Origin of the sequence: Knoellia remsis (assembly GCF_003002895.1) — a bacterium.
Classification (GTDB): domain Bacteria; phylum Actinomycetota; class Actinomycetes; order Actinomycetales; family Dermatophilaceae; genus Knoellia; species Knoellia remsis.
Genome location: NZ_PVTI01000017.1, coordinates 1 through 56,544, shown reverse-complemented (window position 1 = coordinate 56,544; position 56,544 = coordinate 1). Strand labels below are relative to the sequence as shown.

At 70.2% G+C, this 56,544-nt stretch carries 51 protein-coding genes (1 of these 51 only partly in view); 29 read left to right on the top strand and 22 right to left on the bottom strand.

Annotation, left to right across the window (positions count from 1 at the left end; genetic code table 11):
• The 3 genes from BCF74_RS10965 to kynA form a co-directional block, all read right to left on the bottom strand.
• Window positions 1-794, bottom strand: partial view of a glycoside hydrolase family 3 protein gene (locus BCF74_RS10965; protein WP_106297998.1) — the beginning only. Its footprint begins 1,705 nt before the window's first position; only the first 794 of its 2,499 coding nucleotides appear in the window; its start codon is at window positions 792-794; its stop codon lies off the left edge, out of view.
• 7 nt (window positions 795-801) lie between these two features.
• On the bottom strand, window positions 802-2,103 hold the full coding sequence (locus BCF74_RS10960) for an MFS transporter (protein ID WP_106297997.1): 1,302 nt from the start codon (window positions 2,101-2,103) through the stop codon (window positions 802-804).
• Window positions 2,104-2,332: 229 nt separating this feature from the next.
• Entirely contained in the window at window positions 2,333-3,208 is an 876-nt protein-coding gene (gene kynA, locus BCF74_RS10955) for a tryptophan 2,3-dioxygenase (protein ID WP_106297996.1), read from the bottom strand.
• Between the two features lie 48 nt (window positions 3,209-3,256).
• Between kynA and BCF74_RS10950 the strand changes: the two genes are divergently transcribed.
• Together BCF74_RS10950 and BCF74_RS10945 are read left to right on the top strand one after the other, a co-directional pair.
• On the top strand, window positions 3,257-3,679 hold the full coding sequence (locus tag BCF74_RS10950) for a PPOX class F420-dependent oxidoreductase (RefSeq protein ID WP_106297995.1): 423 nt from the start codon (window positions 3,257-3,259) through the stop codon (window positions 3,677-3,679).
• Window positions 3,676-4,371, top strand: a complete 696-nt coding sequence (locus BCF74_RS10945; RefSeq protein WP_106297994.1) for a sirohydrochlorin chelatase — start codon at window positions 3,676-3,678, stop codon at window positions 4,369-4,371. The genes BCF74_RS10950 and BCF74_RS10945 overlap by 4 nt, the downstream gene beginning before the upstream one ends.
• Here the strand turns inward: BCF74_RS10945 and BCF74_RS10940 are convergent.
• Entirely contained in the window at window positions 4,323-5,357 is a 1,035-nt protein-coding gene (locus BCF74_RS10940) for a GNAT family N-acetyltransferase (protein WP_342747570.1), read from the bottom strand. The two genes, BCF74_RS10945 and BCF74_RS10940, sit on opposite strands and share 49 nt — an antisense overlap.
• A gap of 20 nt (window positions 5,358-5,377) precedes the next feature.
• Window positions 5,378-6,178 carry an HAD-IIA family hydrolase gene (locus tag BCF74_RS10935; RefSeq protein ID WP_106297992.1) on the bottom strand — a complete coding sequence of 267 codons (801 nt, stop codon included), beginning with the start codon at window positions 6,176-6,178 and terminating at the stop codon, window positions 5,378-5,380.
• A gap of 188 nt (window positions 6,179-6,366) precedes the next feature.
• Between BCF74_RS10935 and BCF74_RS17090 the strand changes: the two genes are divergently transcribed.
• From BCF74_RS17090 to BCF74_RS10925, 3 genes are read left to right on the top strand one after another with little or no spacing between them, the layout of a single operon-like run.
• A complete protein-coding gene (locus BCF74_RS17090) occupies window positions 6,367-6,714 on the top strand; it encodes a hypothetical protein (protein WP_146132939.1) in 348 nt (115 codons plus the stop codon).
• A 42-nt stretch (window positions 6,715-6,756) separates the two neighbouring features.
• Entirely contained in the window at window positions 6,757-8,160 is a 1,404-nt protein-coding gene (fumC, locus tag BCF74_RS10930; RefSeq protein WP_106297991.1) for a class II fumarate hydratase, read from the top strand.
• Window positions 8,161-8,187: 27 nt separating this feature from the next.
• On the top strand, window positions 8,188-10,116 hold the full coding sequence (locus tag BCF74_RS10925) for a GMC family oxidoreductase (protein WP_106297990.1): 1,929 nt from the start codon (window positions 8,188-8,190) through the stop codon (window positions 10,114-10,116).
• A 3-nt stretch (window positions 10,117-10,119) separates the two neighbouring features.
• On the opposite strand, the gene BCF74_RS10920 is transcribed toward BCF74_RS10925, so the two are convergent.
• From BCF74_RS10920 to BCF74_RS10915, 3 genes are all read right to left on the bottom strand, one after another.
• On the bottom strand, window positions 10,120-10,578 hold the full coding sequence (locus tag BCF74_RS10920) for a helix-turn-helix transcriptional regulator (protein WP_106297989.1): 459 nt from the start codon (window positions 10,576-10,578) through the stop codon (window positions 10,120-10,122).
• A gap of 102 nt (window positions 10,579-10,680) precedes the next feature.
• Window positions 10,681-10,824, bottom strand: a complete 144-nt coding sequence (locus tag BCF74_RS17355; RefSeq protein WP_170070221.1) for a hypothetical protein — start codon at window positions 10,822-10,824, stop codon at window positions 10,681-10,683.
• A 12-nt stretch (window positions 10,825-10,836) separates the two neighbouring features.
• Window positions 10,837-11,541: a helix-turn-helix transcriptional regulator gene (locus tag BCF74_RS10915; protein ID WP_106297988.1), complete on the bottom strand. Its 705-nt coding sequence runs from the start codon at window positions 11,539-11,541 to the stop codon at window positions 10,837-10,839.
• Window positions 11,542-11,827: 286 nt separating this feature from the next.
• Between BCF74_RS10915 and BCF74_RS10910 the strand changes: the two genes are divergently transcribed.
• Window positions 11,828-13,642 carry an alpha-amylase family glycosyl hydrolase gene (locus tag BCF74_RS10910; RefSeq protein ID WP_106297987.1) on the top strand — a complete coding sequence of 605 codons (1,815 nt, stop codon included), beginning with the start codon at window positions 11,828-11,830 and terminating at the stop codon, window positions 13,640-13,642.
• Window positions 13,643-13,827: 185 nt separating this feature from the next.
• On the opposite strand, the gene BCF74_RS10905 is transcribed toward BCF74_RS10910, so the two are convergent.
• A complete protein-coding gene (locus tag BCF74_RS10905) occupies window positions 13,828-15,231 on the bottom strand; it encodes an aspartate aminotransferase family protein (protein WP_106297986.1) in 1,404 nt (467 codons plus the stop codon).
• Window positions 15,232-15,503: 272 nt separating this feature from the next.
• Between BCF74_RS10905 and trxA the strand changes: the two genes are divergently transcribed.
• A complete protein-coding gene (gene trxA / locus BCF74_RS10900) occupies window positions 15,504-15,887 on the top strand; it encodes a thioredoxin (protein WP_106297985.1) in 384 nt (127 codons plus the stop codon).
• A gap of 93 nt (window positions 15,888-15,980) precedes the next feature.
• Here trxA and BCF74_RS10895 read toward each other — a convergent pair whose 3' ends face one another.
• A complete protein-coding gene (locus tag BCF74_RS10895) occupies window positions 15,981-16,724 on the bottom strand; it encodes a DUF1345 domain-containing protein (protein WP_170070220.1) in 744 nt (247 codons plus the stop codon).
• A 127-nt stretch (window positions 16,725-16,851) separates the two neighbouring features.
• Here BCF74_RS10895 and BCF74_RS10890 point away from each other — a divergent pair, with 127 nt between their 5' ends.
• Window positions 16,852-17,781 (top strand): SGNH/GDSL hydrolase family protein, encoded by a 930-nt coding sequence (locus BCF74_RS10890; protein WP_170070219.1) that lies wholly within the window; start codon window positions 16,852-16,854, stop codon window positions 17,779-17,781.
• A gap of 91 nt (window positions 17,782-17,872) precedes the next feature.
• Here the strand turns inward: BCF74_RS10890 and BCF74_RS17350 are convergent, their stop codons facing one another.
• Window positions 17,873-18,043 carry a hypothetical protein gene (locus BCF74_RS17350; protein ID WP_170070218.1) on the bottom strand — a complete coding sequence of 57 codons (171 nt, stop codon included), beginning with the start codon at window positions 18,041-18,043 and terminating at the stop codon, window positions 17,873-17,875.
• Between the two features lie 82 nt (window positions 18,044-18,125).
• Between BCF74_RS17350 and BCF74_RS10885 the strand changes: the two genes are divergently transcribed.
• A complete protein-coding gene (locus BCF74_RS10885) occupies window positions 18,126-19,031 on the top strand; it encodes a LysR family transcriptional regulator (RefSeq protein ID WP_106297982.1) in 906 nt (301 codons plus the stop codon).
• 117 nt (window positions 19,032-19,148) lie between these two features.
• Here the strand turns inward: BCF74_RS10885 and BCF74_RS10880 are convergent, their stop codons facing one another.
• Together BCF74_RS10880 and BCF74_RS10875 are read right to left on the bottom strand one after the other, a co-directional pair.
• Complete coding sequence (locus tag BCF74_RS10880) at window positions 19,149-19,499, bottom strand: DUF952 domain-containing protein (RefSeq protein WP_218279250.1); 351 nt, start codon at window positions 19,497-19,499, stop codon at window positions 19,149-19,151.
• The gene (locus BCF74_RS10875) at window positions 19,496-19,897 is read right to left on the bottom strand and encodes a PPOX class F420-dependent oxidoreductase (protein WP_106297981.1); all 402 of its coding nucleotides are present in this window, start codon (window positions 19,895-19,897) and stop codon (window positions 19,496-19,498) included. Before BCF74_RS10875 ends, BCF74_RS10880 begins: the two co-directional genes overlap by 4 nt.
• A 35-nt stretch (window positions 19,898-19,932) precedes the next feature.
• Between BCF74_RS10875 and BCF74_RS10870 the strand changes: the two genes are divergently transcribed.
• Window positions 19,933-20,409: a GNAT family N-acetyltransferase gene (locus BCF74_RS10870; protein WP_106297980.1), complete on the top strand. Its 477-nt coding sequence runs from the start codon at window positions 19,933-19,935 to the stop codon at window positions 20,407-20,409.
• Between the two features lie 7 nt (window positions 20,410-20,416).
• Here BCF74_RS10870 and BCF74_RS10865 read toward each other — a convergent pair whose 3' ends face one another.
• Together BCF74_RS10865 and BCF74_RS10860 are read right to left on the bottom strand one after the other, a co-directional pair.
• Entirely contained in the window at window positions 20,417-21,697 is a 1,281-nt protein-coding gene (locus BCF74_RS10865) for an endonuclease (RefSeq protein ID WP_106297979.1), read from the bottom strand.
• A gap of 95 nt (window positions 21,698-21,792) precedes the next feature.
• On the bottom strand, window positions 21,793-22,731 hold the full coding sequence (locus BCF74_RS10860) for a hypothetical protein (RefSeq protein ID WP_146132936.1): 939 nt from the start codon (window positions 22,729-22,731) through the stop codon (window positions 21,793-21,795).
• Between the two features lie 314 nt (window positions 22,732-23,045).
• Between BCF74_RS10860 and BCF74_RS10855 the strand changes: the two genes are divergently transcribed.
• A complete protein-coding gene (locus BCF74_RS10855) occupies window positions 23,046-23,693 on the top strand; it encodes a TetR/AcrR family transcriptional regulator (RefSeq protein WP_106297977.1) in 648 nt (215 codons plus the stop codon).
• A 28-nt stretch (window positions 23,694-23,721) separates the two neighbouring features.
• Here the strand turns inward: BCF74_RS10855 and BCF74_RS10850 are convergent, their stop codons facing one another.
• Window positions 23,722-25,806: an NAD(+) synthase gene (locus BCF74_RS10850; protein ID WP_106297976.1), complete on the bottom strand. Its 2,085-nt coding sequence runs from the start codon at window positions 25,804-25,806 to the stop codon at window positions 23,722-23,724.
• A 72-nt stretch (window positions 25,807-25,878) separates the two neighbouring features.
• Between BCF74_RS10850 and BCF74_RS10845 the strand changes: the two genes are divergently transcribed.
• Window positions 25,879-26,898 carry a Y-family DNA polymerase gene (locus BCF74_RS10845; protein WP_106297975.1) on the top strand — a complete coding sequence of 340 codons (1,020 nt, stop codon included), beginning with the start codon at window positions 25,879-25,881 and terminating at the stop codon, window positions 26,896-26,898.
• A gap of 7 nt (window positions 26,899-26,905) precedes the next feature.
• Here the strand turns inward: BCF74_RS10845 and BCF74_RS10840 are convergent, their stop codons facing one another.
• The gene (locus BCF74_RS10840; RefSeq protein ID WP_106297974.1) at window positions 26,906-27,484 is read right to left on the bottom strand and encodes a TetR/AcrR family transcriptional regulator; all 579 of its coding nucleotides are present in this window, start codon (window positions 27,482-27,484) and stop codon (window positions 26,906-26,908) included.
• 93 nt (window positions 27,485-27,577) lie between these two features.
• On the opposite strand from BCF74_RS10840, the gene BCF74_RS17735 reads away from it, so the two are divergent.
• On the top strand, window positions 27,578-28,198 hold the full coding sequence (locus BCF74_RS17735) for a YhgE/Pip domain-containing protein (RefSeq protein WP_245889306.1): 621 nt from the start codon (window positions 27,578-27,580) through the stop codon (window positions 28,196-28,198).
• Complete coding sequence (locus BCF74_RS10835; RefSeq protein ID WP_245889305.1) at window positions 28,123-29,577, top strand: YhgE/Pip family protein; 1,455 nt, start codon at window positions 28,123-28,125, stop codon at window positions 29,575-29,577. The genes BCF74_RS17735 and BCF74_RS10835 overlap by 76 nt, the downstream gene beginning before the upstream one ends.
• 109 nt (window positions 29,578-29,686) lie before the next feature.
• Here BCF74_RS10835 and BCF74_RS10830 read toward each other — a convergent pair whose 3' ends face one another.
• Complete coding sequence (locus BCF74_RS10830) at window positions 29,687-30,661, bottom strand: NADPH:quinone oxidoreductase family protein (RefSeq protein WP_106297973.1); 975 nt, start codon at window positions 30,659-30,661, stop codon at window positions 29,687-29,689.
• Between the two features lie 100 nt (window positions 30,662-30,761).
• On the opposite strand from BCF74_RS10830, the gene BCF74_RS10825 reads away from it, so the two are divergent.
• The 7 genes from BCF74_RS10825 to BCF74_RS10795 all read left to right on the top strand — a co-directional run bounded on the left by BCF74_RS10825 (window position 30,762) and on the right by BCF74_RS10795 (window position 37,546).
• Window positions 30,762-31,958, top strand: a complete 1,197-nt coding sequence (locus tag BCF74_RS10825) for an MFS transporter (protein WP_106297972.1) — start codon at window positions 30,762-30,764, stop codon at window positions 31,956-31,958.
• 24 nt (window positions 31,959-31,982) lie between these two features.
• Entirely contained in the window at window positions 31,983-32,819 is an 837-nt protein-coding gene (locus BCF74_RS10820; protein WP_106297971.1) for a crotonase/enoyl-CoA hydratase family protein, read from the top strand.
• A 93-nt stretch (window positions 32,820-32,912) separates the two neighbouring features.
• Window positions 32,913-34,181: an acyl-CoA dehydrogenase family protein gene (locus tag BCF74_RS10815; RefSeq protein ID WP_106297970.1), complete on the top strand. Its 1,269-nt coding sequence runs from the start codon at window positions 32,913-32,915 to the stop codon at window positions 34,179-34,181.
• A complete protein-coding gene (locus BCF74_RS10810) occupies window positions 34,178-34,966 on the top strand; it encodes an SDR family NAD(P)-dependent oxidoreductase (RefSeq protein ID WP_106297969.1) in 789 nt (262 codons plus the stop codon). The genes BCF74_RS10815 and BCF74_RS10810 overlap by 4 nt, the downstream gene beginning before the upstream one ends.
• A complete protein-coding gene (locus BCF74_RS10805; RefSeq protein ID WP_106297968.1) occupies window positions 34,963-36,072 on the top strand; it encodes a phosphotransferase family protein in 1,110 nt (369 codons plus the stop codon). The genes BCF74_RS10810 and BCF74_RS10805 overlap by 4 nt, the downstream gene beginning before the upstream one ends.
• Window positions 36,069-36,776: a histidine phosphatase family protein gene (locus tag BCF74_RS10800; protein ID WP_106297967.1), complete on the top strand. Its 708-nt coding sequence runs from the start codon at window positions 36,069-36,071 to the stop codon at window positions 36,774-36,776. Before BCF74_RS10805 ends, BCF74_RS10800 begins: the two co-directional genes overlap by 4 nt.
• A 14-nt stretch (window positions 36,777-36,790) precedes the next feature.
• A complete protein-coding gene (locus BCF74_RS10795) occupies window positions 36,791-37,546 on the top strand; it encodes an SDR family oxidoreductase (RefSeq protein ID WP_106297966.1) in 756 nt (251 codons plus the stop codon).
• 90 nt (window positions 37,547-37,636) lie between these two features.
• Here the strand turns inward: BCF74_RS10795 and BCF74_RS10790 are convergent, their stop codons facing one another.
• Window positions 37,637-38,143: a GNAT family N-acetyltransferase gene (locus BCF74_RS10790; RefSeq protein WP_342747569.1), complete on the bottom strand. Its 507-nt coding sequence runs from the start codon at window positions 38,141-38,143 to the stop codon at window positions 37,637-37,639.
• On the bottom strand, window positions 38,140-39,432 hold the full coding sequence (locus tag BCF74_RS10785; protein ID WP_106297965.1) for a saccharopine dehydrogenase family protein: 1,293 nt from the start codon (window positions 39,430-39,432) through the stop codon (window positions 38,140-38,142). Before BCF74_RS10785 ends, BCF74_RS10790 begins: the two co-directional genes overlap by 4 nt.
• A 66-nt stretch (window positions 39,433-39,498) precedes the next feature.
• Here BCF74_RS10785 and BCF74_RS10780 point away from each other — a divergent pair, with 66 nt between their 5' ends.
• The 3 genes from BCF74_RS10780 to BCF74_RS10770 all read left to right on the top strand — a co-directional run bounded on the left by BCF74_RS10780 (window position 39,499) and on the right by BCF74_RS10770 (window position 42,688).
• Window positions 39,499-40,731, top strand: coding sequence for a glucose-1-phosphate adenylyltransferase family protein (locus BCF74_RS10780; protein ID WP_146132935.1), 1,233 nt, complete (start codon window positions 39,499-39,501; stop codon window positions 40,729-40,731).
• Window positions 40,732-40,832: 101 nt separating this feature from the next.
• On the top strand, window positions 40,833-41,441 hold the full coding sequence (locus BCF74_RS17730; RefSeq protein WP_146132934.1) for a hypothetical protein: 609 nt from the start codon (window positions 40,833-40,835) through the stop codon (window positions 41,439-41,441).
• Complete coding sequence (locus BCF74_RS10770; protein ID WP_245889304.1) at window positions 41,438-42,688, top strand: cupin domain-containing protein; 1,251 nt, start codon at window positions 41,438-41,440, stop codon at window positions 42,686-42,688. The genes BCF74_RS17730 and BCF74_RS10770 overlap by 4 nt, the downstream gene beginning before the upstream one ends.
• A gap of 16 nt (window positions 42,689-42,704) precedes the next feature.
• Here the strand turns inward: BCF74_RS10770 and xylB are convergent, their stop codons facing one another.
• Window positions 42,705-44,129: a xylulokinase gene (gene xylB, locus BCF74_RS10765; protein WP_106297963.1), complete on the bottom strand. Its 1,425-nt coding sequence runs from the start codon at window positions 44,127-44,129 to the stop codon at window positions 42,705-42,707.
• Window positions 44,130-44,233: 104 nt separating this feature from the next.
• Here xylB and BCF74_RS10760 point away from each other — a divergent pair, with 104 nt between their 5' ends.
• Entirely contained in the window at window positions 44,234-44,566 is a 333-nt protein-coding gene (locus BCF74_RS10760; protein ID WP_245889303.1) for a nucleotidyltransferase family protein, read from the top strand.
• Window positions 44,567-44,796: 230 nt separating this feature from the next.
• On the opposite strand, the gene BCF74_RS10755 is transcribed toward BCF74_RS10760, so the two are convergent.
• The gene (locus BCF74_RS10755; protein WP_218279249.1) at window positions 44,797-45,852 is read right to left on the bottom strand and encodes a zinc-dependent alcohol dehydrogenase family protein; all 1,056 of its coding nucleotides are present in this window, start codon (window positions 45,850-45,852) and stop codon (window positions 44,797-44,799) included.
• A gap of 524 nt (window positions 45,853-46,376) precedes the next feature.
• Between BCF74_RS10755 and BCF74_RS10745 the strand changes: the two genes are divergently transcribed.
• The 4 genes from BCF74_RS10745 to BCF74_RS10735 all read left to right on the top strand — a co-directional run.
• Window positions 46,377-52,928, top strand: coding sequence for an RHS repeat protein (locus BCF74_RS10745; protein ID WP_146132933.1), 6,552 nt, complete (start codon window positions 46,377-46,379; stop codon window positions 52,926-52,928).
• Between the two features lie 86 nt (window positions 52,929-53,014).
• Window positions 53,015-53,332, top strand: coding sequence for a hypothetical protein (locus tag BCF74_RS17080; protein WP_170070217.1), 318 nt, complete (start codon window positions 53,015-53,017; stop codon window positions 53,330-53,332).
• 267 nt (window positions 53,333-53,599) lie between these two features.
• Window positions 53,600-55,453, top strand: a complete 1,854-nt coding sequence (locus BCF74_RS10740) for an RHS repeat-associated core domain-containing protein (protein ID WP_245889302.1) — start codon at window positions 53,600-53,602, stop codon at window positions 55,451-55,453.
• A 270-nt stretch (window positions 55,454-55,723) separates the two neighbouring features.
• The coding region (locus BCF74_RS10735; protein ID WP_218279248.1) for a hypothetical protein at window positions 55,724-56,544 on the top strand (821 nt) is incomplete at its 3' end.

Below are 56,544 nucleotides of genomic sequence, written 5' to 3'. Positions count from 1 at the left end.
ACGTCGCGCACGAGAGCCTCACCCCACGGGCCGTCCGGCCCGGGCATGACGAGGCCGAGCCCGCCGAGGGCGGCGGGGGCACTGGTCTTCGTGGCGTACCAGTCGCTCATGAGCAGGCCGTCCCAGCCCCACTCGCCCTTGACGACGACGTTGTTGACGTGGTCCTGCTCGGTGGCCGCGACGCCGTTGACGTCGTTGTAGGCCGCCATGATCGACCACGCATTCGCCTCGTCGACGGCGATCTCGAACGGCAGGAGGTAGACCTCGCGCAGGGCCCGCTCGCTCACGACGGAGTTCATGTAGTTGCGCAGCGTCTCGGACTCGTTGGCGACGAGGTGCTTGAGGCAGGCCCCGATCCCCTTGTCCTGCAAGCCGTTCACGTATGCCGCGGCGAGACGTCCGGTGAGCAGCGGGTCCTCGGAGTAGGCCTCGAAGAGCCGACCGCCGAGCGGGGAGCGGTGCAGGTTGATCGTCGGCCCGAGCACGACGTGGATCTGCTGGCGCTCGGCCTCCTCGGCGAGCAGCTCGCCGACCTCGCGGGCGGTGTCCTCGCTCCAGGCGCTCGCGAGGAGCGTGGCGTTGGGGACGAGGGCAACCTTCTCGCCGCCGGTGAACTTCAGGCCGCGCACGCCGGTCGGGCCGTCGCTGAAGGCCATGGGGGACAGGCCGATCGACTCCTCGCCGTGGAGCGTGAAAGCCGTGGCTCCGGTGAGCAGGCGCACCTTGGTCGGCAGGTCGAGCCGCGCGACGAGGGCGGCGTAGTCGGTGCTGGTGGTCGTGTCGGTGGTGGTCATGGCGCGGTCACTTCACTTTCCGGATGGGGAGGACGACGAGGGCACCGAGCGCGGCGGCGATGGCGGCACCCCAGAAGAGGAGCTGGTAGTTCGGGCCGGCGGCGGCACCGGACGCGAGCAGGACCGAGCCGAGGAACGGCGCGGCGGACTGGGGGATGGCGTTGGCCATGTTGAACACGCCGAGGTCCTTGCCGGAGTCCTCGGGGTTGGGCAGCACCTGCAGGACGAGGGCGAGGTCGACGCTGACGTAGATGCCGTAGGCGACGCCCATGATCGCCTCGACGACATAGAACGCCGGGAGCGAGTGGGCTTGGGCGAGGATCGCGACGCCGATGCCGAAGAGCAGGCTGGAGGCGGCGACGAGACCCTTGCGGCGGCCGGTGCGGTCGGAGATGACGCCGGCAACCCACGACGCGACGACGAGGACGACGGTGTAGATGAGCACGCCGGTGAAGACCGCGGCGGCCGCCTCGGCGTCGGTGAGGTCGACCCGGTCGACGAGGAAGTTCAGCCGGAACGTCGTGAACAGGAAGCTCGACAGGATGATGAGGAACCGACTCCACCAGGCCAACCCGAAGTCGGGGTGCTTCACGGGGTTGACCCAGAAGGTGCTCGCGAGGGTGCGCAGGTCGAGCGGCGCAGGCCGCTCGCGCAGCACCGGGTCCGGCAACACCGCGGCATACCCGACGACCGTGATGACACCGATGAGCGCGGGCACCATGAACAACGCCAGCATGTTCTCGGTGAACTGCGTGGCGATGGCCGTCGCGGCCAGGATGCTGACCGACTGCATGGTGCCCACCATGGCCGAGACCTTGGCGTACTGCTTCTCGGGCAGCTGGTCGGCGAGGGTCGCGATGTAGGGCGCGAACGCGGCGTTGGCGCCGAGCTGGGCGATGAACCAGCCGACGGCGAGCTGCCAGATGGCGGTGGCCTGGGAGATGGCGAGCAGCGCGAGGGCCATGACGAGGACGCCGCCGACGAGCCACGGACGGCGGCGTCCGAAGCGGCTCGTCGTCCGGTCGGACAGCCGGCCGAAGAGCGCGTTGCCGACGAACGCGGCGATCGCGCCGACGCCGAGGACGAGACCGACGGCGCTCGTGCGCTCGGTCGGGTCGGTGACGAGGCTGTTGACCTTGAGCGCCATCGAGACCATCACCGGTCCGAGGAGCGCGACGAAGATGCCGAACTGGGCGAGGCCGAGCACGGCGACGAAGAGCGGCGACTTCGGCTCGGTGGGTTTCTGGCCGCACTCGAGTCCGCGCGGGGTGGGCCGTGGGTCGAGGGCGGTGTGGGTCGGGATGGTCATCGTTGACACTCCAGGGGCTGGACGTCGGGGCGCGGCGCCGGTGCCGTGCCCTCCTGTCGTCCAGTGCAGCCGCCGGGACAGAAATAGTAAATAGGGCCTAATCACTATTTCGCGGAGTGAGACGAACCGACTGATTGCCCGTTTCCGGCAGGGCGGGGTGCTGGGAACCGGCAATCAGTCGGAGAGGGACGGGCCACTGACTGCCCGTTCTGGCTGCCGGAACGGGCAATCAGTGGCCAGGTGCGGGTGGTGCGGTGGTGCCGACCTCGGTCCGCACCGAGAACAGCTCGGGGAAGAACGTGAGCTCGAGGGCGCGCTGGAGGAACCCGACGCCGCTCGACCCGCCCGTGCCGGACTTCATGCCGATCGTCCGCTGCACCGTCTTGAGGTGCCGAAAGCGCCACAGCTGGAAGTTGTCCTCGAGGTCGACGAGCTCCTCGCACGCCTCGTAGACGTCCCAGTTGTCCTCGGCGCTCTCGTAGATCTCGGTGAAGACCCGCACGAGCTCCGCGCTCGGGACGTGCGCGCGGGTGACGTCGCGCTCGAGGACGTCCTGCGGGATCGCGTACCCGCGCCGGGCGAGGTAGCGGAGGAACTCGTCGTAGATGCTCGGCGCCTCGAGAAGCTCGGTGAGGATCGCGTATGCCGCGGGGTCGGCTTCGTGGACCTTGAGCATGCCGGGGTGCTTGTTGCCGAGCATGAACTCGACGGCGCGGTACTGCCAGGACTGGAAGCCCGACGCGTGCCCGAGGAACCCGCGGAACTGGCTGTACTCGGTCGGCGTGAGCGTCGCGAGGACGGACCACTGGTCGGTGAGGGTGCGCTGAATGTGCTTGACTCGGGCAATGCGCTTGAGCGCGACTCGCATCTCGTCCTGCGCGAGCAGGCTTGCGGCAGAACGCAGTTCGTGCAGCACGAGCTTGAGCCACAGCTCCGAGGTCTGGTGCTGGATGATGAAGAGCAGCTCGTCGTGGTGTTCCGGGTTGCTCACCGGGTGCTGCGCGCTGAGCAGCCGGTCGAGGTCGAGGTAGGAGCCGTAGCTCATCTCCCGCGCGAAGTCGGTGTGGATCCCGTCCTCGATGGCCCGCGTGTTGCTCTCCGTCATGCCGTTCATCCTGCCCTGCCGGCTGGACGGGCAGGGCAGGATGGGTGTATGGCCGACGTCGCGCAGATCGGGTCCGAGGAGTTCATCGCGTTCACCACCTTCCGCCGGAACGGTGCGCCGGTCAGCACGCCCGTGTGGGTGGTCCCGCTCTCGGACGGCCGGCGCATCGGCTTCTACACGACGATGGGCACGGGCAAGACCAGGCGTCTCGCCCACACGAGCCGCGTCACCGTGCAGCCGAGCGGCCGCCGCGGCACACTCAAGGAGGGCAGCACGCCGGTCGAGGCCGTCGCCGAGATGGTGCAGGGCGGCCCCGACTTCGACGAGGTCCAGCGCGCCGTGCGCGAGAAGTACGGCTGGCAGACGAAGTTCTTCCGTCTCGTCGGACGGCTCGCGCAACGCAAGAAACAGATGACCTACGGCGACACCGTCGTCCTCGTCTCGCCCCTCGACGGCACCATGGACGGGTGAACGCTCTCGTCCTCGTCGCCCACGGCACTCGTGACCCGCGCGGTGCCGAGACCGTGCGGGCGCTCGCGGCCGCCGTGGCCGAGGCGCTGCCGTCGGTCGAGGTCTCGCTCACCTATGTCGATGTCCAGGAGCCGCTCGTCGGCGAGGTCCTCGACGACGTCGTTGCGAAGGCTGGATCCGGGGGCGGCGTGGTGGTGGTGCCGCTGCTGCTCAGCCGCGGCTACCACGTCGACGTCGACATCGCCGACGCTGCGGCCCGGCACCCCGGGGTGCGCGTGACCAAGCCGCTCGGTCCCGACGCCGCACTCGCCACCCTCGTGACCGATCGGCTGCAGGCCGCCGGCGTCCCGGCCGGTGCGCACGTCGTCCTTGCCGCAGCCGGGTCGAGCCGCACCGAGGCCGCCGAGGACGTCACCGCCATGGGCGAGCTGCTTGCTTCGGTATGGAGTGGGCCGGTCACCGTCGCGTATGCCGCGGGCTCGCCGCCGTCGGTTCCCGACGCCGTCGCGTCGGCTCGCGTTGCCGGTGCGGAGTCTGTCGTCGTCGCGAGCTACCTGCTGGCCGAGGGCTTCTTCCACGACCGGCTCGCCGACGCAGGCGCCGACCTCGTCACCTCGCCACTCGCGGCGGGTGAGGGCCTGGCTCAGGTCGTCGGCGTCGTGACGTCGCGGTGCCAGGACTCGGTCTTGTAGGACGTGGTCCACCCCATCGAGAGGTAGAGCCCGTCGGCGCCGGTCGGGGAGTCGGCGTCGACCTCGAGCCCGACGCGGTTGTGCCCACGCTCGGCGGCGTCACGAATCACGGTGTGCAGCAACGCCTTCGCCACCCCGCGCCCGCGAGCCAGCCGGTGCACGCCGATGTAGTCGACGTAGCTGCCACCAGCACCCGAGGCATCCGGCGGCAGGATCGTCCCGACGAGCGCACCGCCGGGCACCATCTCGCCGTCGACCTCGACCTCGGCGATCCACCAGTGATCCCAGCGGTGACCGGGGTCCTCGCGCAGTCGCGACAGGAACTCGGGGAAGGACTCGCGATAGCTGTTGAAGTGGTCGGCGAAGGACTCCTCGAGCATCCGGTGCACGGTCTGGAGGTCGGCGGCGACCGGGGTTCCGTTCTCGTGCTTGGCGACCCGCCGGATCGTCACACCGTCGCGCGGCGCCGGGAGCGCCCCGTCGCGCGCCTCCGCCGAAGTCACTGGCCGGGACATCTGCAGCCAGGTCCGCGTCTGCCGGTATCTCGCGGCGGCGAGCCAGCCGCGCTGGCGCGGATCCGCGGCATACGCCCCAGAGTCGAGCTGCGTGCCGTCGAGCTCGCGGCCGGCCGCGATGTCGAGCCCCACCTCCTCCGCCCACGCGAAAAGCGTTGCGGCGAGGGCGTTCGCGTCGGCCGCGCTGAGCTCGTCGACGGCGACGGTCACCTCGACGAGCGTCCTCCCGGCCGCGCGGTCGTGCACCGCAGCCCAGCCACGCACCGCACCGTCGCCGTCGGTGACGACGACCTGCTGGCGCGTCCACGAACCCGTCCCGGCGACGTTGCTCTCGACCGTCGCGGCGTCGACCGAGGCCGAGCCCTTGACCGCCCGCTGGTGCGCCTCGGCGAGGTCCACCAGCGCCGGAACGTCGTCCGGCGACGGCACGCGCGCATGCCAGCCGGACGGCATACCGGCAAGGTCCGGCAAACCGACACGGTGCGGTGCGCTCATCCGATCGGCCCCCCGGACTCGACGAGTGGGACCACGTCGGCGATGGAGTCCATCACCGCCGTCGGCCGGTAGGGGAAGCGTTCGACCATCTCCGGCGTCGTCGACCCGGTGAGGACGAGGATCGTGCGCAGGCCGGCTTCGAGGCCGGAGACCATGTCGGTGTCCATGCGGTCGCCGATCATGACGGTGGACTCCGAGTGCGCGTCGATCTGGTTGAGGGCGCTGCGCATCATGAGCGGGTTCGGCTTGCCGACGAAGTAGGGCTTGCGGCCCGTCGCCGTCGAGATGAGTGCGGCGACAGATCCGGTGGCGGGCAGCTTGCCCTCGGTCGACGGGCCGCTCGGGTCGGGGTTGGTGGCGATGAAGCGGGCGCCCTTCTCGATGAGCCGGATGGCCTGGGTGATCTGCTCGAAGGAGTAGGTGCGGGTCTCGCCGAGGACGACGTAGTCGGGGTGGCGGCTCGTGAGGATGTAGCCGACGTCGTGCAGTGCCGTGGTGAGGCCGGCTTCGCCGACGACGTATGCCGTGCCCTGCGGTCGTTGGGCGGCGAGGAACTGCGCGGTCGCCATCGCGGAGGTCCAGATGGCCTCCTCGGGCACGTCGATGCCGCTCGCGAGGAGGCGGGCGCGCAGGTCGCGGGCGGTGTAGATCGAGTTGTTCGTCAGGACGAGGAACGGCCGGCCCGACTCGCGCAGCGCGGCGATGAAGTCGGCGGCGCCGGGTATGGCGTGCTCCTCGTGGACGAGCACGCCGTCCATATCGGTGAGCCAGGACTCGATCGGCTGCGGCTGGGTCATCGGACTGCCTCGGTCATGCGCCCCATTGTCGTGCATCACCCCATCCGAGGAACGGCAAGACCGCGGGGCGGCGACGCACGTCGATGACGAATAGGTGTGTACGAACACTTATCCGTCATCGACGTGAAGAGACAAGGGTGCCTCCGGGCGCCCACCGGGGCAGGTCGAAGGCCGCGCATACTGGCGCCATGGCAAACGGCGATGCGCGGCCTGAGCGGTGGCGTCGGGAGGTCGTGGCGACTTCTCCGGACGGGCGCCGGCTCACGGTGGTCGCCGTACCCACCTGTGCCCTGCTCCGCACTGAGGCGGGGCCGGACCCGATCTCCAACCCCGTGGCCTATGTCGTCGCGCCGCTCGGGCGCCTCCTCAGGAGGGCTGCTCGCCCGAGGTGGAAGGTTGGAGTGCGTCAGGACACCGGGCCACTCGGCGCGCCGAAGATCATCACCCGCACCGTCCTGCCGCCGCGCGTCACACCGGACGAGCTCATGGATCGGTGGGTCCGCGAGATCGAAGAGGGCCGGGTCCCGACGACCTGAGGGGCCGGATTTGCGTGTTGCGGACACGCGCATACTGGTGTCATGGCGAACGGCGAGGCAACGCGCACCGAGTCCGACACGATGGGGACGATCGAGGTCCCGGCCGACGCGTACTGGGGCGCGCAGACCCAGCGCAGCATCGAGAACTTCGACATCGGCCGCGACACCTTCGTCTGGGGGCGTCCGATGATCCGGGCCCTCGGCATCCTCAAGAAGGCCGCCGCCCAGGCAAACGGCGAGCTCGGCGAGCTCCCGCAGGACGTCGCCGACCTCATCGTCCGCGCCGCCGACGACGTCATCAGGGGCGACCTCGACGACCAGTTCCCGCTCGTCGTCTTCCAGACCGGGTCGGGCACGCAGTCCAACATGAACACCAACGAGGTCGTCTCCAACCGCGCCATCGAGCTCGCCGGCGGCGAACGCGGTTCCAAGACACCGGTCCACCCCAACGACCACGTCAACCGCGGCCAGTCGAGCAACGACACCTTCCCCACCGCCATGCACATCGCCGTCGTCCTCGACGTCGTCGAGCGGCTCGAGCCCGCGGTCGCGGAGCTGCGCACGGTCCTCGACGAGAAGCGCACGGCATACGAGGACGTCGTCATGGTCGGCCGCACCCACCTCCAGGACGCCACCCCGGTGACGCTCGGGCAGGTCTTCGGGGGCTGGGTCGCGCAGATCGACGAGGCGATGGACGCAGTGTCGTATGCCGTGGACGCGGCGCGCGCGCTCGCCATCGGTGGCACTGCGGTCGGGACGGGCCTCAACGCGCACCCGAAGTTCGGTGAGCTCGCGGCGGCGAAGATCGCGGCCGAGACCGGACAGGAGTTCCGGCAGGCCCCGAACCTCTTCGCGGCCCTCTCCGCACACGACGCGCTCGTCACCCTCAGCGCGAGCCTGCGCACCCTCGGCGGCGTGCTCATGAAGCTCGCCAACGACGTCCGCTGGTACGCCTCCGGGCCACGAAATGGCTTGGGAGAGCTCAAAATCCCCGAGAACGAGCCGGGCTCCTCGATCATGCCGGGCAAGGTCAACCCGACCCAGGCCGAGGCGCTGACCATGGTCGCGACGCGCGTCTTCGGCAACGACGCGACGGTCGCCTTCGCCGGGTCGCAGGGCAACTTCCAGCTCAACGTCTACAAGCCGGTCATGGCACACGCCGTGCTCGAGTCGATCCGCCTCCTCAGCGACGGCTGCCGCTCGTTCACCGCGCACTGCGCCCGCGGCATCGAGCCCAACACCGAGCGGATCAACGCCAACCTGACGTCCAACCTCATGCTCGTCACCGCCCTCAACCGGCACATCGGCTACGACAAGGCCGCCGCCATCGCCAAGAACGCGCACAAGCAAGGCATCAGCCTGCGCGAGTCGGCGCTCGCGTCCGGTGACGTCACGGCCGAGCAGTTCGACGAGTGGGTCGTCCCGGAGGACATGACCCACCCCTGACCCTGGCGTGGATGGCAAGGTGGGGGCATGAGCAGCGCCGATGCTGCGGGTCAGCCCGCTGACGAGATCTACGACGAGGTCGACTTCGTCGTCGTGGGATCGGGAGCCGGGGGCGGCCCGCTCGCCGCGAACCTCGCCCTCGCCGGCCACAGCGTCGTGATCCTCGAGGCCGGCGACGACCACGCCTGCCCCTACTACTCGATCCCGATCATGCAGGCCTACGCCAGCGAGGACGCGGACCTGCGCTGGGACTTCTTCGTTCGCCACTGGGACGACGACGCGCAGCAGCAGGCCGACGACAAGCTCGTCGCCGACCGCGGTGGCGTCCTCTATCCGCGCGGCAGCACCCTCGGCGGCAGCACCGCCGTCAGCGCGATGGTGACGATCCTCCCGCACGACAGCGACTGGCAGCGTCTCGCCGACCTCACCGGCGACCCGTCCTGGGGCCCGGACGCGATGCGCGAACGGTGGCAGCGCATCGAGGACTGGCAGGGCGTCGACGCCGAACCCCTCCCCGGCGACGACGAGGCCACCCGCGACACCAAGGCGGCCCACGGTCACGGCGGCTGGCTCGGCACGACCCGCGCCAACCCCGAGGTCGGCGGGCGCGAGCCGATGTTCCTCGACATCATCGGCGCCATCGAACGAACCGCCCGCGCCCGCTTCGGCATCGCCGACGACATCTCCCTCCCGCGCGACGTCAACGCCGCCGACACTCCCGGAGACTTCGAGGGGATGAGCTTCATCCCCGTGGCCGTGCGCGACGGGCACCGCAACGGCTCGCGTGAGCGGGTCGAGGACGTCATGGCCCGCCACCCCGACCGGCTGCAGGTGCGGCTCGGCGCCCTCGCGACGAGGGTCGTGTTCGAGGGCGACCGCGCCGTCGGGGTCGAGTACCTCGACCAACCGCATGCGTATGCCGCGAGCCCGCTCCACGAGAGCGCTTCACCCGAGCCTGCGGCTGGGCAGCGCAGGACAATTCGCGCCCGCAAGGAGGTCATCCTCGCCGGTGGCGCTTTCAACACCCCGCAGCTGCTCATGCTCTCCGGCGTCGGCCCGGCCGAGCAGCTGCGCGAGCACGGCATCGAGGTCCGGGTCGACGCTCCCGGTGTCGGGTCCAACCTGCACGACCGCTACGAGGTGTCCCTCGTCGCCGAGCTCGACCGCGACTACCCGATCTTCGCCGGATCAGCCCTCGACGTCCCCGACGACCCCGAGGCCGAGAGCGACGACCCGCTCTTCACCGAATGGCGCGACGACGCCGGCGGCCCCTACTCGACCAACGGATCCCTCGCCGCTCTCGTCACGAGATCGACTGCAGCACAGGCCCTTTCGCAGCCCGACTCCGACCTCATCATCTTCGCGCTGCCCATCGGTTTCCGCGGCTACTATCCCGGCTACGCCCGCGACGCCGTCGCCGAACGCAACCTCGTCTCCGTCCTCGTCCTCAAGGGCCACACGACGAACCGCGCCGGCTCGGTCAGCCTCCGCTCGGCCGACCCGACCGACGTCCCCGACATCGCCTTCCGCTACTTCGGCGAGGGCGACGGGAGCCCCGAGCAGGACCTCGAAGGCGTCGTCGAAGGTGTCGAGGTCGCCCGCGACATCCTCTCCCGGCTCGAGGACGCCAAGGTCGCCCGCGAGCTCGTCCCCGGCGCCGATGTGCAGACCCGCGAGCAGCTCGGCGAGTTCGTCAGGGCGCAGGCGTGGGGCCACCATGCCTGCGGCACGACTCGTATCGGCCGCGACGACGACCCCGGCGCCGTCCTCGACGGCGACTTCCGGGTCCGTGGGGTCGACGGCCTGCGCGTCGTCGACGCCGGCGTCTTCCCCGACATCCCCGGGTTCTTCATCGCCTCCGCGGTCTACCTCGTGAGCGAGAAGGCGAGCGATGCGCTCCTGGCCGCACACGGCATACCGCACGCGGACGGCATACGGACGAACCCCGATGAGTGAGGTTCAGCTGCGGCTGTGATGGCCCCGACCCAGCATGTTGAGGATCGCTTCGCTTCGTGAGCGAGCCTCGGTCACGTCGAGGATCGCCGAGACGTCACGGGCAACGGTGCGCCGGGATATCTGCAACTGCCGGGCGATCGCGGCGTCGGTGGACCCGAGACAGACCAGCCGGGCGACCTCGAGCTGGCGGGCGTCCAGAGGCGGGTCCGTTCGCGGCGGCAGCGCCGGCTCGGACTCGGCCAGGGCAGCGTGCCAGGCCTCGAGGGAACGCTCGAGGAACTCGCCACCCGCCGCCACCCAGGCCATGGTCCGGCCGTCGACGAGGTCGGGACCCTCCATGACCGCCAGTCGCGAATCCGAGATGACCAGTCGCAGCGCGCAGGGTCCCACGCGCACCCGAGGACTCAGCGACGTGAGCAGCGGGTGCATCCGGATGGTCCGAGCCGACGTGATGAAGCCCATGTCCAGCCCGCGCTCCCTCGAGCGGCGGTCCAGGTCGAAGCTCGTGTCGTCGGGGTCGAAGATGTTGCGGGGCGTGATGTTCCACGCCGAACGATGGGTGTGCTACTCGACACGCGCCAGCCGGGCCATGATCTCGCCCTGACCCATGCCGAACGGACGCAACCCCCGCGCGGCAGCCTCGCCGGACAACACCGCCGCGACGGCGTCGTTCCTGAGGGCGTAGCCCAACCGGAGCGCCTCGGACATCGGACGCTTCGCTCAGGTCCGGCTCTGTCGGCCACGGCCGAGCATGTTGAGGATGGCCTCACCGCGCGAGCGCGCTCCGGTGACCTCGAGGATGGCGGCCACGTCCCGGGCGACGGTGCGCTGGGAGATCCCGAGCTGCCGGGCGATCGCGGCGTCGGTCCTGCCGAGACAGACGCCGCGGGCCACCTCGAGCTGGCGCCGGTCGAGGGGTGGCGGCGAGCCCTCGGGCACGGCGCGCCGGGACTCGCGCAGGGTGGCGTCCCACAGCGCGATCGAGTCCTCGAGGAGGCTGCCACCGGTGACGATCCAGAACGTCGTCTCGCCGTCGGGCATGGGCGGGCCGTCGAGCAGGGCGATCGTGCGGTCGAGCAGCAGCAGCCGGAACATCGCCGGGCCGAGGAGCAGGTTCGGGGACAGCGACGTGAGCAAGGGGTTGAAGCGCAGGGTCCGCGGTGGGGTGATCATGCGGAGATCGAGGCCTCGCTCGCGAGAGCGTCGGTCGAGTTCGTAGGCGCCGTCCTCGGGGTCGAAGCTCGGCTGCGGATGGATGTTCCACGCCGAGTGCCGGGTCCGCTGCTCCAGGGCGACGAGTGAACGCGTCACCTCCGCGTGCCCGATCCCGAAGAGGGCGAGGCCGTCGGGGAGTGGGCGACCCGGGTGGGCCACTTCGTTCATCCGTGCCAGGAGCGCGAGCGCCACCTGTCGTGCGTCCGACATGGTCCTCCCCACGATGTGGTCGGTGTGATCGCTCTTGTCGGAGGAATTCTCCAATAGCAACCGCGTCCGGGGCCGTCAAGGGGGTCGGCTGGCTCTCGCCACACGCCTCGACTCGCGGCCGGCGCCGCACGATCATCGACGTGTCACGAGCCTGAAGGGGGGTTCGTGAACGATCCGCGGCGTGGCGGGGGTGGGCGCGCTCACCGCCACGCCGCGGACCGCTGCCCGAGCGGCTTGACGCGGACCGTCCACCCGTTCGCGCCTCGGACCTCTTAGGTTGTCCGGCATGGACTTCACCGCGCCCTCGCCCCACGCCGGAATGGGCGCTGTGCCCGTCGACGGCGGGGTCACCTTCCGGGTGTGGGCACCGAACTCGACCCATGTCTGGGTGACGGGGAGCTTCAACGGGTGGGACAGCGGCAACAACCCGCAGCTCGAGCGCGACGGCGACGGGTCCTCGGGCACGTGGTCGGCGCACGTCCCGGGTGTGACGCCGGGGGCGGAGTACCGCTTCCAGGTCGACACCGGGTCCGAGGTGCTGTGGCGCGCCGACCCCTATGCCCGTCAGATGACGAGCTCGGTCGGCAACTGCGTGGTGTACGACCCGTCATCGTTCGACTGGGGCGGGGTGCAGTTCCGTATGCCGTCCTGGGACGACGTGGTCATCTACGAGCTGCACGTGGGCACCTTCGGTGGTGATGGGGCGCAGCGGGGGAGCTTCGAGAGCGCCGCGGCGCGCCTGCCGCACCTGCGCGACCTCGGGGTCTCGGTCATCCAGGTCATGCCGCCGTTCGAGTACGCCGGCGACATCTCGTGGGGCTACAACCCGAGTCACCTCTTCGCCGTCGAGTCCGGGTACGGCGGACCGGACGCGTTCAAGGCGTTCATCAAGGCGGCACACGAGCACGGCATGGCCGTCGTCGTCGACGTCGTGCACAACCACATCGGCCCCTCCGACCTCGACCTGTGGCGCTTCGACGGCTGGTACGAGAACGACGGCGGCGGCATCTACTTCTACAACGACTGGCGTGCGGACACCCCGTGGGGCGACACTCGCCCCGACTACGGGCGCCCCGAGGTGCGCGGGTTCCTCCGCGACAGCGCCGCGCTGTGGCTGGAGGAGTTCCGGGTCGACGGGCTCCGGTTCGACGCGACGAACTACATCCGCTCCGTCACCGGCGGCACGTGGGACCCCGGCGCGGCCCTGCCCGGCGGCGCCGACTACCTGCGCTGGCTCACCGGAGACCTGCACGGCCGGCAGCCATGGAAGCTGATCATCGCCGAGGACAACCAGAGCGACCCGACCGTCACCGAGCCGGCCGACGAGGGCGGGCTCGGGTTCGACGCGCAGTGGGACGCCGGGTTCGTCCACCCCGTCCGTGACGCGCTCGTCCAGCTCAGCGACGAGCACCGCGACATGGACGCCGTCGGCCGGGCCCTGCTCGGCGAGGGGCGCGGGGCGGCCGGTTCGCGGATCATCTACACCGAGTCGCACGACGAGGTCGCCAACGGCAAGACCCGCCTCCCCGAGGCGGTCGCTCCCGGGGACGCCGGCTCCTGGGCCGCGAAGAAGCGCGCAGCGCTCGGCTTCGTCACCGTGATGTGCGCACCCGGCATACCGATGCTCTTCCAGGGGCAGGAGTTCCTCGAGGACCGGTGGTTCGACGACTCGGTCGCCCTCGACTGGGGCAAATCCGAGCGCAACGCCGGCATCGTCGCCCTGCACCGCGACCTCATCCGGCTGCGCCGCAACGCCGACGGCGTCAGTGCTGGCCTGCGCGGCGCCGGCTCCACCCTGCTGCGCGTCGACAACACCGCCAAGGTCATCGTCCTGCACCGCTGGGACGAGGGAGGGGCGAACGACGACACCGTTGTCGTCCTCAACTTCTCGACGGCCGTCCTGCGCGACCTGCCCGTGGGGCTGCCGGCGCCGGGTCGCTGGGCGGTGCGGTTCAACTCGGACTCGCCCCTCTATGCGCCGGAGTTCGGGGGTGTCGACGCCTTCGACGTCGAGGCGTCCGGTCCGGCGATGGACGGCTGCGACCAGAGCGGCGCGGTGACCGTCGGCCCCTACAGCGCGGTCGTCCTCACCCGTACGTGAGGTGCGGGTGAGGACGATGGCGGAGGAGTCGCGGGCGGATCGCACCGGTCACCTCGTCATGCTCAGGTCTTGACCCGTACTCTGGAACGCGCCGACTCTGTTCCACAGTACGGGTCAAGACCCAAGCACTCTGGCGCAATGACAGGGACTCGGCGCCACGGCTCGACCCGATCGCGCCTGCGGGTTCAGGCCGTATGCCGGTCGGTCACCTCGAGCGCGGCGTCCAGCTTCTCGAGACCCTCGCGCATCTCGTCGGCGGTCGTCGTGCATGGCGGCACGACGTGGGTCCGGTTGAAGTGCACGAACGGCCACAACCCGAGCCGCTTGCACTCGGCCGCGAACTCGGCCATCGGAGCGGCCGCCTCCCCGGACGCGTTGAACGGGACCAACGGCTCACGGGACACGCGTGAGCGAACCAGCTCCACGGCATACATGAACCCCACGCCACGGACCTCGCCCACCGACGGGTGGCGCGCGGCGATGGCCTCGAGCCCGGGCCGCAGCACCGTCTCCTCGACCCCGCGGACGTGCTCGAGGATGCCCTCCTCGCGGAAGATCCCGATCGACGCGACCGCCGACGCGCACGCGAGCGGGTGCCCTGAGTACGTCAGCCCGCCGGGGTAGGGCCGGTCCGCGAAGGTGTCCGCGATGGCCCGCGAGATGACGACACCGCCGAGCGGGACGTAGCCGGAGTTGACGCCCTTGGCGAAGCAGATGAGGTCGGGCGTGACCTCCCACCGGTCGATGGCGAACCACTCGCCACACCGCCCGAACCCGGCCATGACCTCGTCGGCGATGAAGACGATGCCGTGCTCGTCGCAGATCTCGCGCACTCCGGCGAGGTAGCCCGGCGGCGGGACGAGCACGCCGTTGGTGCCGACGACGGACTCGAGCATGATCGCGGCGATCGTCTGCGGACCCTCGACCATGATCGTGTCGCGCAGGTGCTGCAGGGCCCGGTCGCGCTCCTCATCCTCGGTGCTCGCGTGGAAGGCGCTGCGGTAGAGGTACGGACCCCAGAAGTGCACGATCCCCGGCACCGACGGCTCCGACGGCCAGCGCCGCGGCTCACCCGTGGCGGCGATCGCGCCCGCCGTCGCACCGTGGTAGCTGCGGTAGGTCGTGAGCACCTTCTGCCGACCGGTGTGCAGGCGGGCCATGCGCATGGCGTTCTCGGTCGCCTCGGCGCCGCCGTTGGTGAAGAACACCGAGTCGAGGTCCCCGGGCGCGACCTCGGCGATGAGCCGGGCTGCCTCGCTGCGCATGTCGTTGGCGAACGCCGGGCTCACGGTGAGCAGTCGGCCGGCCTGGCGCTGGATCGCCTCGACGAGCTTCGGGTGCTGGTAGCCGATGTTGACGTTGACGAGCTGGCTCGAGAAGTCGAGGTAGCGCGTGCCGTCGGCGGTCTCGAACCTCGAGCCCTCGGCCCAGGTGATCTCGGGCGGGGAGATCTGGGCCTGCGCCGACCACGAGTGGAAGACGTGGGCGCGGTCGTCGTCGGTCACGGAGCGGACGCGCTGCGCGGGGCTCGACGGGGTGGCGCTCGACGGGGCGGTTCCTGCGGCGGTGTCAGTCACCTTCGCCAGCATAGGCGCGCTCGTCCGGCAAAGCGGTCGGCATCACATCGGTCGAAGACTGTTCAACGACCATGTTTTCTCGCTAGTCTGTGAGTCAGCCGGGCGCGCGTCGTGAAACCCCCTGTACCGACGCGCGCCCGTGGCATGTCCGGAGGCTTTTTGGCAGGCTGAGGGGCGCCGTCCGGGTTCTCCGGGGTATGCCGGCCGCGCGCCGGTGGATGATCGGCGCCCCGTGCGGTGTTGAGACGGGCGAGAAGTTCCATCCGCGACCCCTAGGAGCATCCATGGCCACCGTCGAGCTCACCGCCGACACCTTCGAGAAGACCGTCACGGGCAACGACATCGTGCTCGTCGACTTCTGGGCCGAGTGGTGTGGGCCGTGCAAGCGGTTCGCGCCCGTCTTCGAGGAGGCGTCCGAGAAGCACGACGGCGTCGTCTTCGCCAAGGTCGACACCGAGGCCGAGCAGCAGCTCGCCGCGGCCGCGCAGATCACGTCCATCCCGACGCTCATGGCGTTCCGCGACTCGATCCTCGTCTTCGCCCAGCCGGGGGCGCTGCCCGCGCCCGCGCTCGACGGCATCATCGAGCAGATCAAGGGCCTCGACATGGACGACGTGCGCGCCAAGGTCGCCGAGCAGCAGGCCGCCCAGGGCCAGCAGGACTCCTGACGCCGCGCTTCTTCCGACTGATTGCCGGTTCCCGGCAGGTGTCTGCCGGGGACAGGCAATCAGTGCATCTGAGGGCTCGTCCGTCGTCGACGGTCAGCCCTGCGAGAGCAGGACCGACACGAGCATCGCGACGATGACCGTGTTGAAGACGAACGCCGTCGCGACGAGCGACGTGATCACCTCGCGCATCCGCGTCGTCATCACCGACACGTCCGACGTCGAGAACGTCGTGCACACCTGCATGCCGAGATAGAAGTAGTCGCCCCACGCGTGACCGCCGTCGTCGGGGAACTGCAGCGCGCGCCCCGGCCCCTTCGGCCCGAGGTCCTGGCGCACGAGCATGAGCGTCCCGCTCACCGCCATGACCATCCACGCGAGGGCGACGACGAGCAGTGAGCCGAGCACGAGGACCGGGCTGGCCTTCAACCGTTCGGTGAGGATGAGCGCACCGACGACGAAGAGGCTCATCGCCGCGGTCGTCACGAGCCACGACCCTGCGCCCGTCCCCCACCGCCAGTGGAATGCCCGCGCGAGCTGCGGGGAGCCGCTGCGTTCGCTGAACGTCGTCGTCGCCTCGACCGCCTCTTCGAGCTGCGCGGGCTCGTAGCGGGAGAAGACCCGCCACGTGTGCACGAGGTACGTCGCGAGCATGACGATGAAGAGCGTCAGCACCGTCGCCAGCCCTTCGACCTGGTCGTCCTCGCGCCCGCCGCCGAAGTCGACCCAGCGCGCGACGAGCCGCACGGCGATGGCCACCGTCACGGAGACGACAACGGCTACCCACGCCCGTCGGCTGTCGTCCGCCCAGTGGTGCGGCTCCCTCGCCCTGCGTGCCACGTGCCGTTCCCTTTCGTCCGACTGGTTGCGCATCCTTCGCACGACGACGCGAACTGTGCGCAACCAGTCGTGGGTGGATGGGTCCTCAGCATGGCCGACGTCGGTCGCTTTTGCTTGGATGAGTCGCGTGAGCCTGCCGTATGTCGCCCTTGGAGACTCGTATGCCGCGGGCGTGGGTGGTGGTCCCGGGCGCAGCGAGTGCTGGCGCGCCTTCGCCGGCTATCCCGTGAGCGTCGCCCGCTCGCTCGGGGTGGACCTCGCCTACCAGGCGTGCCTCGGCGCGACGGTGGCGAACGTCGTCGAGGACCAGGTCGCCGCGCTCGGCCCGGAGACCACCCACGTCTCCCTGACCATCGGCGGCAACGACGCCGGCTTCGTCCCAGTGCTCGTCGAGTGCGCCAAGCCGGCCTGGATGACCGACTCCGACCGGGTCCTCGACGAGGCGTCGGCTCTCGTGACCCAGGAGCTGCCCGGGCGGCTCGACGCCCTCCTGGGGCGCGTCCGCGAAGGTGCGCCGACAGCGGAGCTGGTGCTCACGGCATACCCGGTCATCTTCAACGGCACGGACTGCAATGCGCTGACCTTCTTCAGCCCCCACGAGATGTCGCGCATCGAGCGCGGCACGGGCGAGCTCGCCGACGTCATCAGCGCGGCGGCCGCGAAGGTGGGTGCGAGGTTCGTCGACCCGCGCGCGGCGTTCGACGGGCACGCGGTCTGTGACGCGGTCGAGTGGATCAACGGGGTCGGGTGGCCGCTCGAGGAGTCCTACCACCCCAACGGCGCCGGGCACGAGGCCTATGCGCGGCTGGTGGCTGAGGGATTCGGAGTGGAGCCCTCAGTGCTGCCGCAGCGCGACCGGCCCGAAGTGCGCGTCGAGGAGGGGCCCGCCAGACGCGGCGACGCGCCGACGTTCTCGCTGCCGGACCTGCTGTCCGGCCCGAGCCTCGACGGCGCGCGACGTGCGGGGATCGACCCGGATCGGGTCGTGCGACTCGTCCGCGAGGACCGGCGCGAGGAGCTCCAGGAGCTCGATCGCGAGGTGCGCGCAAGTCGCTAGTGTCCCGAACTCACCCAAGTGGACGGTTCGGGACGGTGCTGGTGTCCCGAGCTCACCCCATGGGACGGTTCGGGACGGTGCTGCCTTGGGGTCAGCGGGGGCGGTGCTGCTCCCACTGGAGGGCGACCATGAGCTCGTGACCGGTGCGGGCACGGTCCATGTCGGGGATGTTGTTCCAGCCCGAGGTGCCGGGGCGGGCGAAGCTGCGGATGCGGTCGGCGATGCGGACGGCGGTGTGGAAGGTCTGCGTGCGGGGGATCATGACGCCAATTCTCGCGACCCACACTCATTAGCACAACGTGACTTTGCTACATGGTTGTTAAGCACCACTGTATGATCAGCGCATGCTCGACCCGCACCGCCTCAGCGTCTTCCGCGCCGTCGTCGCCGGAGGCTCCGTGCAGGCGGCTGCCGACAACCTCGGGCTGACCTCGAGCGCGGTGAGCCAGCACCTCTCGGCGCTCGCGCGCGAGACCGGATTGGTGCTCTTCCAGCGGGCCGGGCGCGGGATCACGCCCACACCGGCCGGACTCGAGCTCGCCGCGCAGAGCGAAGAGGCGATGAGCCAATGGGGCCGGCTCGACTCGGTCGTCGCCGACCTGCGCGAGGGGCGGAGCGGTCGGCTCACCGTCGGCTACTTCAGCTCGGCAGGCGCGGCGTGGATGCCGCGTCTGGTCAAGCGGCTCACCAAGGAGCTGCCGGACATCACCGTCAAGCTCGTCCTCACCGAGGTCACGAGCCGGAACGTCACCCCCGACATCGACATCGTCATCGACCCGCCGGACGGGGGCGGGCGGCCCGGTTATCGGAAGGTCCCGCTCGCGACCGACCCGTTCGTCGCGGTCATCCCGACTCGGCACCACCTCGTCCACGAGCGCACCGTCGCCCTGGCCGACCTCCGGAGTGAGACGTGGGTGTCGAACGACCTCGTGGGCTCGCTCGGGCACCGGATCGTCGTGTCCGCTTGTGCCGCAGCGGGTTTCACGCCGCGGTTCACGGTCCAGGCGCAGGAGTACCACTCGGCCATCCAGTTCGTGGCGGCCGGGGTGGGCATCTCGGTCATGCCCCGGCTCGCGGCGCGGTCACTGCCGCCGGACGTGACGCGGCTGCGCATCACCGACCCGACGCCGATGCGTGAGATCTCGGCACTCGTGCGCGAGACCGCCCGGCCGAACCCGGCGGCCGAGCGCCTGCTCGAGATGCTGCTCGATCTCAACACCCACCCCGCCCGCCGCGGCCGCGTTCCCTGACTCACCACTTTCCGCTCTGCGAGTCGGAACCCGTGGGCGGTGAAGGCCCTAGGCGTTCAATTGGGTGACTTTTTCACGGGGTGGGGGCTGTTCCCGGCGTTCAATTGGGTGACTTCTTCACCGGGTGTGGGGCGGGTGGAGGAGCTGGGTCTCGACCACGGCGGAGGGGTTGATCGGTCCGTAGACGTGGGGGAACGTCTCGCCCGTCTCGGGCACGCCGACCTCGCGGACCAGCCGCGACTCGAGCAGCTCCGGGTCGATCGTCAGCAGGAGCAGGTCCTCGTCGACGCCGGCATAGAACGCGTTCAGCACGAAGTCGAGCTGCACCGCGTCGCAGCAGTGGATGAAGCCCTCCTCCTCGAGCGAGCGGTCGAGCGTCGACTCGGTGAATGCCCCGTCGGCGACCGCCTGCTCCCACGTCGCCGGACGGGTGACGTGGAAGACCAGCTCATCCCCGCCGACGCTCACTTGCCGATGACCTTGTCGATCGACATGACGAGGATGACCCGGTCGGGCGCATCCGGCGGCACCGGCGTCTCGGGGTTGCCGTAGCGCGCCCCGAGCACCGGGTAGAACGCACCCTCAGGATCCGGGACGGTCTCGACGAGCCGGCCGCGGACCTCGACGAACCGGTACGGGTTCTCGGGGTCGAGCACCTCCATCGCCATGGCCGGGTTGGCCTGCAGGTTGCGGTACTTCGCGCGGTTCGTCGTGTGCGTGAACCGGATCGTGTCGGTGTCGCGGTCCCAGAGGAACCACATCGGGTTCACCTGTGGCGACCCGTCGGGACGGACCGTCGCGACGTGGCCGTAGTTCGGAGCCTCGAGCAGCGGGGCCAGGTCAGCGGGAACGCGCGTGGACGGCATACGTCCAACGTACGCCCGCGGCATACGCTCACGGAATGACCATCCGCGAGGCGACGCCCGACGACGTGCCGGCCATCCTGCGACTCGTGCGCGAGCTCGCCATCTACGAGAAGGAGCCGGACGCGGTCCAAGCGACCGAGGAGCACTTCCGTATGGCGCTCTTCCCGGTCTCCGGGACACCGACGACGTTCGCGCACGTCGCCGAGGTCGACGGCGAGGTCGTCGGGATGGCGATCTGGTACCTCACCTTCTCGACGTGGACCGGCGTCAACGGGATCTGGCTCGAGGACCTCTTCGTCGAGCCGGCGCATCGCGGGAGCGGTCTCGGGCGTGAGCTCCTCGCGACCCTGGCGCGCACGTGCGTCGAGCGCGGCTACCAGCGGCTCGAGTGGTGGGTCCTCGACTGGAACGAGCCCTCGATCGGGTTCTACCGCAGCCTCGGTGCGGTGCCGCAGGACGAGTGGACCGTCTTCCGCATGGACGGTGACGCCCTGTCGACCCTGGGCGGATGACGAGACCTCACGGCCAGATCGAGGTGACCCACTGCGGGTTGTCGATGAACGGGTTCCGGTTGCCCTGCCACTGCGCGTAGATCCGCTCGTTGCGGCGCTTCTCGAAGGCGTCCGGAGGGTCGGCCGCACTCCACGCCTTGAGCGTCGAGAGCTTGCCGATGGCGGGGACCGAGCCGTTGCCGGTGACGTCGTTGGGCTCGAGGTTGGCGAAGCCGTCGCCGCCCTCGTAGCGGATCGCCATGTAGAAGATCATCCGGGCGACGTCACCCTTGACCGCGTCGCGCGGCTCGAACGAGTCGCCGTCGCGCCAGCAGTCCGAGCACTGGTTGACGGCCGTGCCGCCGTTGTCGAAGTCGAGGCTGCCGCGGTCGGCGTTGACGGTGACGTCCTCGGGGCGCAGGGCGTGCACGTCGGTGCCCGGGCCGGGCGTCGTGCCGAAGCCGCCCTTGCTCTGCGGCCACACGTGCTCGCGGTTCCAGTCGTCGGGGTCGGGGCCGTTGAGCGTCTTGGCGATCGAGCGGCCGGAGTAGAGCTCGATGACGTTGGCGGTGTTGTTCGGGTCCTGGTCGGTGTCCTTGAGCGCGGTCCACACCTGGTCGTAGGTGAGCACGCTCTGGTTGCTGATGATGTCGTGCAGTGCGGTGCGCAGTGCCGCACCCGTCTTGCCCTCGGCGGCGGCGTAGTAGCCGGTGCCGCCGGTCGCGGTCGGGGTCGGTGTCGGGCTCGGGGTGGCCGTCGCGGTCGGAGTGGGGCTCGCGGTCGTCCCGGCAGCGGTGATGGCGGTCGGGTTCTTCAGGCCGGGGTGCGAGAAGTAGGCCGTGAGCTGCCCGGTGACGTCGACGAGCCGGCCCAGGTTGCCGGGGTTGGACTTCAGCCCCCAGGCGCTGCGCCACTGCGTCGTCAGCTGGACGTAGAGCATCTTCGTCGTGTCGGTCTGGCTCGCCGAGTCGGCGAGCGCGATGGCGTAGTCGGCGGTGAAGTTGCTGCGGTTGACCGTCGTCGTCGCGACCGGCTCGCCCACGATGTAGCCGCGGACCGTCTGGGTCGAGCCGTTCTGCGTCGCGATGGCCTGGCTGACCGTGAGCGGCGTTGCGGCAGAGGCGGATCGGGCGGTTGCCGTGGACAGGGCAACGGCGGCGGCGAGGCCGAGGGTCAGCGCGAGCAGCGCGACGAGGACGAGCGCGACAGTGCGCGAGCGCAGTGGTGGCCGCGCACTCGAAGCGAGGCCGTGGCCGGCCGCGCGGCCACGGCCGGGCGCGCAGGAGGCAGGGGAGGGGGAGGTGGGCATGGCGACAAGCCTGCGGCCGGCATACGGGCGCGTGGGCAAAGCCGCGGTGAGCGTTCGGCAAGGGTTCGGCAAAGTCCGCCGGCCCTGCCGCGCCCTCACCCCTCCGAGCGTCGTCGAGAGGGCAGGGCGAGCAGCAGCAGGCCGGCCAGCGCCCATGCGCCGATGACGATCCACGCGTCCTTCGCGCCGGCTCCGTCGAAGAACGCCACCGAGCGCAGCAGCTGCGACCCGGCGCCGGGCGGCATGGACTGGCCGATCTCGCGCCACGGCGAGGCGAGGAACTCCGGGGCGGACTGGGCGCCCGAGAGCGGGTTCCCGACGAGGACGAGGAGGGCGGCGCCGAGTCCCAGACCGACCATTCCGAGGACGCGGTGCAGCCCCAGGAGCGCGAGCATCCCGGCGCCGATGGTCGCGGCGAACACGCCTGCCTCGAGCCAGAAGTTCCCGGCGATGCTGCCGAACCCGAAGTGCAGGACCGCGGCGAACGCCAGGCCGGCCACCGCGGCATACACCGCGCCTGCGGCGAGCATGACCCGGCGCGAGGCCCCCAAGCGGGTGAACACGACGGCAGGCAGGATCGCGCCAATGACGAGCGGGAGCAACGCCGCCCCCAGCCCGGCTCCGCGCGGGTCGTCCCGGGTCAGCGGCACGACGTCGCGCACGGTCGGCGTCCCCGTCCCTCCGCTCTGGCGCGAGATCTCCGTCCCCATCGCGATGAGCGACTGGGCCACGACCGGGCTGGCCGCCGACGCCGTGAGGACGGTCGACCCACGCGGCGTCGCGAGGAGCCCGCCGTAGACCTCGCGGTTCTCGATGGCCCGGGTCAGGGCAACCTCGTCGTCATAGACCCGGACGTCGAAAGCCCCCGGATCACGTTGTGCCAGAGCAGAAGTGAGCTGCTCGGTCATGAGCTTGGGGCCCGCGACGCCGAGTGGCAGGTCGTGCGGTGCGGCCTTGACCGCGGGCAGCCCGAAGGCGACCAGCACGAGGCCGACGAGCGCGGCGAGAGTCACGGGGACCGCGGCGAGTAGCACGCCCGTCGACGGTCGATGGCTCGAGCGCGGGGAGTGTTCCGACGTCGTGGCGTGTGCCCGGCTCGGCACGGCGGCGGACGCGGGATCTCCAGTGGGGTGCGGTGCGGGCTCGGGCGCGTGCTCCGGAGTGTGGTTCGGTGCGTGCTCCGGTAGGGGCCGTGGTGTGGACGCCGGGGTGTCCCCGGTGGGCCTGGTGGTCGACATCCGTGCTCCTCCTCGAGGGATTCAACAGACGTTGAAATGCACCGTAGCGGAGTGGCGCCGAGAATTCAACGGTTGTTGAGCGACGCGGGAGTGACAACTAGGTTGGAGCCATGCCGCGCGCTCGCTCCACCTCCACGCCACGTGCTCGTGCCGGGCGCCCCGGTCCGCGTGCCGGGCGCCCCGGTCCGCGCGCCGACGTCGACACCAAGGCACGCATCCTCGAGGCGGCACGGACGTCGTTCAGCGAATCCGGTTATGCCGCAACGACGTTGCGCGGGGTCGCGGCCACTGCGGGTGTCGACGTCGCGCTCATCCCCTACTACTTCGGCAAGAAGCAGGACCTTTTCACCGCGGCGATGGACATCCCCGTCCGGCCGGCGGAGCTCATCGACGGCGCGTTCGCCGACGGCGTCGCACGGGCCGGCGCTCGGCTCGTCAGCGCCTTCCTCGACCTGTGGGAGGCCCCAGAGACCGGTCCGGCGCTGCTGACGATGTTCCGCACCGCCATGACCGACGACGCCGCCCGGCGGAGCTTCACCGAGTTCATCGCCTCCGAGATCCTCGCGAGCTACGCCCGGCACCTCGACACCGAGGACGCCGAGCTGCGTGCCAGCCTGGCCGCGACCCAGCTCCTCGGGATGGTGATGGTGCGCTGCGTCCTGCGCATCCAGCCGGTCGCCGGCCTCCCGCGGGAGCAGGTCGTGGCACTCGTCGGCCCGAGCGTCCAGCGCTACCTCAGCGGGCCGCTCGACGAGTGACCCGATCCGTGCGGTGGGCGGTGGGGCGTCAGCGCTTCGGGATGTTGCGCTCGATCTCGGCGAGCCACGCGGTGGGGGAGGCGTCGGACGGCATCCGCCAGTCACCGCGCGGCGACATCGTGCCGCCCGCGACGACCTTGGGCCCGTTGGGCAGCGCGCTGCGCTTGAACTGGTTGGCGAAGTAGCGCTTGACGAAGACCTCCAGCCAGTGCCGGATCGTCTTCAGGTCGTATGCCGGCCGCTCGCCTTCGGGGTAGCCCGCCGGCCAGTCACCCCGCGCCGGGTCGGACCACGCCTGCTCGGCGAGGTAGGCGATCTTGCTCGGCGAATAGCCCCTGCGCAGAACGTGGTACAGCGTGAAGTCCTGCAGCGCATAGGGGCCGACCGAGTCCTCGGTGGACTGGATCTTCTCGCCCTCCTTGGTCGGGACGAGCTCGGGGCTGATCTCCTGGGTGAGGATCTCGGTGAGGGTCTCGTTGACCGACGCGTCGAACTGGTCGGTCGAGACGACCCAGCGGATGAGGTGCTGCATGAGGGTCTTGGGGACGCCGGTGTTGACGCCGTAGTGCGACATCTGGTCGCCGACACCGTAGGTGCACCAGCCGAGGGCGAGCTCGGACAGGTCGCCGGTGCCCAACACGATGCCGCCGCGCTGGTTCGCCGCGCGGAAGAGGAAGTCGGTGCGCAGGCCGGCCTGGACGTTCTCGAAGGTGACGTCGTAGACCTCCTCGCCCTCGCCGGCCGGGTGCCCGAGGTCGCGCAACATCTGCGTCGCCGCGGGCTTGATGTCGAGCTCCTCCCACGTGATGCCGAGTGACTCCATGAGGTGGATCGCGTTGGACTTCGTGCCCTTCGACGTGGCGAACCCTGGCATCGTGAAGCCGATGATGTCGGTGCGCGGCCGGCCGAGCCGGTCCATGGCCTTCGCCGCGACGATGAGCGCGTGCGTCGAGTCGAGGCCGCCGGAGACGCCGATGACGATCTTGGGCTGCCAGGTGTCGGTGGCGATGGCGCGCAGCCGCTGCTCAAGTCCGGAGACCTGGATGTTGTAGGCCTCGTAGCAGTCCAGGGCCAGCCGCGCCGGGTCGTCGGGCACGAACGGGAAACGGTCGACCTTGCGCCGCAGCCCGAGGTCGCCGCTCGGCGGGTCGACCTCGAACGGCACGACCCGGAACGTCTCACCGCCGGGCTCGCCGATGCCCTCGGTCTTGCGGTTGTCGTCGAAGCTGCCCTGCCGGATCCGCTCCTGGCGCAGCCGGTCGAGGTCGACGTCGACGACGGTCGCCTGCGGCCCGCTCGGGAACCGCTCGGACTCGCCGAGCAGGTCGCCCATCTCGTAGACCATCGTCATGCCGTCCCACGAGAGGTCCGTGGTCGACTCACCCTCGCTCGCGGCGGCATACAGGTATGCCGCGTTGCAGCGCGAGCTCGCGGAGCGAGCGAGCAGGTGGCGGTCCTCGGCGCGGCCGACGGTGATGGGGGAGGCGGAGAGGTTGAGCAGGACGGTCGCGCCGGCGAGCGCGGCCCGGTGGCTCGGCGGCACCGGCACCCACATGTCCTCGCACACCTCGACGTGGACGGTGAGCCCGCGGACGTCGGTCGCCTCGAAGAGCAGGTCGGTGCCGAACGGGATCTCGCCGTCGGCGTCGGCGCCGGGCCAGTGCGGCCGGACGATGAAGTCCTCGACGGCGTCGTCACCGGGGGTGAACCAGCGCTTCTCGTAGAACTCGCGGTAGTTCGGCAGGAAGGCCTTCGGCGCGACCCCGAGGACGTGCCCGCCGCGGATGACGACCGCGCAGTTGTAAAGCCGGTTGCCGTGCCGCAGCGGGGCGCCCACGACGATGAGCGGCCGCAGCTCACGACTCGCTTCGGCGATGGTGACGATGGCGCTGTCGACGTCGTCGAGCAGGACGTCCTGCATGAGGAGGTCGTCGATCGCGTAGCCGGAGAGGCCGAGCTCGGGGAAGAGGGCGACCGCGACGCCGTCGTCGTGGAGGGCGCGGACCTGCTCGATCGTGGACTCGGCGTTCCTCATCGGGTCGGCCATCGTCACGGGCAGGGTGCAGGCGGCGACGCGGGCGAAACCCTGCGCGTAGGCGTTGCGGAAGTCCATGGTCCGAGTCTGTCAGAGCCGCGCCCGTGTGACGCCGGGTGCGCTGTCGGGGGCAGGTGCGAGGGTGGGTGAGTGCTCATCCATGCTGACGCCGACGCGTTCTTCGTCTCGGTCGAGGTTCGCGACGACCCGCACCTTCGCGGACGTCCGGTCGTCGTCGGTCCGCAGGTGGTCGCCTGTGCGTCGTACGAGGCACGGGCGCTCGGCGTTCATGCCGGTATGCCGTTGCGTCACGCGCTGCGACGCTGGCCCGAGCTCGTTGTGGCCGAGTTCCGGGGCGAGACCTATGAGTCGGTGAGCGCCGACCTCATGGCGCTGTTCCGTGAGGTCACGCCGCTCGTCGAGCCGGGGTCGATGGAAGAGGCGTTCCTCGACGTGTCCGCTCTCGATGGAGGCTCCGTCGACGAGGCCGGACGCATCGCCGCGGACCTGCGGCGCCGCGTCCGCCGCGAGCTCGGTCTCCCGGTTTCGGCGGGGGTCGCCCGGGCCAAGCTCTTCGCCAAGCTCGCCTCGCGGCGGGCCAAGCCGGATGGCCTTGTCGTCGTCGATGCCGACACCGAGGCGCGGGTGCGGCCCCGGCTCCCGGTGGCCGACCTCTGGGGAGTGGGCCCCATGACCGCCGGCAAGCTGCACGACGCCGGCATCGTCCACGTCGCCGACCTCTGCGGCTGGACCGTCGAGGCTCTCGTCGAACGCCGCATCGCCAAGCCTCAGGCGAAGAACCTCGTCGCCATCCGTGACGGCACCGATGACGCGACCGTGAAGCTGCCCGGCCCTCGCAAGTCGGTCTCGTCGACGATCTCGCTGGGCAGGCCGACCCGGCAGCGCTCCCGGGTCCGCGAGTCGTTGCAACACAACGTGATTCGCGCGCTCGATCGCTTGGGCGACGACCCGCGGCCGGCCACCCGCGTCGACGTGCACCTCCGTTTCGACGACGGTGCCACCCTCGTCAGTCAGGGAGCACTTGAGGAGCCCACCCGGGACCCGGCCACGCTGGTCGGTGTGGCGCTTGCGGCGCTAGAGCGGACGGCATACGAGGACGACGGTCGCGGGATCGTCGTGGCCGGCGTAGCCCTCGCCCTGCCCGCCTGACCGGCGCTCAGCCGGCGCGGACGATGTCGAGGATGAAGCTCGACGCGTGGTCGACCTGGCTGCGCGAGTTGAGGGTCCGGCCGTCGAGGACGGCGCGCAGGGTGAGCTCGATGAGCCCGGCGACGACGGCGACCGACTCGGGCGTCGAAAGTCGCCGCACGTCGTCGTGGTGCCGGCTCGCCTCGTCGACAAGACCGCGCAGGTAGGCCGCGTGGCGGTCGATGAGGGACCGTCTCGCGTCGAGCCCGGTGCGGCCGAGGGAGTGGGCTTCGAGCATGTGCGCGCGCACGAGTGCCGGGTTGTCGGCGAGGTGGTCGAGGTAGGCGCGGACGGCGCCGCGCACCTGCTCCTCGATGGGTGCGGTCGGGTCGGTGACGACAGCGGAGATGGCGGCGACGAGCGCATCGGCGCGGCCGGCATACAGGGCGAGGAAGGCGTCTTCCTTGGAGGCGAAGTGCTCGTAGAAGGTGCGCTTGCTCGTGCCCGCGATGCGGGCGATGTCGGCGACCGTCGTGTGTGCGAGGCCCTGCTCGACGAACGCCTCGGCGAGGGCGTCGAGCAAACGGTTCGCAGGTGTGGTGGCCATGGTGGTACCGTAGCGTACCGCGGTGGTACGCCACAGTACCGCCCATCATGGAAGCACCATCGACAGCCGTCTCCCGACCACAGGGGTCCCGCCATGACCGCCCTCCGCGTCGCCCTCACCGAGCTCCGCCGGCTCACCGAGACGACCCTCGCCAAGGTCGCCCTCGCCGCGATGATCGTCGTCCCGTCGCTGTATGCCGGGCTGTATCTCTATGCGAACAAGGACCCCTACGCGAACCTCGACGGGCTGCCGGCGGCCGTCGTCGTCGAGGACCGCGGGACGACGCTCGCGGACGGCGAGAAGCTCCAGGTCGGGGACGAGGTCGCCGACACCCTGCTCAAGGCGCGTGACCTCGACTGGCGCGAGGTCGACGCGGCCGAGGCGCAGCGCGGGCTGCGCGAGGGGGACTACGCGTTCGTCCTCACGATCCCGCAGAGTTTCAGCGCCGACCTCGCCTCGAGTGCGGACTTCACGCCGCGGCTCGCGAACCTCGAGCTCGACACCAACGATGCGACGAACTATCTCGCGGGGACCATTGCCGACCGGGTCGTCGAGCAGGTGCAGGTGTCGGTGGCGCAGCAGGTGAGTCAAACGGCTGCGAGCGAGATGCTCGGCGGTTCTCGACGATCCACGACCAGGTGGGCGAGGCCGCCAAGGGGGCGTCCCAGCTCGCGACCGGCGCCAAGGACGCGCACTCGGGCTCGACGAAGCTGAGCAGCGGCGCCGCCGACCTCGCCGCGGGTCAGAAGAAGCTCGCGGTCGGGGCGGCTGAGCTGTCCTCCGGAGCGACCGAGCTGAGCTCTGGCCTCACGACCCTCGACAAGCGCACCGACGCCCTGCCCGGCCAGACCGCCAAGCTCGCCGACGGCGCCCGTCAGGTCGCGGACGGCAACAAGCGCATCGCGGACGTGGGCCAGAAGGTCGCGACCGCCGGCAGTGACCTCACCAAGGACCTCGACGCGTTCGACGCGGCCCTGCCGGAGCGGCTGCGCGCGGCCGGGCTCACCGACGAGCAGGTCGACGCCGTCCTCGCCGAGACGGCCAAGCTGCGCACCCCCATCCGCGACGCCAACGCCACCCTGCAGTCGACCTCCGCCGACCTCACCCGGCTGTCGACCGGCGCGAACCAGGTGGCCGACGGCGCCGCCCAGCTCGCCGCCGCGTCCAAGGAGCTCGAGTCCGGGATCGACGCCGCGGCCTCGGCTGGGGCGCGGCTCGCCTCCGGCGCCAAGGAGCTGAACGCCGGGCAGCAGCAGGCCCTCACGGGCGCCAACCAGCTGGCCTCGGGCGCCAAGGCCCTCGACGACGGCCTCGCCAAGCTCGACTCGGGAGCGGCGAAACTCTCCTCGTCGCTCGCCGACGGTGCGAAGCAGATCCCCAACCCCACCGACGCCCAGCGCAAGGCCGTGGCACAGACCGTCGGGTCGCCCGTGGGTGTCGTCTCCGAGGCGCTGGCCCGGGCAGGGTCGTATGGCGCGGGGCTGGCTCCGTTCTTCCTGTCGCTCGCGCTGTGGATCGGAGGGTTCACCCTCTTCACCCGGGCGCGCCCGCTCGTCGAGGAAGCGCTGACGTCACGTTGGGCGGTCGTCCCCGTCGCGGTCGGTGGCTGGCTCGCGCCGGCCGTCATCGGTGTCGCTCAGGCGGTGCTGACGTGGATCATCGTCCGGTTCGCCGTCGGCATCGACCTCGCGCACCCGTGGTGGATGCTCGCGTTCATGGTGCTCGTGTCGATGAGCTTCATGGCGATCATCCACGGGCTCATGGCGCGGCTCGGGGACACCGGACAGTTCATCGCGCTCGTCCTCATGGTGCTCCAGCTCGTGAGCGCGGGCGGGACCTTCCCGTGGGAGACGCTGCCCGGGCCGCTGCAGTGGCTGCACCACGTGCTGCCGATGTCGTATGCCGTGGAGGGCCTTCGTGCCCTCGCCTACGGCGGGCCGACGATGAAGCTCGGACTCGACGTGGCCGTGCTGGTCGCGTGGGGTGCTGGGGCGCTGCTGCTCTCGACCGCGGCGGCGCGGCGGCTGCACGTGCGGACGCGCGCGAGCGGCATACCCATTCCGAAGGTTGCCGACCAGCCCACCCTCTTCTGACTTATTGCCCGTTCCGGCAGCCAGAACGGGCAATCAGTGGAGCGGGGAGGTACCGGAACGGGCAATCAGTGGAGGGGGGAACGACCAGAACGGGCAATCAGTCGCGCGGTCAGGGGGTGAGGAGGACCTTGCCGGTGGCGCGGCGTTCGTCGATGTCGCGCAGCGCCACGCCCACCTCGTCGAGCGAGCGCACCTCCCCGATGACCGGGTCGATCGCGCCGGACTCGAGCAGGGGCACGAGGTCATCCCACTGCGAGCGCACGAACTCCGGCCGCGACCGCGCCCCGGCCCAGTAGGCGCCCCACCCGACGCCGACGACGTCGAGGTTGTTCAGCAGCAGCCGGTTCACCCGCACCTCGGGGATCGAGCCGGCCGTGAACCCGATGACGAGCAGCCGCCCGAGCGGCGCGAGCGAGCGCAGCGAGTCGGTGAACCGGTCCCCACCGACCGGGTCGACGACGACGTCCACCCCGTGACCCGACGTGAGGTCGGCGACGGCCTCCCGGAACCCGTCCGCCGGCACGACCTCGTCGGCCCCGGCCGTGCGCGCGACGTCACCCTTCGCGGGATCGGACGTCACGGCATACACGCTCGCACCCCACGCCTTGGCGAGCTGGATCGCAGCGGTGCCGATCCCACCGGCGGCGCCGTGGACGAGGACCTTCTCGCCCTCGGCGAGCCGGCCGCGCAGCCGCAGCGCGAAGTGGCAGGTGAGGTAGTTCATCGGCAGCGCCGCCCCCGCGTCGAAGGTCACGCCGTCCGGCAGCGGGCAGACCAGCCCCGGGTCGCACACCACCCGCTCCGCGAACCCGCCGAGGAACGGGAACGCCGCCACCCGCTGCCCCTCGACGAGGCCCGACCCCGCCGGCGCGACCCGCACGAAACCCGACACCTCGGCGCCCGGGACGAACGGAAGCGGCGGCGTGATCTGGTACTCGCCGCGGGTGAGCAGCACGTCCGGGAACGCCACCCCCGCGGCCGCGACCTCGATGAGCGCCTGCCCCTCCGGCACCTCCGGGTCGGGGACGTCGGTGACCTCCACGGCGTCGGGACCGTCGAGCCGGGTGACGAGTGCAGCGCGCATACCGTCGATCGTAGGAGTGGTGGAGCGGCGCCGCGCGATGTCGTGGGCCCACCGGTCGGCGCCGGGAATGCCAGGCCGTCCTCGCTCCTTATCCTGAGACGTGCCCCAGCCCCGCCATGCCCTCCTCGCGACCGTCGCCCTCGTCCTCGGCGGATTCGCCATCGGCACGACGGAGTTCGTCACGATGGGGCTGCTGCCCGACATCGCCTCGGGCATCTCGGTGTCCATCCCGGACGCCGGCCACGCCATCTCCGCGTATGCCGCGGGCGTCGTCGTCGGCGCGCCGCTCATCGCCGTGCTCGGTGCGACCTGGCCGCGCCGCGAGCTGCTCATCGGGCTCATGGTCGCCTTCGTCGTCGGCAATGTCGCGACCGCGCTCGCGCCGGACTACGGCTGGCTGCTCCTCTCGCGGTTCTTTGCCGGTATGCCGCACGGTGCCTTCTTCGGTGTCGCCGCCCTCGTGGCCGTGGACCTCGCGGCCCGCGGCCAGCACGGGCGCGCGGTGAGCCGGGTCATGCTCGGCATCCCCATCGCCAACGTTGCGGGCGTGCCCGGTGCCACTTGGCTCGGGCAGCACCTCGGGTGGCAGGCGGCCTACTGGCTCGTCGCCGTCCTCGGAGTGCTCACCGTCGGGCTGCTCGTCGCCTTCGTGCCGCACATCGACCGCGACATCGAGTCGACGATCCGGCGCGAGCTGGGGGACTTCGCGACGACGCAGGTCGCGCTGACCCTGCTCGTCGGCGCGATCGGCTTCGGCGGCATGTTCGCGATGGCGAGCTACATCGCTCCGACGGTCACCGACGTGACCGGGCTCGAGGCGAGCGCCGTCCCGCTCTTCCTGCTGGCCTCCGGCATCGGCGGGCTCGTCGGCACGCCGCTCGCCGGCCGCCTCGGCGAGTGGTCGGTGCTGCGCTCCATCACCATCGGCTGTGTCGGCATGGGTGCGACGCTCGTGGCGTTCGCGCTCACCGCGCAGTGGTGGCCGACGGCGGTCTTCTTCTACTTCCTCTCCTCCGTCCTTGCGGGCGTGCTCGTCGTCAACCTCCAGCTGCGGCTCATGCAGGTCGCCGGACGCGCGCAGACGCTGGGCGCCGCGAGCAACCACGCCGCGCTCAACCTCGCCAACGCCCTCGGCGCCTGGCTCGGCGGTGTCGTCATCGCGGGCGGGTACGGCTACACCGCGCCGAGCTGGGTCGGGGCCGGTCTTTCGGTTCTCGGCGCCGGTGTCCTCGGCCTCAGCCTCATCAAGCACCGTTCGGACCAGCGGGCGCGCGTCACAGCCCCGGTCGGGCACTGACCGTCGCGGCCTAGAGTCGGCGGCATGACGGATGTCGCCGCAGCCACGCCAGGCCCCCTCGTCACGAGCCGCATCGAGTCGGGCATCGCACACGTCGCGCTCAACCGGCCGGACAAGCTCAACGCCCTCACCCTCGACACCCTCGACCAGCTCGTCGCGACCGCACACCGGCTCCGTGGCGACAGGTCACTGCGCGCGGTCATCCTGTCCGGTGAGGGTGACGCGTTCTGCGCCGGTCTCGACTTCGGAACCGTTCTGCGACAACCGAATCGGGTCGCCGCCGCCTTCCTGCCGCGGCCATGGCGGGGCACGAACACCTTCCAAGAGGCGTGCTGGTCATGGCGTCGCGTGCCGGTGCCGGTCATCGCCGCCGTCCACGGCCACTGCCTCGGCGGCGGCCTGCAGATCGCGCTCGCGGCCGACATCCGCATCACGACGCCGGACGCGCGCTGGAGCGTCCTCGAGGCGAAGTGGGGGCTCGTCCCCGACATGTCCGGCATCCAAGCGCTCTCGCAGCTCGTCGGCATCGACGTCGCGAAGCGGCTCACGATGACCGGCGAGACGATCTCGGGCGCTGAGGCGGTGCGGCTCGGTCTCGCGACCGAGGAGAACGCCGACCCGTATGCCGGTGCGCTGGCTCTCGCGGAGCGCATCACCGAGCGGTCGCCGGACTCGGTCGCGGCGGCGAAGCGGCTCTTCGACCGGACGTGGGTGGCCGGGGCGCGGCGGACGTTCGCGCGCGAGCGGTTCGAGCAGGCGCGGCTGCTCGTCAATGCCAACACCGCCGAGGCCCGGCGCGCGGCCACGACCGGCGAGCGACCGGCATACCGCCGCCGTGCAGGTCTGGACCCCCGCGGCTGAGACGAGAAAAACTCACCAATTGAACGCCTCCACACGCTGGAGGGTGACCGAGAGCACTAGCCACTAAGCGGGCGCTTACCATAGGTTGTCGGTATGGACTTCGCACCGTCCGAGCGATCCCGCGACCTTGCCGCCCGCGTCCGCGCGTTCATCGACACCGAGATCGAACCCGCCGAGCAGGTCATCGCGACCGACGTCGCCGAGCGTCGTGCCCGAGGTGAGGACCCGTGGCCGGCGCACCCACTCGTCGCCGAGCTGCAGGGCAAGGCGCGCGCGCAGGGGCTGTGGAACCTCTTCCTCCCCGCGGGGCACGAGGGTCCGTACGCCGCTCGTTTCGGCACCGATGGCGGCACCGGTCTGTCGAACGCCGACTACGCCCCGGTCGCCGAGGAGATGGGTCGCTCGTCGCTCGCGCCGTTGATCTTCAATTGCAACGCACCGGACACCGGCAACATGGAGGTCCTGCTCAAGTACGGCACCCCGGAGCAGCAGGCCGAATGGCTGGAACCGTTGCTGGACGGGCGGATTCGCAGCGCGTTCCTCATGACCGAGCCGGGCGTCGCCTCCTCCGACGCGACGAACATGGAGTCCACCGCGACGATCGACGGCGACGAGGTCGTGCTCAACGGCCGCAAGTGGTGGTCGACCGGCGTGGGGAACCCGGACTGCAAGGTCGGCATCTTCATGGGCGTCACCGACCCCGAGGCGTCGCGGCACTCCCGCCATTCGATGGTGCTCGTGCCGCTCGACCACCCGGGCGTGCGCATCGAGCGGATGCTCTCGGCGCTCGGCCACTATGACGAGCCCATCGGGCACGGCGAGGTGACGCTCACCGACGTGCGGTTGCCGGTCACGAACATCATCGCCGGGCCGGGTCGCGCCTTCGAGATCGCGCAGGGACGGCTCGGACCCGGGCGCGTCCACCACTGCATGCGGCTCATCGGCCTCGCCGAGCGGGCCCTCGAGCTCGCCTGCGAACGGTCGACGACGCGCACCGCCTTCGGCAAGCCGATCGCGAACCTCGGCGGCAACCGCGAGCGGCTTGCCAAGGCCCGCATCGCCATCAACCAGGCGCGCCTCCTCGTCCACCACGCCGCGTGGAAGCTCGACACCGAGGGCTCGCTCGGCGCGCTGAGCGAGGTCAGCGAGATCAAGGCGGTCGTGCCGCAGATGGCGTGCGACGTCATCGACATGGCGATCCAGCTGCACGGCGGGGCAGGGATGTCCGAGGACTTCCCGCTCGCGGCGGCCTACTCGGGCGCGCGGTCGCTGCGCCTCGCCGACGGTCCGGACGAGGTCCACCTCGGCGTCGTCGCCCGCATCCTCCTCCACCCCTACGCAGAGAAGGCGAGCCGCTCATGAGCCGTCGTGTCCTCGTCACCGGCGGAGCGTCCGGCCTCGGCCTCGCGCTCGCGAACGCGTTCCTCGCACGCGGCGACTCCGTGCTCGTCGCCGACCTCGCCGACACGCGTCCCGACTCGGTGCCGGCCGGCGTCGACTACGTGCGGCTCGACGTGCGCAGCCAGCAGGACTGGGACGCCGCCCTCGCCCACGTCCGCGACACGTGGGGCGGCCTCGACGTCCTCGTCAACAACGCCGGCGTAGCGACGGGCGGACGCATCGACGTCGAGTCCATCGCCGACTGGGAGCGGGTCCTCGACGTCAACCTCCTCGGGGTCGTGCGCGGCTGCCAGACGTTCACCCCCCTGCTCAAGGAGCAGCGTTCGGGCCACATCGTCAACACCGCCTCGCTCGCGGGTCTCATCCACGGCCCCGGCATGTCGTCCTACAACGCGGCCAAGGCCGGGGTAGTCGCCCTGTCCGAGACCCTCGGCTTCGAGCTCGCGCCGTGGAACATCCATGTCTCCGCCGTCTGTCCCGCCTTCTTCAAGACCAACCTGCACCAGTCCCTGCAGGGCAAGGACACGGCGATGGAGGAGACCGCGGTCAAGCTCATCACCAAGGCGTCGATGACCGCCGACGAGGTCGCCGAGATCGTCCTCAAGGGCATCGACCGGCACAAGCGGATCATCCTCACTGACCGGATCGGCCACCAGGCCTACTGGGCCAAGCGACTCGCGCGGCCGGCATACAACCTCGTCGCGACGAACGCCGGCAAGCGGCTCGCGCGGAAGGCGCGCACGTGAGCGACGGGTCACCGGTCCGCGACGAGGACGCCTTCGACGTCGAGGCGCTCGCACAATGGTTGCGGGACAACGCTTCTGGTGAGCCGGGTCTCGACGGGGTTCCGGAGGTGCGGCAGTTCACCGGGGGTGCGTCGAACCTCACCTACCTGCTTCGGTATGCCGGCCGCGACCTCATTCTCCGGCGCCCGCCTTCGGGGACCAAGGCCAAGGGGGCGCACGACATGCGCCGGGAGAGCGACATCCAGGCGAGTCTCGGTCGGGTGCTCGACACGGTGCCGCGAATCGTCGCGTACTGCGGGGACGAGTCGGTCATCGGCTCGGAGTTCTATGTCATGGAGCGCATCGACGGCACGATCCTGCGGCGGGACATCCCGGATTCCCTGGGCATGACGTCGGAGGACGTGAACCTATTGTGCCGCAACGCTCTTGACACGCTCGTGGCGCTGCACAGCGTGGACGTCGAGGCGGCTGGGCTCGGGCACCTCAGCCGCGGACCCGGCTACGTCGAGCGGCAGGTGTCGGGCTGGTCGGCGCGGCTGCGCAAGGCGCGCACGCCTGACGTCGGGTCCTTCGATTCGACGATGGCCTGGCTCGCCGAGCACCAGCCCGACGACGTCGCGCAGGTCCTCATCCACAACGACTTCCGTTTCGACAACCTCGTCCTCGACCCCGCTGACCCGACGCGCGTCGTCGGCATCCTCGACTGGGAGATGGCGACGGTGGGAGACCCGCTCATGGACCTCGGTGGCGCGATGGCCTACTGGATCGAGGCCGACAGCGACCCCGTCGCCAAGCGGCTTCGGCTGCAACCGACCCACGAGCGGGGGATGCTCGGCCGGGTCGAGGCGGTCCGTTACTACTGCGCCGCGATGGGCATCGAGATGGACGCGCGGCGGTGGGCGTTCTACGAGGTCTTCGGGCTCTTCCGGCTCGCCGTGATCGCGCAGCAGATCTACCTGCGCTCCTACCGCGGTGAGACGCACAACCCCAAGGCCAAGCAGATGCGCTGGCTCGTCCGCTACCTCGACCTGCGCTGCCGGTGGCTCATCGCGAGGTACCGCTGGCAGGAGCGGCGTGCTGGATCGCGCGCGAAGGGCGGGAGATGAGCCGGATCGTCCTCGTCCGGCACGGCCAGGCGTCCTGGGGCAAGCGCGCCTACGACAAGCTCTCCGACCTCGGGCGCGAACAGGCGCGCATCGTCGGTGCCGAGCTCGCTACACGCGACCTCGCGCCGACGCTCGTCGTCTCCGGCACGATGGAGCGCCAGCGCGACACCGCGACCGGGCTCGTCGAGGCCGCCGGCTGGGACCTGACGCCGCAGACCCGACCCGGCTGGGACGAGTACGACCACGCGAGCATCCTCACGGCATACAAACCGGCATACCGCTCGATGACCCTGCTCAAGGCGGACATGGCACGCACGCTGCGGCCGCGCGCGGCCTTCGACGAGATGTATGCCGTGGCGACGCAGCGCTGGGTGGCGGGTGAGAACGACGCCGACTACGGGGAGCCGTTCGCGGCGTTCGGTGAGCGGGTCCTCGGCGGGCTGGGCGAGGTGGCCGACGAGCTGGGGCCGGGGGAGACGGCGGTCGTCGTCAGTTCCGCGGGGGCGATCTCCTGGGTGGCCGCGTCGCTGCTCGACGGTGGCGCGCCGACGTGGACCGCGCTGCAGCGGGTGCTCGCGAACGCCTCACTCACGACCGTGTCCGTCGGCGCCGGGGACGGCGGGGCCGCCCGCCGCCCGGTGCTGCGGACCTTCAACGACACGACCCATCTCGAGCGGGTCCCCGACCTGCTCACGACCCGCTGAGGAGCACTGCCGACATGACCACCACCCTCATCACCGGGGCCAGCTCCGGCATCGGCGCCGAGCTCGCCCGCCAGCTCGCCGCCGCCGGCAACGACCTCGCGCTGTGCGCCCGGCGCACCGAACGACTCGAGGAGCTGCGCGCCGAGATCCTTGCGGCACAGCCGGATCGGCGCGTCGCGATCGCGGCACTCGACGTCACCGACGATGACGCGGTGTTCCGGGTGTTCCGCTCGCTGGCGGACGAGCTGGGTGGGCTCGACCGGGTCGTCGTCAACGCCGGCCTGGGCAAGGGTGCGCCCATCGGCACCGGCCGCTACGACGCGAACCGCGAGACGGCGATGACGAACTTCGTCGGCGCGCTCGCGCAGTGCGAGGCCGCGATGGAGCTGTTCCGTGAGGCGAAGCGCGGTCACCTCGTCGTCATCTCGTCGATGTCCGCGATGCGCGGCATGCCCAAGACGATGACGACGTATGCCGCGACGAAGGCCGGGGTCGCGGCGCTCGCCGAGGGGATCCGGTCGGAGATGCTCGGCAAGCCCGACCTCGACATCACCGTGACGACGATCTATCCCGGCTACATCCGCTCGGAGATGAACGAGAAGGTCGCCCAGCAGACGAGGTTCATGGTCGGCACCGAAGAGGGAGTTCGCGGCATCGTCGAGGCGATCGAGAAGGGCGTCGACTCGGCCCGCGTCCCGGCCTGGCCATGGAAGCCCCTCGGCACCGCGATGCGTCACCTACCCCTCGGCGTCGTCCGCAAGCTCACCTGACCCCGGCCCGTTCTTGCGACGTATTGCGCACAGCTCGCAGGCTCGCTGGCGCTCGCATGCGAACTGTGCGCAATAAGTCGGGGGGACGGGTCAGAGGGAGCGGTGCATGACGTGGAGGCCGACGCGGCCGTGGCTGCGGCTGTCGAACGCCTCCGGCACCGTCCCGATGACCTCGAACCCGAGCGAGCGCCACAACGACACTGCCGGCTCGTTCGTCTCGACGACCGCGTTGAACTGCATCGCGGCATACCCCTGCTCAGCAGCCCACGCCACGACCCACTCGCCGAGCGCGCGCCCGACCCCACGGCCGCGCGCCGCCGGCGACACCATGAACGACGCCGTCGCGACGTGCGAGCCCCGACCAGGACGGTTCGGCCCGGTCTTGGCCGACCCGAGAACCTCACCAGTCCCCTCGTCGACGGCCGCGACCGTCACCCCGGGCGGCGACTCGACCCACAGCTCACGGGCGGCGTCGCGCGGCAGGTCCTCGGGATAGGCATACGTCTCACCCTCGGCGACGACCTCCTCGAACGTCGGGTGGAACAGCACCCAGTCCTCCTCGGTCATCTCGCGGATGACGAAGCCGCCATCGCTCACCGGCGCTCCACCTCGAACTCGAAGTCGAACCCGCGCAGCCGCTCCACGAGCGCTCCGTCGAGCGCGACGGCCGGCGTGAGCACTCCACCGCGCGGCCCGAGGTCGTCCTGCGCGAGGGCGAGCCCGGCCTGTCCGAGCATGATGGCCGTGCCGGTGTAGCCGGGGTCGTATGGCGCCCCGACCGTCGTGCGGTAGCGCGCGCCCGTCGTCGTGGTCGTCTCGACCTGCATGACGAACTTCCCCGAGTCCATCGTCTTCTCCGAGGGACCCTCGCCGGGCTTGGGCAGCACCCGGTCGAGCACCGCACGCCCCGGCCCCGTCGACATGCCAGCGAAGAGCCCGCCGAGCACCCCCGCCGTCGCGCCCGCCTTGACCGCGCCGAGCGGTCCGCGGCCGGTGTCCATGACCTCGTCATAGCGGAACTCGCGGCCATAGGACCACCCCGTCAACGCGTTGCTGCGACGGACGATCCGCGTGTTGAACGACGCCATGAAGAACGGCGCCACCCACCGCTTCGTCACCTCGTCGAAGCGCACCCCGGAGATCGCCTTCGCCTTGTCGAGCACCCCCGCGACCGAACCCGCCACGCCGCCACCTGACGACGCGGCACGCACCGCCCGGTTGCGCGACGGCGGTTCCGCCGCGCGATCCGGCGACAGACCATGCGGGTCGAGCACCGCCCGACGACGCTCGCGCGACCCGGCCGTCTCGATCGCCTGCACCCGCATCGAGTCGATCGTCCCGCCGCTGACCCCGCCCCGCAGCGTGCGCACGTGCAGCAGCGTCTCCCCGAGCGTGCCCTCCCCGTCCGCGGCCGCCTGTTGCGCCGTCAGCCACACACCGAGGTCAGACGGGATCGAGTCGAACCCGCACGCGTGCACGATCTTCGCCCCCGACTCCTGCGCCACGGTGTCGTTGGTGTCGATGCTGTCCCTCACGAACAGCACCTCGCCGGTGAGGTCCGCATAGTGCGTGCCCGCGGCCGCGCACGCGGATGCGAGCGGCATACCGAGCCGTGCATACGGACCCACGGTGGTGACGACCACGCGAGTCCGCTCGGCGAGCGACGCCACCGCAGCAGGGTCTGTCGTGTCCACGACGACGAGTGGCCAGTCGCGAGCCGCACCCGGCAACGAGTCCCGCACCGCGGCCAACCGCGCCTCGGAACGCCCGGCGAGGGCAATGCGCACCGACGACGGCGCGTGCTCCGCGAGGTGCTGGGCCGTGAGGCGGCCGACGAACCCGGTCGCGCCGACGAGGACAAGGTCGAACTCGCGAGAGTCAGTCATGGTCCCAACCTAGGTGACCCGTTCAGGCACTCGCGCACGCGTGCGGCATACGGCACAGTCGTGGACATGTCTCGACGACCCAAGGTTCTTGCCATCGTCCAGGCCGGGGGACAGGGATCCCGCATGGACGTGCTCACCCGTGAGCGGGCCAAGCCCGCCTTGCCGTATGCCGGTCAGTACCAGCTCGTGGACTTCGCCCTGTCGTCGCTCGCGAACAGTGGCGTCAAGGATGTGTGGCTGTCGGTGCAGTACCAGGCGACGAGCCTGCACAAGCACGTCGCGAGCGGCCGCCCGTGGGACCTCGACCGCACTCGCGGCGGCCTCGAGTGGTTGCCGCCGCAGGAGGGTGCGGGTGCCGCGTCGCAGTCCGGGTTCAGCGCCGGCAACGGTGACGACCTCTACCGCAGCCTCGACGACATCATGGCGTTCGACCCCGACGTGCTGCTCGTCCTCAGCGCCGACTCGGTGTGCACCGTCGATCTGCGTGACGTCGTCGAGCAGCACCTCGAGCGCGGCTCGTCCTGCACCATCGTCACGACCGAGGTGACCAAGCAGCAGGCGTCGGCCAAGGGCGTCGTGGAGGTCGCACGCGACGGTCGCGTCACCGGCTTCGAGTACAAGCCGGACAAGCCGAAGACGACGACGATCGCGTCGGAGATCTTCGCCTACGACCCCAAGGTCCTCGCGAAGACCCTCGAGGACATCCGCCAGGAGCGGGTCAACGAGGCCGACGAGGAGGACTCCGGCGTGGGCGACTTCGGCGAGCACCTCGTGCCCCGGCTCGTCGACAAGGGCAAGGTCCACGCCTTCGCCCTCCCCGGCTACTGGCGCGACCTCGGGACCCCGAGTGAGTACGTTGCCGCCCACCGCGACCTGCTCGCCGGTCGGGTCGACGTCTTCGACGACCCCGAGTGGCCGATCCTCACGCGCTGGCCCGAGCTGCCGTGCGCCATGGTTCGCAAGGACGCCACGGTCGACAACTCCGTCGTCACGGCCGGTGCCGACATCTCCGGCACCGTCGTCCGCAGCGTCATCGGGCCCGGGGTCCGCATCGCCAAGGGCGCGGTCGTCGAGGACTCGGTGATCTTCGCGCAGGTGGACATCGAGGCGGGGGCACAGGTGCGTGCCGCGGTCGTCGACTCGGGGTCGACGATCGGCCGCGGCGCCCGCATCGGGGCGACCCCGCCGGGCAACCGCATCGGCGACGACCGGCTCGTCCTCGTCGGCAAGGACAGCCGGATCGGACGCGACGTCGTCATCGAGCCCGGCACGCGCCTTGAGCCGGGCACGACGGCCTGACCAGCGAGTTTCCCGTCCGACCGGTGGCGGTCTCGCAGCCACGGCGGTAGACAGGAGTCACGGACACCACGAGGTGTCGACCGCCGACATGGAGGTACGCAATGACGCAGAACCCTGACATCAACTCCGGCGCCCAGCCCGACGAGAGCGGTGCCGAGACCGGCTCCGAGGAGCTCGGCTCGAGCATGGACTCCGGGCAGTTCGACTCCGAGCGCGTGGCCTCCGGTGAGGCCGGCGCCTCCGGCGACCCGAGCGGCTTCGGCTCCGAGCCCGCCGACGAGGGCGGCAACCTCGGCTCCCAGGGCTCGGGTGGCTCGGCCGGTTCCGCCGACTTCGGTGGCTCCGGTGACTCCTCCGGCTCGTCCGACACCTCCGGCTCGTCCGACTTCGGCAGCTCGAGTGACGAGAGCGGTGCCGGCGCGGGAGCGTCCGGTGTCGAGGGCCCGGCGGACAGCGGGGCGGGCGACCAGTCGCTGCCCGGTCAGCACGATGGTGGCGCGGACGGCGGCGCCGACGGTTCCGGTCAGGGCGGCCAGTCCGACCAGGGCGGCCAGTCCGGCTCCGGCGTCCCCGGTTCGTCCGACGACGCCGAGGGTCCCGCCGACAGCGGCGCCGGCGAGTCCGGTGTCCCCGGTGAGCACGACGGCGGTGCCGACGGCGGCGCCCAGGGCGGCACCGGCACCGGCGCGGGAGCCGACCAGTCCCAGTGAGTGACCACGAGGACCCGCGCCCCTCACCTCCGGTGTCGGGCGCGGGTTCTCGTGCGCTGGCGCGCATCGTCGGTATGCCGTCCGCGGACTTCGCGTCCCGCATCTGGTCCCGCGAGCCTCTGCTCACGCGCGGGGAGGACCTGCCACGGGACTTCGGGGACCTCTTCAGCGCGGCCGCGGTGGACGAGCTCGTCGCGGACCGGGCGCTGCGCACCCCCTTTGCCCGCATGGCCAAGGACGGGACGACCCTGGGCGACGCAGCCTTCACTCTCGGCGGAGGGGTTGGCGCCGGCATCGGCGACCAGCTGAGCGAGGACCGCATCCTGCGCGAGTTCGCCTCTGGCGCAACGCTCGTGCTGCAGGCGCTGCACCGGTCGTGGGCGCCGGTGCGTGACTTCTCGGCCGCGCTCGCCGACGACCTCGGGCACCCGGTGCAGGTCAACGCCTACGTCACCCCGAAGCAGAACCAGGGGTTTGCCGACCACTACGACGTCCACGACGTCTTCGTCCTCCAGATCGCCGGCGAGAAGCGGTGGCGCATCCGCCCGCCCGTCCTCGAGGCCCCGCTGCGCGACCAGCCGTGGGACCAGCGTCGGGGCGCCGTGGCCGAGGCAGCGCGGCGCGAGCCGTTCCTCGAGGAGACGCTGCGGCCCGGTGACGCGCTCTACCTTCCTCGCGGCTGGTTGCATTCCGCGACCGCACTCGGCGGCACGAGCATCCACCTCACTGTCGGCGTGCACGTGTGGACCCGGCGCCACCTCGTCGACGCCCTGCTCGCGCGGGTCGGCGCGCGGCTCGCGGAGGACGTCGAAGCCCGGCGCTCGCTGCCGATCACAGCGGGTCGGGCCGGCTCCTCGTCCCTCGAAGTCGAGGCCGACGCCGCGGTCGTGCGCGACCTCGTGGCCAAAGCGCTCACCGAAGTGGCTGACGACGAGCTCGTCGAGCTCTTGCGTGGGCAGGTGCGTGGCGCCCAGCGTGCCGAGGCCTTCGGCGTGCTCGCCCAGGTCGACGCGGCCGACCGGATCGACGACCCGGCCGTGACGTGGCGGGCCCGCGGCTCGCTCTCCGGTCACTGGGTCTGCGACGGCGACGAGTGCACCTTCGTCAGCCGGATCGGCCGGTTCGCGGTGCCGGCCGGTGACCGGGACGCGGTCGCGGAGGTGCTGGACGGCATACGCGATCCACGCGAGCTCGACCACGCACTGCGGCGACGTCTCGCACTCGCCGGCTTCATCGTCCCGGGTTGAGGGGCCGGGCCGCCGGTCAGCCGTGGAGGCGGCCGCGCAGGTCGGCGTAGCGACCCCGGATCTCGGCGATCCGCTCGGCCTGTGTCGCGTCCGGCTCGAGGACCGCGTCGGTGCGGACCTCCCACGTCGGGAAGCCGTCACCGGTGAGGGCGGCAGCCGCCTGTCTGGCGGCGCCGAGGGCGACGTACTCGCCACCGACGGGGACGTGGACCGGCACGCCGAAGAGCCCGGCGGCGTTGTCCCGCACCGCTGTTGAGGCGGCTGCGCCGCCGATGAGCAGGACCCGCTGGACGTCCACGCCCTGGCCGCGGAGGTGGTCGAGGGCCTCGGCGAGGTTGAGCAGCATGCCCTCGACGACGGCTCGGGCGAGGTTCTCCGGGGTCGCGTTCGTGCGAGTCAGCCCGGCGAGCGTGCCGGCAGCGTCGGGCAGATTGGGGGTGCGCTCACCGTCGAGGTAGGGCAGCAGGGTCAAGCCGCCGGCACCGGGCTCGGCGGCGCGGGCCAGCCGGTCCAGCTCGGGGAGGTCGACTCCGAGCATCGAGGCCCCGGCTGTCATGACGCGGGCCGCATTGAGGGTCGCGAGCAGCGGCAGGAACTGCCCGGTCGCGTCGGCGAACGAGGCCACCGAGCCACTGGGGTCGGCGACGGGCGCGTCGTGGCGGGCGAACGCGGTGCCGCTCGTGCCCAGGCTGATGACGGCGTCGCCGGGCGCGAGCTCGAGCCCGAGCGCGGCACCGGCGTTGTCGCCGGTGCCGGGGCCGACCACGAGGCCGTCAGCGGTCTCACCGGCACGCTCCGTGGGGCCGAGGACTCTCGGCAGCCCGAGCTCGCGGCCGATGGCGAGGTCGACGAGCTCGGGTAGGTAGGCGCCAGTTGTGGCCGACCAGTAGCCGGTGCCCGACGCATCCCCACGGTCGGTGACCCACTCGCGGAAGCCGTTGCCCTGCTTGAGGATCCGCCCGGTCAGCCAGTCGTGCGGCAGGACGCAGCTGCGGGTGCGGGCGAGGTTGCCGGGCTCGTGGTCGCGCAGCCAGCGCAGCTTGGTGATGGTGAAGCTCGCGACCGGGACGACGCCGACCTCATCGGCCCACCGCTGGGCGCCCCCGAACTCGTCGACGAGTGCGGTCGCCTCGGCGGCCGAACGGGTGTCGTTCCACAGCAGGGCCGGGCGAACGACCTCGTCGGTCTCGTCGAGCGTCACCATGCCGTGCTGCTGACCTCCGACGGCGATCGCGCTCACGCCGTCGAGCAGGCCGTCCTGGGTGGCCTCCTCGTAGGCCGCCCACCACGCATCCGGGTGTACCTCGGTGCCATCGGGGTGGCTCGCCCGCCCCTGCCGGACGACCTCGCCGGTCTCGGCGTCGCAGACGAGCACCTTGCACGACTGCGTGGACGTGTCGACACCGGCGACGAGCCTGCGCGCACTGCGCGTAGATGTCATGCGTCTCTCCATGGTGTGCGGGTGGACAGTGACGGGTCTGCAGACCCGCTACCGGCGGAGGATCCGCCTGTGGCGGGCGCGCTCGCCACTATCATGGGGGGGGCGTGGCACTCAACATGACGACAGGACGGGCAGCTGACTCGAGTCAGCTGCGTCCTTCGACGGTGCTGGCCAGTCACCGCCATGCCGTGCTGCGGCTTGCGCGTCGCCACCGCGCCGGGAATGTTCGCGTCGTCGGGTCCATCGCCCGTCGTCAAGATGCCGCAGGAAGCGATGTCGACCTGCTCGTGTCGTTTGCCCATGATGCGTCGGTCTTCGATCAAGCTGAGCTCATCGAGGATCTTCAGGATCTTCTTGGCGTTCACGTCGATGTGATCAGTGACGGCGGCCTCAACGCCGCCCACGAGTCCGTCCTCCTCGACGCGCGACCGCTCTGAGCACAGGGGACTCCGGTGACGGATCGTGCGGAGCGAACCGCCCACCGCTACCACGCAGTGGACTACGCCATCTTGTGGAATGCGCTCGCGGAGCGGTTGCCGTCTGACGTTGCCGCTGTCCGCAAGATTCTTTCGACCCTCCCCGACGCCTGAACCTTCAGGACAAGACCAGCGTTGTCGGTGAGCAGCCGTCGCGGTCCTGTCCTTCCCGTCGAAGGGGCCGGAACTGGTCAGTCCCACTCGATGACGACCTTGCCCGAGGCGCCCTCGGCGGCCACGGCATACGCCTCGCCGGCATCGGCGAGGGAGAAGCGATGGGTGACCACGCGTTCGGGACGCTCGCCCCACCGGTCGAGGAGGTCGAGCAACTCGGCCATGTGACCGAGCGAGCTGACCCACGAGCCGAGCAGGCTCGCCTGCTTGTGGATGAGCAGGTCCGAGACCGCGAAGTCGATGCGGCCGCCCTCGCCGACCATGACGCAGCGACCTCGTGTGGCGGTGTGCTCGAGCGCGGCGTGCCGCGCAGCCGGGTGGCCGCTGCAGTCCATGGTCACCTCACAGCCCCGCCCTTCGGTGGCATCGCCGACGGCAGCGGCGAGGTCGTCCGGATTGGTGACGACGACGTCGACGAGGTCGAGCTGCGTTGCGAGAGAAGCGCGTTCGGCGTTGGGTTCGAGGCCGATGATCGTCGAGGCACCCAAGTGCCGCCCCAACATGGCGGCGGCGAGACCGACCGGGCCGAGTCCTTTGACGAGTAGCCGGTCGCGTCCGCTCACCTTCCCGCGCAGCAGTCCTTCGTATGCCGTCCCGAAGCCGCACGAGACCAGCGCACCGTCGACGTAGGAGAGGCTGTCGGGCAGGCGCAGGCACGAGATGGCCTCGGCGAGCATGTAGTCGGCGTGGCCGCCGTCGCGTTGCCATCCGTGGGCGGCGCGGCTCGGTGACGTGCATCCGATGGGGTAGCCGATGCGGCACTCGTCGCAGGACCCGCACCCGGTGATGTGGTAGACCGCGACCCGGTCGCCCACCTCGAGAGTCGTCACGCCGGGGCCGAGCTCGACGACCTCTCCAGCGGGCTCGTGGCCGGCGATGACGCCCTGGTACGCCTCGGCGCCGTGCCCGAGGTGCTCGCGGTAGATCGCGCGGATGTCGCTGCCGCAGATCGAGGAGGCCCGCATGCGCAGCAGGACCTGACCGTGTCCGGGGGCGGGGACGTCGACGGTGACGTGCTCGACGGTGCTGTCGCCGGGCAGGCGCACGCCGCCCATCTGCACGGGGAGGGTCATGTGCCCATCGTCGCGCATGGTCACGCGAAGCATGGGCCCCATGCAGTCGCTGTGGTTTTCCTGTGTGCTAGCACGGCGTGTCGGGTGGATGGTCGGTGTGTTTGGTCACGTTTTGGTCACGGCTGCTGCCCCGGGTGGCGGGGGCGTGGGGGGTGTTGCATGGTTCTTCCGGGTTGGCCCTGATGGGGGGCTGCATGACGAGATGGGTTGGGCCAATGGAGGCTCGTTCGCGCTTCTTTGAGTCGTTGTATCGGGGTGGGTTGCTGCGGCCGTGGTTGCGGGGTGTGGGGTATGCGGCGTCGGCAGCGTTGGTGGTGACGATTGCGCCGGTCGCGGATGCGTCCCCGTCGGCGGCTGCTGTTCCCGGGCGGGCGGCCGTGGTGGCGAAGGCGCCGGCGGTGAAGGTGAGCTCGCGCCCGGATGTGGTTAGTGCGCGGGTGTCGGCGCGGGCGCAGGGGTCGCGGGTTGAGGTGGAGGGGTTGCGGGATGAGGTGTCGTCGACGTTTGTGAATCCGGATGGGACGTTGACCACGGAGCAGCATCTGGGACCGGTGCGGTTCAAGGACCCGAAGGCGAAGGATGCGAAGAAGGCCGCGTGGGTGAACGTGGATTTGTCGATGGAGCCCAAGTCCGATGGCACGGCGGGGGCGACGGGTCACCCGGGCGGGCTGTCGGTCGCGGGCAAGACCGCTGGCGCCGGTAAGGGCTTGGGGTGGGGTGCCAGGGGCGGGTCGGGCACGGACGCCGCCGCGGTCGACGAGCGCTCTGGTCGCAGTGTCGCGTTGGGGTGGCCGGGGGTGTTGCCGGCGCCGGTGCTCAAGGGTGAGGTGGCGACTTACCCGGACGTGACGCCAGGTGTGGATTTCGTGGTGTCCTCGCGCCGGTCGGGGTTCGAGTCCGATGTCGTGGTCAAGACCGCGGCGGCGCGGGATGCGTTGCTGGCGAAGTCGGCGGCGGGTGCGGATGTGGCGTTCTCGTTCCCGGTGAAGACGAAGGGTTTGACGGCGCGCGGCGAGAAGGACGGCAGTGTGTCCTTCGTGGACGCCAAGGGGAAGGTGGTGTCCTCGTTCGCGGCGCCGTGGGCGTGGGATGGTGCCGTGGATGAGAAGTCCGGCAACCGGGTGAACCAGACACCGGTGGCGATGTCGGTGGCGCAGCAGGGCAAGGGTCGGGCGATGTTGACGTTGTCGGTGGCTCGGGAGTGGTTCGCTGCGAAGGATCGGGTGTTCCCGATCACGGTGGATCCGACGTATGCCTCGGGTGGGAACACGGTGACGAGTTTTGACACGTTTGTGTCGAAGTCGTATGCGGAGTCGAAGACGCCGCAGACGATGACGGAGCTGCGGGTGGGGACGTATAACGGTGGCGGTGATGTGGCGCGGTCGTATCTGAACTTCCCGATTTCGGGGTTGCAGGGTAAGGACATCACGGCGGCGTCGTTGTCGTTGTATGAGTTTCATTCGTATTCGTGTAGTGCGCGTACGTTCTCGGCGTACAAGTCGGGGGCTGCGGGGACGGGGACGACGTGGGGGAACCAGCCGGCGCAGTATGAGCTGGCGGGGTCGGTGAATGTGGCGAAGGGGTTCAGCTCTTCGTGTGCGGCGGGGCGGGTGTCGGTGCCGATCACGCCGGTGGCGCGGTCGTGGTCGACGACGGGGTGGCAGAACGGGTCGCTGAAGCTGTCGGCGTCGGAGACGGACTCGTATGGGTGGAAGAAGTTCTACTCGTCTGAGTCGAGTCAGGACCCGTACATCACGTACACGTACAACCGGAAGCCGAACGCGGCGGCGACGCCGACGGTCGCGGCTCCGGCGAACACGTACGTGCCCCCGGGGGCGAGTGCGGGTTATGTGTTCACGAGGGACACCAAGCCGTCGTTCACGTCGTCGGCGACGGATCCGGATGGTTCGCAGGTGCGGGTGACGTTCGAGGTGCACAAGGACACGTCGGGCAACACGCGGGTGACGTCGTGTGAGTCGGGGTTGGTGGCGTCGGGGGCGTCGGCGTCGTGTGAGGTGCCGACGGCGTTGGCGGAGAACACGTCGTCGCAGCCGGCGTACTACGTGCGGGCTGCGGTGCGTGATGACCGGGGTTTGTGGAATGGGACGTGGTCGCCGTGGCGGACGTTCTATGTGCAGACCACGGCGCCACCGGCGGCGGGGGTGTCGTGTGACCGCGGGTACGCCAATGGCACGTGGACCGATGAGGACCCGGCGGGGACGGTGACGTGCAAGGTCACCGCTGCGGGTGTCGCCGGTGGGTACCGCGCGCCGGGGTACCTCGATGTCACGCTCGACGGCCTCGCGCAGCCCAGGAAGACGATTACTGCGACGAACGACGCCTCGGTGGTGCAGGCGACGTACACGTTCCCGGCGTCGAGCCGCGGCTACCACGAGGTCAAGGTGACCCCGGTCGGCCGGTCGCTGGTGCCGGGGCCGGTGACGTCGTATGGGTTCGGGTGGGGCAGTGCGTCGTTGTCGCTGCCGACGGCGGGCACGTCCTCGTCGGGCAAGATCCGTGTCGCTGCGGGCGGACCGCCCAGGGGTGGCGCGAGCAGTGTGTCGGCGAAGGTGCAGTGGCGGGTCGCGGGCTCCGGCAACGAGGCCGACGGCTGGACCGACGCCACGGGTGAGGCCGCGTCGAAGCCGGTCACTCCGGGCTCGAGCAGTGCGCCGGCGGCGTACGCGGTGAACTTCGACCTGACCAGCGCGGTGCGCGAGGCCGGTAAGAGTGAGGATGTGCCCTCACGCACGCCGGTGCGGCTGGATGTGCAGGTCTGCTTCACCTACACCGGCGGCGCGAACGGGACGCAGTGCACCTGGTCGCAGTCACCGATGACGGTGACGCGGTTGCCGCACGCGTTCGGTGCCGGCTACCCCGTCGCGGAGGCCGGCCCGGGACAGGTCGCCCTGTACACCGGTGAGGTCGCCATGTCCGGCACCGACGTCAGTGTGCCGGGGTACACCGGGGACATCTCGATCTCTCGCTCGCACGCAAGCTTCAATGGTGACGGCACCACCAGCAACTGGCCGAGCGACCCGGTGACCGGGGTGTTCGGGCCGGGGTTCACCGCGAACCTCGAAGGCTCCGACGCGGGCCTGGCCGGCATGGCGGTGGTCGACAACACCCGCGTCGATGGGTCGATCGTGTTCATCGACGGCGAGGGCGGTGACCCGCTGGTCTATGTGAACCCGGCCGGGACCCGCACGTACGCGCCGTCGGGCACGACCTACCTTGCGGGCACGGACGAGACCGACACCTCCGGCACGGTGCTGAAGCTGACCGGGACCGGCACGTCCACGGTGCTGACGTTGACCGAGGAGGACGGCACGTACACGACGTTCAAACCCACCACGGCGCCGTCGACCACGTCGGTGACGGTGTGGCGTCCGGACGCGATCGGTGAGCCGGGCCAGTCCGGGCGCACGACGTTCGGGTCCGACCCGGGCACGGGGCGGGTGACGCGGATCGTGGCCCCGGTCCCGGACGGGATGGCCGGCACCTCCTGCCCCACCACCGGCGCCTTGGTGAAGGGGTGCCGCGCCCTGGACATCACCTACGCGGCCTCGACGACCGCGACCGCGACAGCGGCGGGTGACTTCGCGGGTCGGGTGAAGCAGGTGACTGCTCAGCTGTGGGATCCGGCCACGGGAGCGATGAAACCGGTCGTGGTCGCGGTGTACTCCTACGACGCGTTGGGGCGTCTGGTGAAGGTCACCGACCCCCGCTCCGGCCTCGGGACCGCGTACACGTGGGCTGGCACCAGCACCAGGATCGCGTCCGTCACTAGCGCGGCCCTGGCGGGCACGAAGCTCGCCTACGACGGTGAGGGGAAGCTGACGCAGGTCTCCCGCGAGGCACCCACCTCTGGTGGCGCGGACGTGGTCACGAGCCGGTTCGTGTACGGCGTCCCGGTCTCCGGCACCGGACTGCCGGATGTCTCGGACGCGGTCGGGGACTACCGGCAGGCGAAGAACCCGGTGACCGGGTTCGCGGTGTTCGGGCAGGACTACACCGGCCCGGTCACCGGGACGTCCGTGGACTGGTCTTATGCGGACCTGTCCTATGTGGACGCGCTCGGGTACACCGTCAACACCGCGAGCTATGGCGCGGGCCAGTGGCTGGTCACGTCGAGCGACTACGACGCCAACGACAACGTCATCCGCACCCTGGACGCGTCCGCGGCGGCGACCGCCCGGGCGAACCCGGGCTGGTCCGACGAGCAGGTTGACGCCCTCTCCACACAGACCCTGTACAACACCGAGGAAAAAGACGGGGACAAGGTGATCCTGCCGGCCGGGTCACGCGTCACGGACACCTTCGCCCCCGCCCGCGTGGTGGCGCTGGCTGACGGGAGCACGGTGCGGGCCCGCCCCCACACCAAGACCGTCTATGACGAGGGCGCCCCGAACGGCGGCATCAACCCCGCCACGGGGCAGCGGTACTCGCTGCCCACGACCGAGACCACCGGCGTCGCCGGCGGTGCCGCCGTCGCCGGGGCTGCCGACATTGAGGTGTTGTCGACGACGAAGACCGAGTACGGCAAGCTCAACCCCGCCGACACCAGTGAAGGTGACGGCTGGACCCTGGGGACCGCGTCCCGGGTCACCACCGTCAACCCGGGCGACACGGCTCAGAACATCGTCAAGGTCACCCGCTACGACACCATGGGCCGGGTCACCGACACCCGACAGCCCCTCTCGAACGGTGCCGATGCGGGCACGACGAAGACCGCCTACTACACGACCGCCGCGCAGGCCGCACCGAACGCCGCCTGCGGCGGCAGGCCGGAGTGGGCCGGGTCGGTGTGCCGCACCTACCCCGCCGCGCAACCGGCCGGGGTCACGATCCCCGACACGACGGTGACGAAGTACTCGATGTGGCTCACCGCCGCGGAGGAGAAGGAAACCTCCGGCAGTAGCGTGCGGACCACGACGACGACGTTCGACGCCGCCGAACGCCCCGTGGCGTCGAAGACGGTCGCGACCGGGATGGCCGGACAGTCCGCGGCGTCGGCCCGGCCGGGCACGTTTACGAGGTACGACCCGGCCACCGGGCTGGTCGCGTACACCGGCAACCTCAACGCCGCCGGCAGCGACGCCGACACGACGGGGCGGACCACGTCCACGTACGACCGGTGGGGCCGAGTGACCCAGCAGGTGGGGGATGCCGGCACGGTCACCACGAGCTATGACGCTGCCGGGCGCGTCAAGTCCGTCACGGACGCCAAGGGCACCACGACGATGGGGTATGACGGGGAGGGTGAACGCCGCGGCCTGGTCACGTCACTGACGGTGACCCGTGGCGGGTCCGCGGGGACCCTCACCTATGGCGCGACGTATGACGCGGACGGGAACATGACCCGCCAGGTCTTGCCCGGGCGGTTGACGCAGGTCACGACGTATGACGAGGCCGGGGAGCAGACCGGGCTGTCCTACCTGGGACAGGTCACCCCTGTCACCGCCTCCACGGACCCCGACACCGGCGACACGATCTGGACGCCGGGCACGCCGGTGCAGGACCAGCCGTGGCTGACCTGGACCAGCATCTCCGACGGCGCCGGCCGTACCCGCGTCGAGAACACCGGCGATGGTGCCGGGTTCGACAGCGACGGTGACGGGGTCACCGAGATCGGCGACGTGCAGCCATGGACCGCGCAGGCCGCAGGATCCGGCACCGGGTACGGGCGCGAGTACACCTACGACTTCGCGGGACGGTTGAGCTCGGCCCAAGCGTCCGAGTCGGTCACCGACAGTAATACTGGTGAGGTGACAGCCTCCTGTGCCACGCGGGCGTACACGTTCGACGCCAACGGGCGCCGCACCGCCAAAGCCACCACCACCCACGAAGGCGGGGACTGCACGGCGGCCGGCACGACCGCGACGGTCACGACGCGTGGCTGGGACAGCGCGGACCGGCCCACCACCGGCAGCAACGACAACGGCACCTACACCTACGACACGTTCGGGCGGCAAACCACCATGCCCGCCGCTGACGCCCCCGACCCGTCGCGTGGGAATGTGACGTTGGGGTACTTCGACGACGACCAGCCCCGCTCAGTCTCTCAGGGCGACACCTCGACGGTCTTCACGTTGGACGCCGCAGGGCGCCGCTCGACCCAGACCACCACGGACGCCTCCGGCACCACGAAGACCACGCGGAAGTACACCGACGACTCCGACAACCCGGCCTGGGCCGAGACCACGAGCCCGGACGGGCAGACGTCGACGACCCGGTTCACCGAGTCCCTCGGCGGAGACCTGTCCGCCACCATCAACGACGACGGCGGACTCAGCCTCTCCCTGGCCAACCCCCACGGCGACATCGTCACCACCGTGGACATCCCCGCCGCCCAAACCAGTGACGCGGCCACCACGAGCATCACCGGCTGGGCCAGCTACGACGAGTACGGCAACCAGAACAACCCGGCAGCCGCCGACGCCGTCGACGGACCCCTCGGCTACGGATGGCTCGGAGCCAAACAACGCTCCACCACGTCAGCCACCGCCGGACTCACGCTGATGGGAGTCAGGTTCTACAACGCAGTGAGGGGCCTGTTCACCAGCCTCGACCCCGTCCCCGGCGGTAGCGCATTCGCCTACGACTACTCCAACGCCGACCCCATCAACCAGACCGACCTCGACGGCCAAAAGCCGTGGTGGAAGCGCAAGTCATTCTGGCGGAAAGCTGGCAAGGCGGCACTCTGGGGATCAATGTTCGTCCCTGGGCTGGGCGCGGCCGGCCTTGCTGTCCGTGGTGGGCTTATGGCTTATCGCGGTTACAAAGCGTACAGAGCAGGACGGTCTGCGTACCGTGTTGCCTCTCGGGTTGATCGCGTCAGAAGTTTTGTCCGCGATGGAAACCCATACCTTCGAATCGGGCGCTCACAGGGTAAGGGCGAGTTCCGCGTTTCATGGGGAAACACGAGGCGAAAGTGGCTAAAGTCCTCCGGGGGAGAACGTAAGTTCACTCGATTCCATGGGCACGTGTCAGGCCGGACTTGGGGCGTAGACTTCCATACGAAGCGCTACACATACTCCCGATACAAGGGCGAGAGGTGGAGACGTTGGAACTAGCGAACGGGAGACAGTCGCCCGGCCCATTAGAGCCTGAAGCGATGGTGCACTTCTTGGCTGCAGCTTGCTCCAAGCTCAGTCTCGACATGACCCTCAAGCCATCTCGCAGTTCGACTCTTTATCCAGCCGTGCGCATTTCTGCGACGCGCTCTGATCGTTGGGTGGATGTTGACTTGGGCGATGAAGTTTTCATCGTGCGAGTCGATCTCGGTTACGGATATTCTGTCAGCGAATGGTCGGCGGAGGAACAAAAGGAACTGCTCGCTGAGATCGTTGACATTTCCAGGCAGTATGTGGAGGGCAGCTTTCGAATAGAATTCAAGAAAGGGCTCTTCGGACGAAGACGGTCATTCATGGCTATCAATGTGCATTCCAAGAAATTCATCTTGTCGAAGCGTGGCTAGCATGCGTGCGATGGCCGACATCGTGCAGCTTGCCCTAGATGGTGAGTCTCAGCCACACCGCCACGTCAACCGGATCATGGGGGTCATAGTGTTGTACACAGCGTCTACGCCGCCGGCAGCGACGCCGACACCGCGGGGCGGACCACGTCCACGTATGACCGGTGGGGCCGGGTCACCTCCCAGGTGGGGGATGCCGGGACCGTCACCACGAGCTATGACGCTGCCGGGCGCGTCAAGTCCGTCACGGATGCCAAGGGCACCACGACGATGGGCTACGACGGCGAGGGTGAACGCCGCGGCCTGGCCACGTCACTGACGGTGACCCGTGGCGGGTCTGCGGGGGCGCTGACCTATGGCGCGGCCTATGACTTGGATGGGAACATGACCCGCCAGTCCCTGCCTGGGCGGTTGACGCAGGTCACGACGTATGACGAGGCTGGGGAGCAGACCGGGCTGTCCTACCTCGGACAGGTCACCCCTGTCACTGCCTCCACGGACCCCGACACCGGTGAGACGACCTGGACGCCGGGGACACCTCAGCAGGACCAGCCGTGGCTGACCTGGACCAGCATCTCCGACGGCGCCGGCCGTACCCGCTTCGAGAACACTGGTGATGGGGCTGGGTTCGACAGCGATGGCGACGGGGTCACCGAGATCGGCGACGTGCAGCCGTGGACCGCGCAGGCCGCAGGAGCAGGTACCGGGTACGGGCGCGAGTACACCTACGACTTCGCCGGACGGTTGAGCTCGGCCCAGGCTGCCGAGTCCGTCACCGACAGTGATACTGGTGATGTGAGCGCGACCTGTGTGACGCGGGCATACACGTTCGACGCCAGCGGGCGCCGCACCGCCAAAGCCACCACCACCCATGAGGGTGGGGACTGCGCGGCGGCTGGCACCACCGCGACGGTCACGACGCGCGGCTGGGACGGCGCGGACCGGCCCACCACCGGCAGCAACGACAACGGCACCTACACCTACGACACGTTCGGGCGGCAAACGACCATGCCGGCCGCTGACGCCCCCGACCCGTCGCGTGGAAATGTGACGCTGGGGTACTTCGATGACGACCAGCCCCGCTCAGTCTCTCAGGGCGACACCTCGACGGTCTTCACGTTGGACGCCAATGGGCGCCGCTCGACCCAGACCACCACGGACGCCTCCGGCACCACGAGGACCACGCGGAAGTACACCGACGACTCCGACAACCCAGCCTGGGCCGACACCACGAGCTCGGACGGGCAGATGTCGACGACCCGGTTCACCGAGTCCCTCGGCGGAGACCTGTCCGCCACCATCAACGACGACGGCGGCCTGAGCCTGTCCCTGGCCAACCCCCACGGCGACATCGTCACTACCGTGGAGGTCCCCGCCGCACAAGCCGCGGACGCGGCCGCGACGAGCATCACCGGCTGGGCCAGCTACGACGAGTACGGCAACCAGAACAACCAGACAGCCACCGACGCCGTCGACGGACCGCTGGGGTACGGCTGGCTTGGAGCCAAACAACGCTCCACCACGTCCGCCACTGCCGGACTCACCCTGATGGGGGTGCGGTACTACAACGCCGTGCGTGGCCTCTTCACCAGCCTGGACCCCGTCCCCGGCGGCAACGACAGCGCCTACACCTACCCCAACGACCCCATCAACAAGTTCGACCTCGACGGGCGCAAGTGGGGGTGGCTGAAAAAGGCGGCCAAGTGGTCTGGAGTTGCGGCGATGGGCGTTTGCATAATTGCTTCCGCAGGAGCTTGTGCACTGGCTGGTGCAGTGGCGGCTGGTTTTAGTATCGCGAACAACTATCGACGCAAGCGCACGGAACGGGGCTATGGGTGGGGGTCCTTTGCTCGTGACTCGATCATTGATGTCCTGGGCGGACGATTCAGTGCAGTTAGAGGTTGGGGTAAGTACATTGGCCGTCACCGAGGTAGTATTCGAGGTCTTTCAAGATTCCTCCCGCGTCGAAGTTACTCCTCGTATCCGAGCGTCCGGGCAGCATACAGGGCCAATCGGCGGCGCATAGTTCGTCGTATTGCCACGCATGCATATTATGGAATCCGCTCCTACACGGGCAGTAACACCTTGGGAGTTCCTCATCCGTACCGAAGGTGGACGGGGTGACCCTAGAAGGCGGCATTTTGCTTGGAGTAGCGATTCTTGCCCTCGCCCTGAGGTATGTTGAGCATCCGGATGTTCCGCGCTGGGCCCAGTTTGCGCCGAGTGTTTCGCTGACGGTGCTCGCCTCTGCCTTTTGGTTGAGACTGGAGGAGCCTTGGATCCCTGGGCTGATCATTCTATGCATGGTCTCAGTATTCGTAACCGGGGCCTACGTGAGGAGAGGGGATGGGGGGCCGGTAGTACCCCTATTTTCACGCTATCTGCAGTATCGGCATGAGCGACGACGTCGTTACTCTCCTGGGGAGTGAGACCTGGCAGCCGCGGACGAGCGAGTTCGCGAGCCTGCCGCTCGCGAACTCGGTTCCCGAAGCCCTCGCTGTCGCTGGCTCGGCCCAGGCTGCGGAGTCGGTCACCAACGCCGATACTGGCGAGGTGATTCCCCCTTGTGTGACGCGGGCGTACACGTTCGACGCCAATGGTCGCCGCACCGCCAAAGCCACGACCACCCATGAGGGTGGGGACTGCGCTGCTGCCGGCACGACCGCGACCGTCACGACGCGTGGCTGGGACGGCGCGGACCGGCCCACCACCGCCGCGGACGACAACGGCGCTTACACCTATGACACGTTCGGGCGGCAAACGACCATGCCGGCCGCGGACGCCCCCGACCCGTCGCGTGGGGATGTGATGCTGGGGTACTTCGATGACGACCAGCCCCGCTCAGTCTCTCAGGGCGACACCTCGACGGTCTTCACATTGGACGCCAACGGTCGCCGCTCCACCCAGACCACGACCGACCCCTCCGGCACCACGAGGACCACGCGCAGGTACACCGACGACTCCGACAACCCGGCCTGGGCTGAGACCACCACCCCGGACGGGTCCACGTCGACGACCCGGTTCACCGAGTCCCTCGGCGGTGACCTGTCCGCCACCATCAACGACGACGGCGGACTGAGCCTCTCCCTGGCCAACCCCCACGGCGACATCGTCACCACCGTGGACGTGCCCGCCGCACAAACCGCCGACACGGCCGCCACCAGCATCACCGGCTGGGCCAGCTACGACGAGTACGGCAACCAGAACAACCCGGC

What these genes read in the sequence shown, in the direction of transcription:
- xylB (WP_106297963.1), bottom strand. Translation starts at nt 44,129, where the DNA reads ATGACATCTACGCGCAGTGCGCGCAGGCTCGTCGCCGGTGTCGACACG.
- BCF74_RS10950 (WP_106297995.1), top strand. Translation starts at nt 3,257, where the DNA reads ATGGCCGACGTCGCGCAGATCGGGTCCGAGGAGTTCATCGCGTTCACC.
- BCF74_RS10855 (WP_106297977.1), top strand. Translation starts at nt 23,046, where the DNA reads ATGCCGCGCGCTCGCTCCACCTCCACGCCACGTGCTCGTGCCGGGCGC.
- BCF74_RS17355 (WP_170070221.1), bottom strand. Translation starts at nt 10,824, where the DNA reads ATGTCCGAGGCGCTCCGGTTGGGCTACGCCCTCAGGAACGACGCCGTC.
- BCF74_RS17735 (WP_245889306.1), top strand. Translation starts at nt 27,578, where the DNA reads ATGACCGCCCTCCGCGTCGCCCTCACCGAGCTCCGCCGGCTCACCGAG.
- BCF74_RS10915 (WP_106297988.1), bottom strand. Translation starts at nt 11,541, where the DNA reads ATGTCGGACGCACGACAGGTGGCGCTCGCGCTCCTGGCACGGATGAAC.
- BCF74_RS10795 (WP_106297966.1), top strand. Translation starts at nt 36,791, where the DNA reads ATGACCACCACCCTCATCACCGGGGCCAGCTCCGGCATCGGCGCCGAG.
- BCF74_RS10785 (WP_106297965.1), bottom strand. Translation starts at nt 39,432, where the DNA reads ATGACTGACTCTCGCGAGTTCGACCTTGTCCTCGTCGGCGCGACCGGG.
- BCF74_RS10935 (WP_106297992.1), bottom strand. Translation starts at nt 6,178, where the DNA reads ATGACCCAGCCGCAGCCGATCGAGTCCTGGCTCACCGATATGGACGGC.
- BCF74_RS10865 (WP_106297979.1), bottom strand. Translation starts at nt 21,697, where the DNA reads ATGCCCACCTCCCCCTCCCCTGCCTCCTGCGCGCCCGGCCGTGGCCGC.
- BCF74_RS17080 (WP_170070217.1), top strand. Translation starts at nt 53,015, where the DNA reads ATGACCCTCAAGCCATCTCGCAGTTCGACTCTTTATCCAGCCGTGCGC.
- fumC (WP_106297991.1), top strand. Translation starts at nt 6,757, where the DNA reads ATGGCGAACGGCGAGGCAACGCGCACCGAGTCCGACACGATGGGGACG.
- BCF74_RS10910 (WP_106297987.1), top strand. Translation starts at nt 11,828, where the DNA reads ATGGACTTCACCGCGCCCTCGCCCCACGCCGGAATGGGCGCTGTGCCC.
- BCF74_RS10815 (WP_106297970.1), top strand. Translation starts at nt 32,913, where the DNA reads ATGGACTTCGCACCGTCCGAGCGATCCCGCGACCTTGCCGCCCGCGTC.
- BCF74_RS10905 (WP_106297986.1), bottom strand. Translation starts at nt 15,231, where the DNA reads ATGCTGGCGAAGGTGACTGACACCGCCGCAGGAACCGCCCCGTCGAGC.
- BCF74_RS10800 (WP_106297967.1), top strand. Translation starts at nt 36,069, where the DNA reads ATGAGCCGGATCGTCCTCGTCCGGCACGGCCAGGCGTCCTGGGGCAAG.
- BCF74_RS10960 (WP_106297997.1), bottom strand. Translation starts at nt 2,103, where the DNA reads ATGACCATCCCGACCCACACCGCCCTCGACCCACGGCCCACCCCGCGC.
- trxA (WP_106297985.1), top strand. Translation starts at nt 15,504, where the DNA reads ATGGCCACCGTCGAGCTCACCGCCGACACCTTCGAGAAGACCGTCACG.
- BCF74_RS17730 (WP_146132934.1), top strand. Translation starts at nt 40,833, where the DNA reads ATGACGCAGAACCCTGACATCAACTCCGGCGCCCAGCCCGACGAGAGC.
- BCF74_RS10755 (WP_218279249.1), bottom strand. Translation starts at nt 45,852, where the DNA reads ATGACCCTCCCCGTGCAGATGGGCGGCGTGCGCCTGCCCGGCGACAGC.
- BCF74_RS17090 (WP_146132939.1), top strand. Translation starts at nt 6,367, where the DNA reads ATGGCAAACGGCGATGCGCGGCCTGAGCGGTGGCGTCGGGAGGTCGTG.
- BCF74_RS10810 (WP_106297969.1), top strand. Translation starts at nt 34,178, where the DNA reads ATGAGCCGTCGTGTCCTCGTCACCGGCGGAGCGTCCGGCCTCGGCCTC.
- BCF74_RS10870 (WP_106297980.1), top strand. Translation starts at nt 19,933, where the DNA reads ATGACCATCCGCGAGGCGACGCCCGACGACGTGCCGGCCATCCTGCGA.
- kynA (WP_106297996.1), bottom strand. Translation starts at nt 3,208, where the DNA reads ATGACGGAGAGCAACACGCGGGCCATCGAGGACGGGATCCACACCGAC.
- BCF74_RS10885 (WP_106297982.1), top strand. Translation starts at nt 18,126, where the DNA reads ATGCTCGACCCGCACCGCCTCAGCGTCTTCCGCGCCGTCGTCGCCGGA.
- BCF74_RS10830 (WP_106297973.1), bottom strand. Translation starts at nt 30,661, where the DNA reads ATGCGCGCTGCACTCGTCACCCGGCTCGACGGTCCCGACGCCGTGGAG.
- BCF74_RS10850 (WP_106297976.1), bottom strand. Translation starts at nt 25,806, where the DNA reads ATGGACTTCCGCAACGCCTACGCGCAGGGTTTCGCCCGCGTCGCCGCC.
- BCF74_RS17350 (WP_170070218.1), bottom strand. Translation starts at nt 18,043, where the DNA reads ATGATCCCCCGCACGCAGACCTTCCACACCGCCGTCCGCATCGCCGAC.
- BCF74_RS10925 (WP_106297990.1), top strand. Translation starts at nt 8,188, where the DNA reads ATGAGCAGCGCCGATGCTGCGGGTCAGCCCGCTGACGAGATCTACGAC.
- BCF74_RS10875 (WP_106297981.1), bottom strand. Translation starts at nt 19,897, where the DNA reads ATGCCGTCCACGCGCGTTCCCGCTGACCTGGCCCCGCTGCTCGAGGCT.
- BCF74_RS10840 (WP_106297974.1), bottom strand. Translation starts at nt 27,484, where the DNA reads ATGGCCACCACACCTGCGAACCGTTTGCTCGACGCCCTCGCCGAGGCG.
- BCF74_RS10920 (WP_106297989.1), bottom strand. Translation starts at nt 10,578, where the DNA reads ATGGGCTTCATCACGTCGGCTCGGACCATCCGGATGCACCCGCTGCTC.
- BCF74_RS10740 (WP_245889302.1), top strand. Translation starts at nt 53,600, where the DNA reads ATGGGCTACGACGGCGAGGGTGAACGCCGCGGCCTGGCCACGTCACTG.
- BCF74_RS10780 (WP_146132935.1), top strand. Translation starts at nt 39,499, where the DNA reads ATGTCTCGACGACCCAAGGTTCTTGCCATCGTCCAGGCCGGGGGACAG.
- BCF74_RS10820 (WP_106297971.1), top strand. Translation starts at nt 31,983, where the DNA reads ATGACGGATGTCGCCGCAGCCACGCCAGGCCCCCTCGTCACGAGCCGC.